The sequence below is a fragment of the Candidatus Marivariicella sp. genome, assembly GCF_983056325.1.
Genome location: NZ_CEZOWA010000011.1, coordinates 1 through 43,594, shown reverse-complemented (window position 1 = coordinate 43,594; position 43,594 = coordinate 1). Strand labels below are relative to the sequence as shown.

Annotated in this window: 46 protein-coding genes and 1 tRNA gene; 19 read left to right on the top strand and 28 right to left on the bottom strand. The window is 30.5% G+C overall.

Annotated elements, in window-relative coordinates; all coding sequences use genetic code 11:
- The first annotated feature begins 90 nt into the window (after positions 1 to 90).
- Entirely contained in the window at positions 91 to 615 is a 525-nt protein-coding gene (rimM, locus tag AC3ATN_RS05120) for a ribosome maturation factor RimM (RefSeq protein WP_487532159.1), read from the top strand.
- Positions 616 to 661: 46 nt separating this feature from the next.
- Complete coding sequence (locus AC3ATN_RS05115) at positions 662 to 1,840, top strand: acyl-CoA dehydrogenase family protein (protein WP_487532158.1); 1,179 nt, start codon at positions 662 to 664, stop codon at positions 1,838 to 1,840.
- Positions 1,841 to 1,842: 2 nt separating this feature from the next.
- Here the strand turns inward: AC3ATN_RS05115 and AC3ATN_RS05110 are convergent, their stop codons facing one another.
- The 3 genes from AC3ATN_RS05110 to AC3ATN_RS05100 form a co-directional block, all read right to left on the bottom strand.
- Complete coding sequence (locus AC3ATN_RS05110) at positions 1,843 to 4,152, bottom strand: TonB-dependent receptor (RefSeq protein ID WP_487532157.1); 2,310 nt, start codon at positions 4,150 to 4,152, stop codon at positions 1,843 to 1,845.
- Between the two features lie 82 nt (positions 4,153 to 4,234).
- Complete coding sequence (locus AC3ATN_RS05105; protein WP_487532156.1) at positions 4,235 to 4,774, bottom strand: hypothetical protein; 540 nt, start codon at positions 4,772 to 4,774, stop codon at positions 4,235 to 4,237.
- A gap of 74 nt (positions 4,775 to 4,848) precedes the next feature.
- Positions 4,849 to 4,930, bottom strand: a tRNA-Leu gene (locus AC3ATN_RS05100).
- A gap of 112 nt (positions 4,931 to 5,042) precedes the next feature.
- On the opposite strand from AC3ATN_RS05100, the gene AC3ATN_RS05095 reads away from it, so the two are divergent.
- The 3 genes from AC3ATN_RS05095 (at position 5,043) to pth (ending at position 7,328) form a co-directional block, all read left to right on the top strand.
- A complete protein-coding gene (locus AC3ATN_RS05095; protein WP_487532155.1) occupies positions 5,043 to 5,975 on the top strand; it encodes a ribose-phosphate pyrophosphokinase in 933 nt (310 codons plus the stop codon).
- Positions 5,976 to 5,985: 10 nt separating this feature from the next.
- The gene (locus tag AC3ATN_RS05090; protein ID WP_487532154.1) at positions 5,986 to 6,651 is read left to right on the top strand and encodes a 50S ribosomal protein L25/general stress protein Ctc; all 666 of its coding nucleotides are present in this window, start codon (positions 5,986 to 5,988) and stop codon (positions 6,649 to 6,651) included.
- A 110-nt stretch (positions 6,652 to 6,761) separates the two neighbouring features.
- Complete coding sequence (pth, locus tag AC3ATN_RS05085; RefSeq protein ID WP_487532153.1) at positions 6,762 to 7,328, top strand: aminoacyl-tRNA hydrolase; 567 nt, start codon at positions 6,762 to 6,764, stop codon at positions 7,326 to 7,328.
- On the opposite strand, the gene AC3ATN_RS05080 is transcribed toward pth, so the two are convergent.
- Both AC3ATN_RS05080 and AC3ATN_RS05075 read right to left on the bottom strand, forming a co-directional pair.
- Positions 7,325 to 8,032 (bottom strand): hypothetical protein, encoded by a 708-nt coding sequence (locus AC3ATN_RS05080; protein ID WP_487532152.1) that lies wholly within the window; start codon positions 8,030 to 8,032, stop codon positions 7,325 to 7,327. The genes pth and AC3ATN_RS05080 overlap by 4 nt on opposite strands.
- Entirely contained in the window at positions 8,029 to 11,892 is a 3,864-nt protein-coding gene (locus AC3ATN_RS05075) for a reprolysin-like metallopeptidase (protein ID WP_487532151.1), read from the bottom strand. Before AC3ATN_RS05075 ends, AC3ATN_RS05080 begins: the two co-directional genes overlap by 4 nt.
- 77 nt (positions 11,893 to 11,969) lie before the next feature.
- On the opposite strand from AC3ATN_RS05075, the gene AC3ATN_RS05070 reads away from it, so the two are divergent.
- The 6 genes from AC3ATN_RS05070 to AC3ATN_RS05045 are packed head-to-tail and all read left to right on the top strand — an operon-like array spanning position 11,970 to position 17,568.
- Positions 11,970 to 12,899, top strand: coding sequence for a bifunctional riboflavin kinase/FAD synthetase (locus AC3ATN_RS05070; protein ID WP_487532150.1), 930 nt, complete (start codon positions 11,970 to 11,972; stop codon positions 12,897 to 12,899).
- Between the two features lie 34 nt (positions 12,900 to 12,933).
- Positions 12,934 to 14,208 (top strand): serine--tRNA ligase, encoded by a 1,275-nt coding sequence (gene serS / locus AC3ATN_RS05065; protein WP_487532149.1) that lies wholly within the window; start codon positions 12,934 to 12,936, stop codon positions 14,206 to 14,208.
- Positions 14,205 to 14,519, top strand: coding sequence for a DUF4286 family protein (locus AC3ATN_RS05060; protein ID WP_487532148.1), 315 nt, complete (start codon positions 14,205 to 14,207; stop codon positions 14,517 to 14,519). Before serS ends, AC3ATN_RS05060 begins: the two co-directional genes overlap by 4 nt.
- Positions 14,516 to 15,298: a 16S rRNA (adenine(1518)-N(6)/adenine(1519)-N(6))-dimethyltransferase RsmA gene (gene rsmA, locus AC3ATN_RS05055; protein ID WP_487532147.1), complete on the top strand. Its 783-nt coding sequence runs from the start codon at positions 14,516 to 14,518 to the stop codon at positions 15,296 to 15,298. Before AC3ATN_RS05060 ends, rsmA begins: the two co-directional genes overlap by 4 nt.
- Positions 15,276 to 16,634: a magnesium transporter gene (gene mgtE, locus AC3ATN_RS05050; RefSeq protein ID WP_487532146.1), complete on the top strand. Its 1,359-nt coding sequence runs from the start codon at positions 15,276 to 15,278 to the stop codon at positions 16,632 to 16,634. The genes rsmA and mgtE overlap by 23 nt, the downstream gene beginning before the upstream one ends.
- A 1-nt stretch (position 16,635) precedes the next feature.
- Positions 16,636 to 17,568, top strand: coding sequence for an NAD(P)-dependent oxidoreductase (locus AC3ATN_RS05045; RefSeq protein ID WP_487532145.1), 933 nt, complete (start codon positions 16,636 to 16,638; stop codon positions 17,566 to 17,568).
- On the opposite strand, the gene AC3ATN_RS05040 is transcribed toward AC3ATN_RS05045, so the two are convergent.
- From AC3ATN_RS05040 to AC3ATN_RS05025, 4 genes are read right to left on the bottom strand one after another with little or no spacing between them, the layout of a single operon-like run.
- Positions 17,555 to 18,808 carry an aspartate kinase gene (locus tag AC3ATN_RS05040; protein ID WP_487532144.1) on the bottom strand — a complete coding sequence of 418 codons (1,254 nt, stop codon included), beginning with the start codon at positions 18,806 to 18,808 and terminating at the stop codon, positions 17,555 to 17,557. The genes AC3ATN_RS05045 and AC3ATN_RS05040 overlap by 14 nt on opposite strands.
- Positions 18,805 to 19,296: an N-acetyltransferase family protein gene (locus tag AC3ATN_RS05035; protein WP_487532143.1), complete on the bottom strand. Its 492-nt coding sequence runs from the start codon at positions 19,294 to 19,296 to the stop codon at positions 18,805 to 18,807. Before AC3ATN_RS05035 ends, AC3ATN_RS05040 begins: the two co-directional genes overlap by 4 nt.
- Before the next feature lie 56 nt (positions 19,297 to 19,352).
- A complete protein-coding gene (locus AC3ATN_RS05030; protein WP_487532142.1) occupies positions 19,353 to 20,126 on the bottom strand; it encodes an alpha/beta fold hydrolase in 774 nt (257 codons plus the stop codon).
- The gene (locus AC3ATN_RS05025) at positions 20,123 to 20,839 is read right to left on the bottom strand and encodes a pyridoxine 5'-phosphate synthase (protein WP_487532141.1); all 717 of its coding nucleotides are present in this window, start codon (positions 20,837 to 20,839) and stop codon (positions 20,123 to 20,125) included. Before AC3ATN_RS05025 ends, AC3ATN_RS05030 begins: the two co-directional genes overlap by 4 nt.
- Positions 20,840 to 20,967: 128 nt before the next feature.
- On the opposite strand from AC3ATN_RS05025, the gene AC3ATN_RS05020 reads away from it, so the two are divergent.
- The 6 genes from AC3ATN_RS05020 to AC3ATN_RS04995 all read left to right on the top strand — a co-directional run bounded on the left by AC3ATN_RS05020 (position 20,968) and on the right by AC3ATN_RS04995 (position 27,036).
- Positions 20,968 to 21,828 (top strand): NAD kinase, encoded by an 861-nt coding sequence (locus AC3ATN_RS05020; protein WP_487532140.1) that lies wholly within the window; start codon positions 20,968 to 20,970, stop codon positions 21,826 to 21,828.
- A 44-nt stretch (positions 21,829 to 21,872) separates the two neighbouring features.
- Positions 21,873 to 22,574, top strand: coding sequence for a type IX secretion system protein PorG (gene porG, locus AC3ATN_RS05015; RefSeq protein ID WP_487532139.1), 702 nt, complete (start codon positions 21,873 to 21,875; stop codon positions 22,572 to 22,574).
- Positions 22,571 to 23,311 (top strand): undecaprenyl pyrophosphate synthase, encoded by a 741-nt coding sequence (uppS, locus tag AC3ATN_RS05010; protein ID WP_487532138.1) that lies wholly within the window; start codon positions 22,571 to 22,573, stop codon positions 23,309 to 23,311. Before porG ends, uppS begins: the two co-directional genes overlap by 4 nt.
- Entirely contained in the window at positions 23,304 to 25,850 is a 2,547-nt protein-coding gene (locus tag AC3ATN_RS05005) for a BamA/OMP85 family outer membrane protein (RefSeq protein WP_487532137.1), read from the top strand. Before uppS ends, AC3ATN_RS05005 begins: the two co-directional genes overlap by 8 nt.
- Positions 25,851 to 25,913: 63 nt before the next feature.
- On the top strand, positions 25,914 to 26,504 hold the full coding sequence (locus AC3ATN_RS05000; protein ID WP_487532136.1) for an OmpH/Skp family outer membrane protein: 591 nt from the start codon (positions 25,914 to 25,916) through the stop codon (positions 26,502 to 26,504).
- A 22-nt stretch (positions 26,505 to 26,526) separates the two neighbouring features.
- Entirely contained in the window at positions 26,527 to 27,036 is a 510-nt protein-coding gene (locus AC3ATN_RS04995) for an OmpH/Skp family outer membrane protein (protein WP_487532135.1), read from the top strand.
- Between the two features lie 50 nt (positions 27,037 to 27,086).
- Here the strand turns inward: AC3ATN_RS04995 and AC3ATN_RS04990 are convergent, their stop codons facing one another.
- Positions 27,087 to 27,596: a gamma carbonic anhydrase family protein gene (locus AC3ATN_RS04990; RefSeq protein ID WP_487532134.1), complete on the bottom strand. Its 510-nt coding sequence runs from the start codon at positions 27,594 to 27,596 to the stop codon at positions 27,087 to 27,089.
- Between the two features lie 68 nt (positions 27,597 to 27,664).
- On the opposite strand from AC3ATN_RS04990, the gene AC3ATN_RS04985 reads away from it, so the two are divergent.
- Both AC3ATN_RS04985 and AC3ATN_RS04980 read left to right on the top strand, forming a co-directional pair.
- On the top strand, positions 27,665 to 28,552 hold the full coding sequence (locus AC3ATN_RS04985) for a NifU family protein (protein ID WP_487532133.1): 888 nt from the start codon (positions 27,665 to 27,667) through the stop codon (positions 28,550 to 28,552).
- Positions 28,545 to 30,593 (top strand): thioredoxin domain-containing protein, encoded by a 2,049-nt coding sequence (locus AC3ATN_RS04980; RefSeq protein WP_487532132.1) that lies wholly within the window; start codon positions 28,545 to 28,547, stop codon positions 30,591 to 30,593. The genes AC3ATN_RS04985 and AC3ATN_RS04980 overlap by 8 nt, the downstream gene beginning before the upstream one ends.
- Here the strand turns inward: AC3ATN_RS04980 and tsaB are convergent.
- From tsaB to AC3ATN_RS04890, 18 genes are all read right to left on the bottom strand, one after another.
- Positions 30,574 to 31,257 (bottom strand): tRNA (adenosine(37)-N6)-threonylcarbamoyltransferase complex dimerization subunit type 1 TsaB, encoded by a 684-nt coding sequence (tsaB, locus tag AC3ATN_RS04975; protein WP_487532131.1) that lies wholly within the window; start codon positions 31,255 to 31,257, stop codon positions 30,574 to 30,576. The genes AC3ATN_RS04980 and tsaB overlap by 20 nt on opposite strands.
- Before the next feature lie 7 nt (positions 31,258 to 31,264).
- Entirely contained in the window at positions 31,265 to 32,677 is a 1,413-nt protein-coding gene (locus AC3ATN_RS04970) for a TolC family protein (RefSeq protein ID WP_487532130.1), read from the bottom strand.
- Between the two features lie 26 nt (positions 32,678 to 32,703).
- Positions 32,704 to 33,846 (bottom strand): efflux RND transporter periplasmic adaptor subunit, encoded by a 1,143-nt coding sequence (locus tag AC3ATN_RS04965; RefSeq protein ID WP_487532129.1) that lies wholly within the window; start codon positions 33,844 to 33,846, stop codon positions 32,704 to 32,706.
- A gap of 23 nt (positions 33,847 to 33,869) precedes the next feature.
- Entirely contained in the window at positions 33,870 to 35,147 is a 1,278-nt protein-coding gene (locus tag AC3ATN_RS04960; protein WP_487532128.1) for an ABC transporter permease, read from the bottom strand.
- On the bottom strand, positions 35,140 to 36,369 hold the full coding sequence (locus AC3ATN_RS04955; protein ID WP_487532127.1) for an ABC transporter permease: 1,230 nt from the start codon (positions 36,367 to 36,369) through the stop codon (positions 35,140 to 35,142). Before AC3ATN_RS04955 ends, AC3ATN_RS04960 begins: the two co-directional genes overlap by 8 nt.
- Positions 36,362 to 37,063 (bottom strand): ABC transporter ATP-binding protein, encoded by a 702-nt coding sequence (locus AC3ATN_RS04950; RefSeq protein WP_487532126.1) that lies wholly within the window; start codon positions 37,061 to 37,063, stop codon positions 36,362 to 36,364. Before AC3ATN_RS04950 ends, AC3ATN_RS04955 begins: the two co-directional genes overlap by 8 nt.
- A gap of 73 nt (positions 37,064 to 37,136) precedes the next feature.
- Positions 37,137 to 37,610 carry a DUF2141 domain-containing protein gene (locus tag AC3ATN_RS04945; protein WP_487532125.1) on the bottom strand — a complete coding sequence of 158 codons (474 nt, stop codon included), beginning with the start codon at positions 37,608 to 37,610 and terminating at the stop codon, positions 37,137 to 37,139.
- Positions 37,607 to 37,897, bottom strand: coding sequence for a transcriptional regulator (locus AC3ATN_RS04940; protein WP_487532124.1), 291 nt, complete (start codon positions 37,895 to 37,897; stop codon positions 37,607 to 37,609). Before AC3ATN_RS04940 ends, AC3ATN_RS04945 begins: the two co-directional genes overlap by 4 nt.
- Before the next feature lie 14 nt (positions 37,898 to 37,911).
- Positions 37,912 to 38,097: a PspC domain-containing protein gene (locus tag AC3ATN_RS04935; RefSeq protein WP_487532123.1), complete on the bottom strand. Its 186-nt coding sequence runs from the start codon at positions 38,095 to 38,097 to the stop codon at positions 37,912 to 37,914.
- Positions 38,098 to 38,281: 184 nt separating this feature from the next.
- Entirely contained in the window at positions 38,282 to 38,506 is a 225-nt protein-coding gene (locus AC3ATN_RS04930) for a hypothetical protein (protein WP_487532122.1), read from the bottom strand.
- Positions 38,496 to 39,035: a DUF420 domain-containing protein gene (locus tag AC3ATN_RS04925; RefSeq protein WP_487532121.1), complete on the bottom strand. Its 540-nt coding sequence runs from the start codon at positions 39,033 to 39,035 to the stop codon at positions 38,496 to 38,498. Before AC3ATN_RS04925 ends, AC3ATN_RS04930 begins: the two co-directional genes overlap by 11 nt.
- Before the next feature lie 3 nt (positions 39,036 to 39,038).
- Positions 39,039 to 39,740: an SCO family protein gene (locus tag AC3ATN_RS04920; RefSeq protein WP_487532120.1), complete on the bottom strand. Its 702-nt coding sequence runs from the start codon at positions 39,738 to 39,740 to the stop codon at positions 39,039 to 39,041.
- 10 nt (positions 39,741 to 39,750) lie between these two features.
- Positions 39,751 to 40,404 (bottom strand): hypothetical protein, encoded by a 654-nt coding sequence (locus AC3ATN_RS04915; RefSeq protein ID WP_487532119.1) that lies wholly within the window; start codon positions 40,402 to 40,404, stop codon positions 39,751 to 39,753.
- Positions 40,405 to 40,419: 15 nt separating this feature from the next.
- Positions 40,420 to 40,803, bottom strand: a complete 384-nt coding sequence (locus AC3ATN_RS04910; protein ID WP_487532118.1) for a cytochrome C oxidase subunit IV family protein — start codon at positions 40,801 to 40,803, stop codon at positions 40,420 to 40,422.
- A gap of 9 nt (positions 40,804 to 40,812) precedes the next feature.
- Positions 40,813 to 41,790 (bottom strand): cytochrome c oxidase subunit 3, encoded by a 978-nt coding sequence (locus AC3ATN_RS04905; RefSeq protein ID WP_487532117.1) that lies wholly within the window; start codon positions 41,788 to 41,790, stop codon positions 40,813 to 40,815.
- Between the two features lie 39 nt (positions 41,791 to 41,829).
- The gene (locus tag AC3ATN_RS04900) at positions 41,830 to 42,396 is read right to left on the bottom strand and encodes a cytochrome c oxidase subunit 3 (RefSeq protein ID WP_487532116.1); all 567 of its coding nucleotides are present in this window, start codon (positions 42,394 to 42,396) and stop codon (positions 41,830 to 41,832) included.
- A gap of 9 nt (positions 42,397 to 42,405) precedes the next feature.
- On the bottom strand, positions 42,406 to 43,266 hold the full coding sequence (gene cyoE, locus AC3ATN_RS04895) for a heme o synthase (protein ID WP_487532115.1): 861 nt from the start codon (positions 43,264 to 43,266) through the stop codon (positions 42,406 to 42,408).
- Between the two features lie 119 nt (positions 43,267 to 43,385).
- Positions 43,386 to 43,594 (bottom strand): energy transducer TonB (locus AC3ATN_RS04890; protein ID WP_487532114.1); only part of this gene is annotated, 209 nt, incomplete at its 5' end.

Sequence of the window (43,594 nt, the reverse complement as noted above, 5' to 3'; positions counted from 1 at the left end):
GAAGTACCTGCTGCTGAGGAAACTCCTACTGCTGAGGAAACTCCTGCTACTGAGAAACGATCTTCAAAATAGAGTTGTATCATATTTTCAATGAATAAAGAAGCCTGTTTTTACTTAGGCACTATTGTTGGAAAATATAGTTTCAAAGGTGAGTTCTTAGTCAAAACAGACACAGACCATATCGAAAGCTATACCACATTGTCTTCTATTTTTATTGATATAGAAAATAAATTAATTCCTTATTTTGTTGATAAATGCTTAGTTCATAAATCGTCATTATTGCGATTTAAACTTGAAGATATCTGCGATGAAAACGAGGTAAGTAAATTATTAAAAAATAAAATATATCTACCTCTTAAACTTCTTCCCAAATTAAAAGGAAATAAATTTTATTATCATGAAGTTCTTGGGTTTAAAGTTTTTGACTCCAAACTAGGTGAAATAGGTTTTATTCATAAAATCAATGATATAACTGCACAATCACTTTTTGAGGTGAATACTGGAAAGAAAAATATATTGATTCCTATCCATGATGATTTGTTGACTAAAATAGATAGGAAGAATAAAAGTATATTTTTAAAAATTCCCGAGGGACTATTGGAGCTTTTTGATTAAAGATTTTATTAAAATATGTACATTTACAATATATAATTTATAAAAAATGAAGCCAGACTTATTTGTTGCCCCAGATTATTATAACATCGATGATTTACTTACGGAAGAACAGAAATTAGTTAAAGATGCATCAAGAAGTTGGGTTAAAAAAAACGTATCTCCAATAATTGAAAAACACTCTCAAGATGCCACTTTTCCTAAACAACTAATCCCTGGACTGGCAAATATTGGTGCATTTGGACCTTATATTCCTGAAGAGTATGGTGGCGCTGGATTAGACTATATAAGTTATGGTATAATAATGCAAGAAATTGAAAGGGGTGATTCTGGAATCCGATCTACTGCATCCGTTCAATCATCACTAGTTATGTTCCCTATCTGGAAATACGGAAGTGAAAATCAGAAAAAACAATATTTACCTAAATTAGCTAACGGATCTTTGATGGGTTGTTTTGGACTAACAGAACCAGATCATGGATCTAACCCCAGTGGAATGACAACTCACTTTACAGATAAAGGAGATCATTATCTATTAAATGGAGCTAAATTATGGATTTCAAACTCTCCATTTGCTGATATAGCAGTTGTTTGGGCTAAAGATGAGCAAAACAGAATACATGGTTTAATCGTAGAGAGAGGAATGGAAGGCTTTAGTACACCTGAAACTCACAATAAGTGGTCTCTAAGGGCTTCAGCAACTGGCGAACTAATCTTTAATAATGTTAAGGTTCCAAAAAAAAATATTCTTCCTGGAAGATCAGGATTAGGAGCGCCTCTATCTTGCCTTGACTCAGCTAGATATGGCATTGCTTGGGGAGCAATTGGAGTAGCAATGGATTGTTACGACACCGCGCTTCGTTATGCAAAAGAAAGGATTCAATTTGATAAGCCAATTGCTGGAACACAATTACAACAAAAAAAATTAGCTGAAATGATTACTGAAATTACAAAGGCACAACTTTTAGCATGGAGACTTGGGATGCTTAAAAATGAAGGGAAGGCAACTTCAGGTCAAATATCAATGGCTAAAAGAAATAATGTTGAAATTGCTGCAAATATCACCAGACAAGCGCGACAAATGTTAGGAGGAATGGGAATTACAGGAGAATATTCCGTAATGAGACATATGATGAATTTGGAATCTGTACTCACTTACGAAGGCACTCACGATATTCATTTATTAATTACAGGTTTAGACATTACTGGCTTAAATGCTTTTAAATAATCTCAAAAATCAAATACAAGGCCAAAGGATGGGATTGGAGTATTTCTATCTTCACGCTCAATCTTTCTTAGTTCACGGGGACTGACCAAACTTCCATCGTCATCTCTTGCTAAACTAAACTCATCAGGCCTAGGATTATTCTGAGCTAAAAAGTTTTGTAATTCTAAATAAAAGTTAAAAGATAATTTTTCAAAATTCCATTTCTTATCTAACCGGATATCTCCTTGTTTAAATGAGGGTAATCTATCCTGGCCGAGACGAGTATAATCAAGAATAATTTTTGGATAAGTAGCCAAAGTTGCAGATACGTCTGTGGGTGCATACGGAGTTGATCCAGCATATCGATAACGCGCACTTAATTCCCAGTTTTTAGGAAATTTATACCCTCCTGTAAAAGTAATAAGACTTCCACTGTCCCAAACTGATGGAAGTTTTTTTGTATTTAATCCAGAAAATTTACTGCTAAAAAGAGTGTATGCAAAAATTCCATAAAAGTTATTTGATAATTTTTGTTGAAATAAAATTTCAAGCCCCTCACTTAGTCCACTTCCAGTATCTAAAATAGCTTCATTCCCAAGAACCTCAAAATCAGCTCCTTTATTGGCAATTGAAACACCGTCTAAAACTGAAATAGGATATTGATCATACACTTTTCTAAAAGCTTCAATTGTAAGTCTAGCAGAAGGACTTAAACTGTATTCAAATCCAAAAACATAATGATTACTTTGCGTATAGCGATTAGACCTATTAATAAATTCTCCATCATTATTTTGAAAACCAAGCATTGTATATGTTGGAATTTTAAAATATCTGCCAACTGAACCATTCAATTTCCAACGACTGTTTTTATCTAAAGCATAAGAAAAAGAAAGTCTTGGCGATAGATTATCCGAGATATTTGACCCATTTGTAAAACTGTCTGAATCACTTCGAAGGCCCAGTGCAATACTTAAACGTTCATTAGAAAAAGAACGACTAACCTTTCCAAAAAATCCATACTTTATAAAATTAATATCGGTATTATATTGAAAATTACTGATCAAGTCTTTTGTTCTATTTCGATATACAGATTGCTGAATATTTAATCCGTATGAAATTTTCCATTCTTTCAAATAATTGATTGCATGAACTCTTATTTTAGTTTCGTACTCTTGAGAATCATTTTGGAAAAGAATTCCCGTTTTGTTTTCGTTGTCTTTATATCGACTGAAAATATTTTTAAGTCTATTTGTACTGAGTGTTGTATTTATTTGTCCATTACCACTTTTTAATTTATGCTTCCAAGTTAATCCGATTGTTATGGTCTGTTGATCGATAATTGAAGTAGATTCAATCAAACCTTGTTGCTCTGGATCAAAATTTTCTGGTGAAACGACTGAAAAATCATCAAGGGATCCTAAGCCTATAAAGGTTAAACTGTTTTGCTCATCAATTTTATGATTTAGCTTCCATTGATAGTCCCAGTAATTTGGACGAATAGGTAGTCCAATTAATTCAAAAACAAATTGAAGGTAACTTCTTCTGGCAGAGATCATTAATGTAGTGTTTGATCTTTCTTTTTTACCCTTAAAAATAGGACCATTAAAGGTAGCTCCAGCTTCACTTGCACCTACACGAAAATTAACAGAACCTTTTTGACTATTTCCTTCTCTTTGTTCAAAAGCTAAAACTCCCGATAAAGGATTATCGTATTCTGCTCCAAATGCAGAAGAAGAAAGGGTCACTTCTCTAATAAAAGAAACATTAAGCATTCCAACTGGACCTCCAGCACTACCTTGTGTGCTAAAATGATTTATGTTGGGGATCTCAACTCCATCTAAATAATAAACACTTTCATTTGGAGCTCCTCCACGAATAATAAAATCATTTCTAAATCCTCCACTGGATGGAGAAATTCCGGGAAGGCTTTGTGCAACTTTTGTAATATCATTATTTCCACCGGGATAAGTTTCAATTTCTACTGAAGAAAAGGTTTGAGTAGATAGCGGAGTCTCTTTAGTAGTTCTAAATGAAGTATTTGACAAGATTACTTCTTCCAATGACTCCGAAGCTTCTTCTAGTTTAAAAAGCAAATTAGAAGTTCCAACAGATTTCACAATTATATTATATTTAGTTTGACTCTTATATCCAAGAAAACTTACAGTCAAGTTATATGTTTTAGTTTCAATATTTTCAATTATGAAAAACCCATATTCATCAGTAACAACTCCAATTGAAGTTCCGTCAATAACAACATTAGCGCCACTTAGAGGTGACAAAAATTTAGATTCTAAAATTCTTCCTTGAATATCTCCAGAGTTTTGGGAAAACAATGTAAGAGAATTTAGTATTAAGAAAATAAAGAGGAATAATCGCAATTAATTTATAATTAGACTAAACAATGATATAAAATATTTAATTAAAATCTTTTTTTTTAGACTTTCTTTTTGAGTTTTTTTTAAATTCTATTTTGGCTTGTTCAAGTGCTTTTTCTCGGTTTTGTAAATCAAATTCTTGACGAAGTCTTAGCAATTCATCTTCGGTTATAGTTTGCTGATCAGAGGCTTGAATAGATACATCATTTGAAGAGAAAGTAGCCTTATTAGTCTGTATTCTCATGATTTCTTTTGCAGATTTTAAATTAAAATATAACCCTGGATCTATTAATTTATTTGCAATATAATTTTCTTTCTTAGATTTATCCCATCTCACAAAAACAAACCCTCCAGATATTGAATCGAGTCTAACTCTGAAAACGTGTGCTTTGTTTGGTAAAGTTTGGTAAACCCAAATTTTCTCAGGAAAATAGCCAGCTATATTTAACAACTCTGTTACAAAGAGCTTTTGTCCGTATAATGAAGAATCATTTAGAGGTTGTAAATATTCATAATCATCATACTCTTGACCGATTGCAAAACACGATTTGAAAAGCAATAATATAAAAATTGGTCTCATTTACTAAAAATACAAAATTTAATAAGGTTAAAATAAAAAAAAAGGAGACAGCTTCTCAGATGTCTCCCACATAGTACCTTGGGTGGGAATCGAACCCACACTCTCGGAAGAACTGGATTTTGAATCCAGCGCGTCTACCAATTCCGCCACCAAGGCATACTTATCTGCAAACATATAAAATTATTTTATTTACTAATGAATTCTTTAGATAATTAGGCTAATGACTCAAATTAATTTATAAATTTGCAAACCTCAAAACATTTAATAGTTGAAAACGCCAGCTAAAATTTTTTCTTGTACTCAAAGTGAAACTTTGTCAAAGCTAATAGCTAAATCTTTTGGTTATCCTCTGGGAAATGTATTGTTTTCAAGGTACAGCGATGGTGAATTTCAGCCTTCTTTTGAAGAATCGATTAGAGGAGCTAGAGTTTTTATAATCGGCTCTACCCACCCAAGTTCTGAAAATCTTATGGAGATGCTTCTAATGCTTGATGCAGCAAAAAGAGCGTCAGCAAGACATATTACTGCAGTACTTCCTTATTTTGGATGGGCTAGACAAGACAGAAAAGACAAGCCTAGAGTACCAATTGGCGCAAAACTAATTGCAAAATTAATTGAGGCTGCTGGAGCTACAAGAATTATTACAATGGATTTACATGCTGATCAAATACAAGGCTTTTTTGAAAAACCTGTAGATCATCTTTTTGCGTCCACTATTTTTCTTCCCTATGTTAAGTCTTTAAAGCTAGATAATTTAACTATTGCGTCTCCTGACATGGGAGGTTCCAAAAGAGCATACGCTTACTCCAAGTTTCTTCAGAGTGATGTTGTTATATGCTATAAACAAAGGGCGAAAGCTAATGTAATTTCACACATGGAAGTTATTGGAGATGTAAAAGGTAAAAATGTTATTTTAGTTGATGACATGGTTGATACTGCGGGAACTCTCGCAAAGGCAGCTGATTTAATGATTGAAAGAGGAGCTCTTTCAGTAAGGGCAATCTGCACCCACGCAATTCTTTCAGGTAAAGCTTACGAAAAAATAGAAAATTCAAAATTAGAGGAATTGATAGTAACCGACTCAATACCTTCAAAGCAAAACCATAGCAAAATTCGAGTGTTAAGTTGTGCGCCACTTTTTGCTGAGGTTATGAAGAGTGTTCACAACAATATATCAATAAGTTCAAACTTTATTACTTAAATAAAAAAAGATGAAATCAATAACAATTAAAGGTTCTAAAAGAGAAAGCGTTGGCAAAGTAGCTACTAAAGCCATACGTAATGCTGGAAGAGTTCCGTGTGTAGTTTATGGAGGAGATAGTCCTCTACATTTTTCTGCAGCTGAACTTGATTTCAGTAAATTAGTTTATACACCAAATGCTCATACAGTTGAAATTAAAATGGAAGATGGGCTAAAAATTAGTGCTATTCTTCAGGATATCCAATTTCATCCGGTAAGCGATAAGATTTTACATGTAGACTTTTATCAATTATTTGATGACAGAGAAGTCTCAATAAATGTTCCTGTAAAGATTATAGGTTCAGCTCCTGGAGTATTGAATAGCGGGGGTACTTTAATTTTAAATAAGCGAAAGTTGAAAATTAAATCTATTCCATCAAATCTTCCAGACGATATAACTATTGATATTTCCGGATTAGAACTTGGTAATAAAGTCTACACTGCGGATTTAAAGAATGAGAAATATGTACTTCAACACTCTGACAACATGGTTGTTTGTCAAGTTAAAATATCAAGAGCATCTCTAGTTGAAGAGGAAGTTGTTGTTGAAGAAGGTGAAAATCCTGAAGGAAGTGAAGGTGGAGAAAATACTGGTAAGGAATCTACAGATAAAAGCCCTCCTGCTTCTGAAAAATAAAATTTAGTATATCTAAAATAAAAAAAGCACCTCAAAATTGGGGTGCTTTTTTTATTTTAGTGAAAATGTGGCTAACTACTCTTTTTAAAAAAAAATCAAAACCTGATAAAATGAAAAAATTTCTTATTGTTGGGCTTGGAAATATTGGTGATGAATATTTAAATACTAGGCATAATATTGGCTTTGAAATTCTAGACATGTTGACTGACGAATATAAAAAAGAATTTTCGGTTTCAAAATATGTCTTAAAGAGCTCTTTTAATTATAAAGGAAAACAGTTTATATGTATAAAACCCACTACCTTCATGAATCTTAGCGGTAAAGCTGTTAAATATTGGGCTCAAAAAGAAAAAATAGATCTTAAGAATATCCTAATTGTAACAGATGATTTAAATCTTAAGTTTTGTCAACTCAGACTCCGATCTAAAGGAAGTTCTGGAGGCCATAATGGGCTCCAGAATATTGAAGATCATTTGAATACATCTGTTTACTCAAGATTAAGGTTTGGAATAGGAAATATTCACAAAACATCCCAAGTTGAATTTGTACTTGGAAAATGGAAAAAGGAAGAAAAACTTTTATTAGATGAAAAAATAGGTGAAAGTTGTAAAATGATTTTAAGTTTTGGAACAGATGGTATAGAAAACACCATGAATAATTTTAATCTAAAAATCTAGGGCTGGGTTTGAAATTGATTAATCCCAGAATTGGAATAATTTCCTTGTTGGTCAAAAGTTATAATCTGCCAAAAATAACTTGCATCAGGCTGAAGTTGATGTTCAAATGAATTTTGAGAAATTTTATCTCCAATCTTTACCAAACTATCAACTGACGTTCCCAAATAAAAGTCATATCCCAAAATATTATTATCCTGATCACTACTTGTCCAAATAAATTGAATGATATCTGAGTTTTCAAGAGATATAAAATCTTCATTTGCAGGATAAACTAAATTTGCAGGCTGCGGTAAAAAATCTCCATCAACATTACCTTCTAGATAGAATTCCCATATTTCACTTTCAGTCATTATAATTGTTGAATTTGAAAAAGAAGTCACCGACCATGAGTAAGCAAACCCCTTTGGAAGGGTCAGCTTTAGTGAAATAGACTCAGAAACTTCTCCTTTAAAACTAATGCCACTTGTAGTGTCTTTATATTTTATATTTGAAGATTTGTTAATAGCTATTACCTCGTAATAGTCCGTATTATTTGATTTAGTCCAAGAGAAATCAACTCTACTTTGGTCAAGACTCACACTCGAAGCAGTATTACAATTATTGCCGTTTTGAGGTGCTAACAAAACTGCAGGATCTGGATCTGGAATTGAATCCTTTCCACAACTATAAATAACAATTAATAAGAGAATTATTTTGTTTTTCATCTTTTAATGATTTTTATAGATTGTCCTCCTTTTTCAGAAATGATAGTCATAATATATGCTCCAGGAGGATACTCAGACATAGACCATTCAAAATAAGTTTTATCGTTCAGTAGATTTATTTTTTTTGAGATTATAAATTCTCCGTCGACACTGTACAATTTAATATTTAATTTTTTTTCAAACTCTCCTAAATAAATTTTAGCAACTGAACTTACCGGGTTAGGAGCTACATAAGCACTATTACTAATATTAATTTTTCTTTCAAAGATTCCCTGACATCCCAAGTCGGTAGATACCTTTAATTGATTAATTCCTTTTATTAAGGGCAGACTGATGTTTTTTGATTTGTTATAGTTGTATGTTCTTCCGTTTAGTTCAACATGATAAGTGTCACCTCCATTTAAGTCTAAATTTAATTCTTGATTATTATAGTTAATTAAAGTACTAACCGATAATGCATTTGGTTCACTGATTGCAGCGGCAAAACATCTTTGAATTTGTTGATCGTCATCAGAATAAATACACAACAAATACTCTCCACTTTGAAGGTTGTTAATTATTTTTCCAGTTTGTTTAGTAAAGCTTCCTTCTTCATTATAACCATTTGGGCCCAACAAATTATAAGTATAATTAAACTCTGCAAAAGCTGAAATAGATATTGAACCGTTATTTTTTGTGATACAACTTTCATCAAATTTTAAAATTTGAAAATTGTCTTGGGCATCAAAATCACATATATCTCCCTCTCCATCAGAATCATTATCAGATTGATCTTCGTTGGTGATTTTAGGGCAATTATCGGTTTTATCTGGAATACTATCTAGGTCACTGTTAATCAGTAAATTTCCTTTGATAGTCAAGTTTATTTGAAAATTCAATAATTCACCAACATCTTGCGGACCATTATCCTCTATTTTTAAAGTCCAATTACCAAATGCCGAATTACCAATCAAACCATCAATTGGTTGGTTAGGGCGAAAGCTTCCTGTAAATGGTGGTGTTCCATCATTTATTGATATATCTGAGTTTTGAGAAAAAACTGTATTTGTATAGTTATCTCCCTCTCCAAACTGGGTTTGTAAACCTATATTTTCAGCTAAGCTAAATATAGTACCATCGGGTGACTCTAAAAACAGAGACAAATCAGACACCCAAGTATGGTTAATATTAATAAGAATTTCAATATTACTAATTGCATTTACATCACTTATGAAAATGGAAGCGTTAGTATATCCAGTAGTAACACTTTGATTATTTATTATAGTAGCATCATTTAAAACTAATGGCAAGTTTCCAGCAACATAGCTATTATTAGTAATTTTAGCAGTGACAAAAGAGAAAACTTCTGACCACTCACTAGTGCCACACTCATTAATCGAAGCCACTCTCCAGTAATATGTTGTTGAGGGATCCAAATCATTTAAGCTTAAAAAGTTATTTTCGGTATTGATTTGGTAATCTAAATTCGAGAAACTGAGATTTGATGAAATTTCAAATATATATTTTGAAACATTAGGGTTATTGTCCCATTCAAATTGAAAGTCTAAAACTTCCTCGTTCCCTTGAGATGGACTTAAAAGATTAGGTCCGAATGTGAATTCTTGATAATTATTTATTTCCAATGGAAAAATATCAGATATTGTTCCTGCTTGAGCTTCTAATTGAAATATGCTTTTTCCAATAGGTAAACTTGACAGTCCAGTTAAGTTTATACTAACACTTGAAGTACTTGATGAAAAAGAATTCTGTTCAAACACAGAGGTTACACCACTTGACAGATCTATTATATTTAGTGTAATAGGATCATTTAAAGATTCATAAACTCCCATATCAAAGTATATATTTTCTGAAATTGGGTTGCAAAAATCATACGAGAATTTATCAAATAAAACTGCAAAGGGTCTTTGAATAATCTTTATTGGTTTTGGATTAACAGAATAGTATATCGAATTGGTAGGAATAATCTTTATTCTTGCATTATCTGATGATAATCCGTTGGGCACTCTAAAATTAAATTCACCATCATTTAACGTAGAACTTGTTATAGTTGTATCAAAGTTTTGACCTCCATCAACTGACAATAAAATCGAAACTTCTAAAGTGTTAATTGGATCTAAATTTGTTTTGGCTACGTCCCATCCAATAGTAACTTTATCTCCTGTTTTCCAAATATTTTCATCTTCATTTTGGGAAGTTACTTTAAAAGGTCCAGCATTAGTATTTATGACTAAGGTCATAGAGTCTCTAGAAGATTGACCCCCTAGACCCATTGATGAGGGAGATCGATCCCTAACAGTTAATCCCCATTTTAACTCTCTAGATACATTTGATACTGTCTCCCAGGATGAATTAATTTGTGGATTATCTAGGATTAATTCTCCGTTTAAAACTGAGTTTAAATTTGGAATACTTCTAGAATAACTAATAGATGGAGGTAAAGATCTAGCCGTAGCACCGGTGTAATTACTAGGGCCAAATTGTGAAGCGGTCATTGGACCACTATCAATTTGCTCCCAACAATAAGTAAGCAGGTCATCGTCTTGATCTGTTGCTGAAGCTAAAAGTTCATAAGCAGTTCCCTTTGGGAGAGTGAAATCAACTCCAGCATCTGCAATTGGAGGATTATTTATTACTTCACTTGAAGTATAACAAGATTCAGTTGCGATGTAATCTGAAATGTCTTCAATACTTCTGTAATTAAAATATGGATCACTGTGGGGTTGAATATCGTCTGGTCCAGTTATTCCTGCGTAGCCCATTATTGTGGAACCACTACCTGGCTCAACATTTGACCCAGTACCCTCATCATTAAAAGCAAAAGAATGGTATGCACCAAATTGGTGTCCCATTTCATGGGCAACATAATCAATATCGAAATAATCTGTTAAAAACTCTCCATCATTGGATAAAAAACCATGCGATGTAAAGGCGCTTCCTTTGTCTCCATTTTTACATATACATCCAATACAGCCTGCATTTCCATTATTAGAGCCATAAGCAAAAAGATGACCTATATCATAATTTTCTTCTCCAATATTTGAAGTCAGATCTGCTTGTACTTCAGAATTATAATTACCTGTATAAGGGTCTGTGTCGGGATCAGTATAAATAATTTCAATACCAGAAATGAGTTGCATTGTTATGCTTAGATCTGTTTCGTAAACACTATTTACTCTGTTTATAGTTGAAACAATTGAGGCAAGTGCGTCTTCCTGTCCAGTACCGTTTTCGTCATCATTATCATCTTTATGGTTTGTATATTCAGCAGTTGTAGCTATAGCTAATCTAAATGTTCTGAGAGTTTTATCATTATTTATGGGCTTATTGTAGCTAATATTTTTTTTTGAATTTTTATTTGAAATAAAATTACTTGTAGTTTCACATTCCCAATCTTTATTTACTTTTTCACTTCTTTTATAAACATAATGTCTTCCTTTTGAGGCTCGATTTGGCTGAATAAAAACATTTTCTTTATCTGGAATATTAATCCAAGCAGAAATGCCTCTTGGAGTTATTGTAATTCTTAAAGAAACACTGGGTCTATTTTTACTAGACCCCTTAAAAGTTTTAATTGAAGGGTACCTTAAAGAAAGTTTTTCTGATAGAACTTGTGTTTTTTCAATTAAAAATAATTCATATTCATTATCCTCATTTGGAAGAAAAATTTCATTTTTTTTGTGAAATAAAAATTCGTTTTTTAAAACATAATTATTTAACCTAAAAATTTTAACTGAGGTATTATCTACTTCTTCAACTTTACCAGTATCAGAAATCAAATATTCTTGAGATTTGATTTCACTAGAAAAAAATAATAAATTAATTATTAGAAGTAAAAATAAGTTTAAAAAAAAATTTTTCATATAAATAAATAATCAAGTCAATATGATAAAATGAAAATGGTATTTTTGATTATTAAATATAAAATTAGTGTTTTTTAATGAAGGTTTACAATAACATAAAAGATTATAGAAGTTTAAAAGAATCTTTTTTAACTATTGGAACTTTTGACGGTGTTCACATTGGACATCAGGCCATAATAAAAAAGTTAGTTAAAAGTGCTCATTCCAGCAATAGTAATGCTGTAGTTTTAACTTTTTTTCCGCATCCCAGAAGTGTAATTCAAGACAAAAAAAGTCTATCATTAATAGATAGCATGAAAGAAAAAGAAAAATTATTACAACAATTAAATGTTGATGTTTTAATTATTCACCCTTTTACACTTGATTTTTCTAATTTGAGTGCTAAAAAATTTACACAAGATATCTTAGTTAATACTTTAAAAGTTTCTAAATTATTTATTGGTTATGATCATAGATTTGGAAAAAATAGAACTGCATCGGTTTCAGACTTAATTTCGTATGGCAAAACATTTGGTTTTAATGTTGAAGTCATTCCAGCTCAAGATATAGATGCTATTTCTGTTAGTTCAACAAAAATCAGAAATGCTATTTCTAGTGGTGATATTAAAACTGTAAGCGAATATTTGGGGAGAAATTTTGTTCTTGAGGGTGTCGTTATTCACGATCAAGGATTAGGAAGTAAATTAGGTTTTCCTACTGCAAATATTGAAGTTACAGCAGAATATAAGATATTACCAAAAAAAGGAGTTTATTGGGTGTCTATGAAATGGATGGGTGAAAAGTATTTTGGAATGTTAAACTATGGAATTAGACCAACCGTTTCTTCAAAAAAAACAACTATTGAAGTTCATTTTTTTAATTTTAATAAAAATATTTATAATGAAACTATTAAGATCAGTTTTCATACTAAAATTAGAGATGAAAAAAAGTTTAATTCATTGGAATCCCTAAAATCACAATTACTACTTGACAAAAAGTTATGTCATGAATTAGAAAATAATAAATAACAATACAATAATTTTTGTATTTAAATAATAAGATATGTTAACACTATCATTCATTCGAGAAAATAGGGATCAAATTATTGAAGCTCAAAAAAAAAGAAATTTTGATGCTGAAAAAATAATTGATGAAATAATCAAACTTGATTCTTCAAAAAGAAGGATGCAGACAGAACTGGAAAACAATCAAGCAAAAGCAAATGTTATCGCAAAAAATATTGGAGTATTTTATAAAAGTGGGGTAAATGAAAAAGCAAATAAATTAAAAATAGAATCCTCTGAATTAAAATTTTCCTCTAAATCTATTCAAGAAAATTTAAATATAATTGAAAAAAAAATAACTGATCTTAGAACATTGGTGCCAAATATTCCTCACGAAAGTGTTCCTGACGGTAAATCAGAAGATAGCAATGAAGAAATTTTTAGAAGTAGTAATTTAATCGAGCTATCTGATAAAGCACTTCCTCACTGGGATCTTGCTAAAAAATATGATATTATTGATTTTGAACTTGGTAGTAAAATATCTGGAGCTGGATTTCCAGTATACAAAAATAAAGGCGCTCGTCTTCAGCGAGGGTTAATTAATTTTTTTCTTGACAAGAATACTTCTGCAGGTTATAATGAGTTTCAAGTCCCACATCTTGTAAATTCTGAATCAGGATTTGGAACTGGACAATTACCGGATAAAGAGGGGCAAATGTATCATTCACAAGAAGACGATCTTTATTTGATACCTACTGCTGAAGTTCCTCTCACTAACATGTTTAGGGACGTCTTATTGCAAGAGAATGAATTACCTATTTGCATAACAGGCTATACCCCTTGTTTTAGGAGGGAAGCTGGAAGCTATGGAGCTCATGTTAGAGGCTTAAATCGTTTACATCAGTTTGATAAAGTAGAAATAGTTCGTTTAGAAAAACAAGAAAATGCATTAGACGCTTTAAATAATATGGTTGAACATATTAAAAATATACTTTCGGATTTAGAATTACCTTACCGAATTTTAAAACTTTGTGGTGGAGATTTGGGCTTCACTTCATCACTAACTTATGACTTTGAAATCTATTCAGCTGCACAAAAAAGATGGTTAGAAATAAGTTCTGTATCCATTTTTAACGATTTCCAGTCTGAAAGACTTAAACTCAGATACAAAACTATTAAAGGGGAGAAACTAGGAGTTTATACTCTAAACGGAAGTGCATTGGCTCTTCCAAGAGTTGTGGCTGGTTTATTAGAAAACTTTCAAACAGAAAAAGGAATTATAATTCCAAAGGCTCTTGTTCCCTATACAGGGTTTGATATTATTGGATTGTGATATATTATAATGTAACATCTCAACTAGACAAAAGTATAGAGACTGAGTGGTTGAGATGGATGCAAGAGGAGCACATTCCTGAAATGTTAAGTACTAATTATTTTATTGAAGTGAAAGTTTTAAAAATTAAAATTGATGATGAAAATGACTTTTGTAATTATGCAACTCAATACTTATTGATTTCAGAATCACTAATTGATAGTTATATTAAAAATAAATCTAATGTTTTAAGGAGGACAGTAGTTGAGAAATTTGGAGAAAAAGTACTATCATTTAGAACTAAATTAGAGATAATAAGTGAACATAAATGAAAGAAATAACTCCAAAAAAAAAATTAGGTCAACATTTTTTAATTGATTTAAACATAGCAGAAAAAATTTCAGACACATTAAGGTTTGAAAACTACAATGATGTTTTAGAAATAGGACCAGGAATGGGCGTTTTAACAAAATTTATACTTAATAAAACAACTCCTTATGTAGTTGAAATTGACCCTGAATCAGTTCAATACTTGAGGAATCAATTCGCTGAATTAAAAGATAAGATTATTGAAGAGGATTTTTTAAAGTTAAATCTTAAAAATATTTTTGTTAGACCTTTTGCAGTTATTGGTAATTTTCCATATAATATTTCAACCCAGATTGTCTTTAAAGTAATTGAAAACCGTGAAATAATTCCTTTTTTTTCAGGAATGTTTCAAAAGGAAGTAGCTCAAAGGATATGTGAACCACCTGGTTCAAGAAAATATGGAATACTTTCTGTTTTATGTCAACTTTTCTTTAACACAAGCTATTTATTCTCAGTCTCATCTAAGGTTTTCAAACCAATACCTAAAGTAGAATCTGGTGTTATTGAAATGCATAGAAAAGAAAATATTTTGCTTGATTGTGATGAAAAATTATTATTTAAAGTTGTTAAAACAAGCTTTCAACAAAGAAGAAAAACACTAAGAAATAGTTTAAAAACTTTTAGTTTACCGAAAAATATTAAAGAAGATAGTATATTTGACTTAAGACCCGAGTCCCTCGATACTGAGGCATTTGTCAAGCTTACTAAAATGATTGAAAATGTCAAACTTTCAAATTCATAAAGACTTTATTATAGCTATTAAAATATTAATAGCTGAAGAAAATAAAATAAAGCTAAGAAAACAACTAAAAGATATTCACTTTGCAGATATTGCTGAGCTAGTTAATGAACTTAATCCAGACCAAGGAACATATTTAATCAAACTTTTAGATAGTGAGAAAACTGCAGATATTCTCCCTGAGCTTGACGAAGATCAAAGGGAAGCAGTTTTAGAAAATCTTTCAGCAAAAGAAATTGCTGAAGAAGTTGAGGAACTTGATACTGATGATGCTGCAGATATTATTGCTGAACTTCCAGAAGAAAGGCAAGAAAAAGTAATGTCAGAAATTACGGACTCTTCGCATATTGATGATATCAGAGAACTATTAACATATGGAGAAAACTCAGCAGGTGGTTTAATGGCGAAAGAATTAGTTAAAGTGCAAGAAAATCTTAGTGTATCAAAATGCTTGAATACTATTAAAAGTCAAGCAGAAGAAATAACTAGGATACATTCGGTATATGTAGTGGATATTAATAATAGACTAAAAGGAAGATTATCTTTAAAAGATTTATTGACTGCTAAATCTAATGACAAAGTAAAAGATATCTATATTTCAAAAGTTGATTTTGTTACTGTTGATCAAGACGGAGAAGAAGTTGCCAAAATCATGACAAAATATGATCTAGAGGCTATTCCTGTCGTTAACAAAAACAAAGAACTAGTCGGTAGAATTACTATCGATGATATTTTAGACTTAATCAAAGAGGAAGCAGAAAAAGATTATCAACTTGCCGCAGGTATTGCTACAGATGTAGAGGCAGATGACACGATTTATGAACTTACTAGAGCGCGACTTCCATGGCTTTTTCTGGGTCTTGTAGGTGGTTTAGGAAGTGTTTTTATTTTACAAGAATTTGAAGTAATAATGTCTAATCCGAAGTTGCGAAGTCTATTTTTTTATACCCCTCTTATTGCTGCAATGGCTGGGAATGTTGGGGTTCAGTCTTCTGCAATCATAGTTCAAGGTTTAGCAAATGACAACCTAAAAGGATCTCTTCTCTCAAGGCTAATCAAGGAAGTAGGGCTAAGTTTAATAAATGGTTTTGCATTGTCTGTTTTATTAATGATATTTGGTCAAATTATAAATCAAGATATAAAGTTAAGTCTTACAATTGCTTTGTCTATGATGAGTGTTATTATTGTTGCTGCGCTTGTTGGAACCTTTACTCCTATTATTTTAAATAAAAAAGGTATTGATCCCGCATTAGCAACGGGTCCCTTCATAACTACTTCAAATGATATTTTTGGTATATTCTTGTTTTTTTATATAGCAAAAAGTATTTTAGGTTTTTAATATGAAAATACTACATATTGATAAAAACCATCCTCTTTTAATTAAAGGACTAAAGTCTTCAGGACATGAAAATATTGAATTCTATTTAGAATCAAAGCAAGAGATTTTAAAAATAATTCACAAGTTTGATGCATTAATAATTAGAAGTAGATTCCCTATTGATAAAGAGTTTTTATCTGCGGCAAAAAAACTAAAAATAATTGGAAGAATAGGTTCTGGGGTCGAAAATATTGATGTTGATTTTGCAAAGATAAAAGGTATAAAAGTTTTATCTGCACCAGAAGGCAACAGAGATGCAGTAGGCGAACATACCATTGGAATGATTTTATGTCTTATGAATAAAATTATCTTCTCTGATAAAAATATTCAAAATGGTATATGGGATAGGGAGATTTCAAGAGGGTATGAAGTCAAGGATAAAGTCTTTGGAATAATTGGTTATGGAAATATGGGGAAAAGTCTAGCAAAAAAATTGAAGGGGTTTAATGCTAAGGTTATTTTTTATGATATTAAGAAAAATATTGAAGATGAAAATGCTAAACAAGTTGATCTTTCAATAATTAAAGATGAAGCTCAAATATTAAGTCTTCATATTCCTCAAACTGAACTTACTTTGGGCATGATCAATTCAAAATTCATTTCAGAAATGAAAAATCCTTTTTGGTTAATTAATACTTCAAGAGGAAGTGCAGTTGTTACTGCAGATTTAGTCAAAGGCTTGAAAAGTAAAAAAATACTTGGAGCAGGTCTGGATGTTCTAGAATATGAATCTAGCTCTTTTAATGCTGTTTTTGAAAAAAAACAAGTTCCTAGCTCATTACGTTATTTAATTAAAAGTGAAAACGTAGTTTTAAGTCCTCATGTTGCTGGATTGACTTTTGAAAGTTATGAGAAACTCTCAAAAGTTATTTTAAATAAAATCAATGAGTTATAAATTGAACTGTATCCTGAGTTCTTTGTTCCAACAAAATATTTTTTTGATTCTTAGTGATTTTCTCAATAGATTTTTGATCAAAATGCCTTACTGTATATAAACTCACATTTTTATTAATCCGTACTCTAAATCTAGATTTAAGTTTTGAAACAAGTTCATCTAATCGATTATATTTATTTGAAATACAAACAGAAAAACTAATTGCAGAATTTTGAATTAATTCAACTCTCATTTGATGTAAGTGTAATAATTTAAATATATAACTGATGTTATCTTCTATAATAAATGAAAAATCTAACGAAGATAATTCCAAGAGAGTTTGATTTTTTTTTAAGATAAAACACGGTATAAAAGGGGATAGAGGACTCCCCTTTTTTACAGTTGTTCCTTTTAAATTTGGATTTAAAAATGACCTGACATATAGTGGGATCTCTTTTCTCTGTAGGGGCTGAAGAGTTTTAGGATGAATTACTGATGCACCATAAAAAGCTAACTCTATAGCTTCTCTGTATGAGACATGTTCCAGTAAAGTTGTTTCACTAAAATATCTAGGATCAGCATTTAAAATACCCTCAACATCTTTCCATATTGTAACTTCAGTTGCATTGAGAGCGTATGCAAATATAGCTGCAGAATAATCTGAGCCTTCCCTTCCTAATGTGGTTGTGAAATTATTAATATCACTGGCAATAAAACCTTGAGTAATATAAGTTTTTCCATTTTCTAATCTTGCTTTTATTTTTTGGAGAGTTAAATCCCAATTTAAATTAGAGTCTCTGTAATAGCTATCTGTTTTTATTAGCTTTCTTGAATCTAACCATGTGTTTTCAATTTGTTCTTTAATAAGAAATTTATGAATAATCTTTGTAGATAAAATTTCACCATAACTCACTATCTGATCATAAACAAAACTATATTTTTCTGATTTATTGGTTAACAGAAAAATCTTTAATTCTTTAAAAATATTTTTAATTAAAGAAGCTATTTCGGAGGATTCTGAATCAAATAAATTATTTACTATTATTTGATGAAAATTTTCAATTTCATATAAATATTCATTTAACTTATCACTGTTTTTTAAATATAAATCAACTACTTTTTCAAGAGAGTTTGTCGTCTTACCCATAGCTGAAACAACAATTATTGTGTCATTGCAATCGGTTCCTCTTAAAATTTTAACCAGATTTGAAACTCCCTCTGCGTTCTTTACAGAAGCTCCCCCGAACTTAAATATTTTCAATTTTTTTTATTTAAGCTAGTAAAATCAATCATTCCTTTGTTTGTCATTTGTACCGTTGTCCAATCATTTAAAACTTCTGCTCCAGTACTTTCATAAAATTTTATAGCGTTAACATTCCAATCTAAAACATTCCATTCAACTCTTTTTAATCCAGTTTTTAAAGCTTCATTAATAAAGGCCGTATACAATAGTTTTCCTACTCCTTTTCCTCTGTGGTTCTGACTAACAATTAGGTCTTCCAAATGAAGTGTTTCTCCATCCCAAGTTGAATAGCGGGGATAATATAATGCCATTCCAATTAATTTACTATTTGCTTCGACAACAAAACATTTAAACTTAGGTGTTAATCCAAAACCATCATTTTCTATATCCAGAACACTTAGGTTGACCGCATTCGGCTCGTTTTCAAATTCAGCTAATTCTTTTATTAAACTAAGTATGGAAAGTGAATCACTCTTCTCTCCGTTGCGGAGTATGTAATTTTGCATTTTTTATTTTTAATACCAATTAAAATACTTTATTAAATATAATAATTTGTGATTATTCAGACGCCTAAAAAATTGTTTACTGTTTTTATAAAGTCTACTGGGTTTTCAGCGTGCAGCCAGTGACCAGAATTTTTAATTGTTTTAATTTGAAAATTTGAAAAATATTTTTCTAATAGCTTAGGTTCATTATTTGATATATAGTTTGAATTTTGACCTTTAAGAAATAGTACCGGTTTATTGAAAATATTTTTTATTATTACTTCTTTACTAATAATCTGTGATGAGTTTTTTAAAATAGAAATATTTAATCTTAATGCTAATTTTCCAGGAGCTATCCAATATAAATTTTTTAACAAAAATTGCCTTATCTCTGATTCTAAAATATAGTTAGATAAATGTAAATCTGCATCTTTTCTTGTTTTAATAATTTTAAAATTTAATAAAGTCAGGCCCTCTAATATTTTATCATGACTTGAATTATATTTTTTTGGAGAGATATCAACAATAATTAATTTACTTATCCTCTCAGGATATCTGGAGCAAAATTTCATAGCAGTTTTTCCTCCCATTGAATGCCCTATTATAATTGATTTAGTGATTTTCTCTTGATTCATGTAAAAAAGAAGATCTTCTGCCAGTATCTCATAACTAAAATCTTTATTCCAAAAACTCCTTCCGTGGTTTCTTTGATCAATTAAATGAACCTTAAACCCTAGTTTTGAAAAAACATTACCTAAACTTTTCCAGTTATCACTCATTCCGAGGAACCCGTGTAATATAGTCAAATGATTATTGCCTTCACCTAATATATTGGAGTACAATTTTCTCATCTAGATAATTGATCAATATACATTCTTATTGTACTTTCTAACCCGTTACACAATGATTCAGAAATTAATGCATGACCAATAGAAACCTCCAGTAATTCGGGAATACTTTCATTAAAAAACTTTAAATTTTCAAGATTTAAATCATGTCCTGCGTTTATACCTATACCTAAATCAGTTGCTATTTTAGAAGCAGAAACATAGGATGACACAGCAGTTTTCTTGTTTTTTAAAAACCCAACCGCATAATTTTCAGTATACAATTCAACCCTATCAGTTCCAGTCATTTTTGCGTACTCAATCATTTCAGTTATTGGATCAACAAATATTGATGTTCTAATTCCATTTTTTTTGAACTCCGAAATAGTTTCCTTTAAAAAAATCAGATTATCTTTTGTATTCCATCCAGAGTTAGAAGTGATTGCATCATCTGAATCAGGAACCAAAGTAACTTGAGTTGGCTTTACGTCGATAACCATAGCAACAAATCTGTTATTAGGGTTACCTTCAATGTTAAATTCACTTTTAACTACTTTAGATAAGTCATAAACGTCTGCATACTTAATGTGACGTTCGTCAGGTCGAGGATGTATTGTGATTCCATGAGCTCCATATGACTCTATATTTTTAGCAAAATCAATCAAATTTGGGGTATTTCCTCCTCTAGCATTTCGTAACGTTGCAATTTTATTAATATTTACACTAAGTTTGGTCATGTTTTTTTTTCAAAATTAATGATTCGAAATTCAATTAAATAAGCTTTTTAATTAAATTTAGTTAAAGACTCAGAATCAATATAAGCAAGAGCTAAAGTTTTGTAATATTGTATTAAATATCTAATATCATGAAAGTTGGTATTTTTCGAATTTCTCCAAAACCAGATCCATTAACTGAATATGAAATTGCAGTTATCGAATACTTGGATAATCATAATCACGAAATTTATATTGATTTTTTAAAATCACTAACTCTTAAGAAAAAACAAAAACCATTAGATATAAACGAGATTGATGTTTTATTCACAATTGGCGGTGATGGAACATTACTAAGAGCTATACCAATAGTTGGAGATAGTGAAGTTCCTATATTAGGTATTAATACTGGTCAGCTTGGTTTCCTTACAAGCCTCAACAAAGAAAATTTAATTAAAGGGCTTGATATATTTTTTAATAAAAATTATAAATTAATCAAGAGAACACTCATAAAAGTCAAAACTTCTCCTGAAATATTAGACATATTAGACTTTCCGTATGCTTTAAATGAAATTACTGTCAATAGAAAAAATAGTACTTCAATGTTATCTATTAAAACAACTATTGATCAAAAACTTTTAACTACATATTGGTCTGATGGTTTAATAGTTTCAACACCAACTGGATCAACCGGATATTCTCTTAGTAGTGGAGGTCCAATAATAAGTCCTGACGCAAGTACTTTTGTGCTAAACCCTATTGCTCCTCATAATATAGGAATACGACCTCTAATAGTTCCTGACAAATCTCATATTGATATTTATGTTTCAGGAAGGTCCAAAAAATATCTCATTTCTCTTGATAACAGAAGATTTACAATAAATAATAACAGCTCTATTGTGATATCAAAAGCACCTTTTTTTATTAAAACAATCCAATTAGAGGGAGATGATTTTTTCATGACACTTAGAGATAAACTTTTTTGGGGTTTAGATAAACGAAATAGGCAATAAAAATCATTTTTTTTAGTTAGACAAACACAAAGTGTTTTAATCGAATGAATAAATTAATTTTTATTTTTTTATTGATATTTAACTCATCACCCTTGAGTTCCCAATACCACGAAATCGGCTTATTCTTGGGGACAAGTAATTACATTGGAGATGTAGGGTCTAATTATTATCTAATGCCTTCAAATCAAGCAATTGGTGTAGTTTATAAATGGAACTTAACCACTAGATATTCTATTCGGTTTAGTGCGATAAATTCTACATTAAAATCAACTGATTACAGAACCAATGATCTTAATAGATTTGGTAGAGCATATAGTTTTGAGAATAACATAAGTGAGGGAAGTTTAGGTATTGAATTCAATTTTATTGATTTTAATTTACACGATTCTCAAACAAACTACAGTCCATATTTGTATTTAGGCGCAAGCTATATCATGTTCAATGAATTTTATTATAATTCCTCAATAATTCCAATCGCAAAACCCATAGAATATGGCAAAGGAGAAAGTGTCTCAATTCCTATTATTTTTGGCCTAAAAACTAATCCAAGTCCGTTTTGGGTTATTGGATTAGAAGTTGGGGCGAGATACGCATTGACTGATAATTTAGACGGAAGCTCTCCTAGAGAAAATACTGGGGTAAATGACTATTCCTTTGGAAATAAGAATAATAATGATTGGTATATTTTTAGCGGAATAACAATTTCTTTTACCTTTGGGGATTTACCTTGTTATTGTAAAGAATGATAAATAATAACTTAGACAAAGACAACCTTCCAAAACACATTGCCATTATAATGGATGGCAACGGTAGATGGGCTGCGAAAAAAGGTTTAGATCGAATTCTAGGTCATAATACTGGTGTTGAATCAGTTCAAGAAGTAGTTGAAGAAGTTTTAAATCTTAATATTCCATATTTGACTCTTTACGCGTTTTCAACAGATAATTGGAGTCGTCCTAAGCATGAAATTGGAACCTTAATGAATCTTTTAGTCAAGTCACTTAAAAATGAAATTGATAAACTTATAAAAAATAATATCTGTTTAAACACAATTGGAGATCTAAGTGCACTCCCGAAATCAGTTCAAAATGAAGTCAAAAGAGTTTCAGAAAAAACAAAAAATAACACAAAAATGGTTTTGACTATTGCCTTAAACTACGGTGCAAGAGAAGAAATTGAACATGTAGTAAAAAAAATTGCTTCAGAAGTTAAAAATAATACAATTTCAATAGAAAAAGTTGACCAATCCATTATAAATAATCATCTTTATACCCGAAATTTACCAGATGTTGATTTACTAATTAGAACTAGTGGTGAACAAAGAGTTAGTAACTTTTTACTATGGCAAATAGCATATGCAGAATTATATTTCACAAAAGTTTTTTGGCCTGATTTTGGAAAAAAAGACCTTTATAAAGCGTTGTTTAATTATCAAAATCGAGAAAGAAGATTTGGTAAAACAAGTGAACAGATCAATGTTTAAAAAAAATATTATCCATAAAATATTATTTTTTATCCTAATTACTTTTTGTTTTGTAATCAAAGGATACTCTCAAGATAGTGATTTCAATAAAGGAAAAAAATATGTTATTGACTCGATTATAGTTACTGGACTTAAAACATTCAATAACAAAACTGTTATATCCTACAGTGGACTCAGAAAAGGACAACTGGTTCAAATCCCAGGAGAAGAGATCAGTAATACAATAAATAAACTATGGAAATTAGAACTTTTTAGTGATATCAATATTTTTGTTTCTAATGTTTCAGGCAATAGAGCAACGATTGAAATTGAAATAAAAGAGCTTCCTACACTAACGGAAGTCAAGATAATTGGACTTAAAAAGTCAAAATCTCAAACACTCATTACCGACACTGAATTAACTGAAGGAAAAAAATTGTCTGAAAGTTTTCTTACAAATACAAAAAACTATATAGTCAATAAATATAAAAAAGAGGGTTTCTTAGATACGAAAGTAATCTTGAATACTATACCTGATACTATTGGAAATAATAGTTTGAAAATGGTAGTTAATATTGATAAAGGAGATCGAATTAAAATAAAATCTATTGACTTTAGTGGAAACGAAGTTTTTAAAGATTTCAAATTAAAAACAAAATTTAAAAATACCAAAGCAAAGTTTCCAGGTAGGTTTTGGAAAAAATCAAAATATATTAGTTCTGATTTCATTGAAGACAAAGAAAATTTAATTAATTTTTTCAAGGAAAAAGGATACAGAGACGCACGTATCATTTCTGATACCATAATTAAAAATGATGACAATTCACTTAGTATAAATATTGACATTGAAGAAGGTAATAGATATTATTTTGGTAATATTAATTTTATTGGTAATAGCGCTTATAACAACTATCAACTCAAGCAAATACTTGGAATAAAAAGAGGAGATCCATATAATGGTGTTCTATTAAAAAAACAAATTGCAGATAATGAAAAACCCGATGGTAATGACCTAACAAATCTTTACCAAAACAACGGATACCTCTTTTCCTCCATAAATGCTGTTGAAGTAAGTGCAACAAACGATACTATTAATTATGAAATAAGGATAAATGAAGGAAAATTAGCTCAGTTTAATAAGATTACTGTTGTAGGAAATACCAAAACCAACGACAGAGTTATTTATAGAGAACTTAGAACTAAACCCGGTGAATTGTACAGTAAAGATAAAGTTGTTAGAACAGTAAGAGAGCTTGGGCAGCTTGGATTTTTTGATGCAGAACAAATAAGTCCAAATTTTAAAAATGTTGATCCTAATCAGGGAACAGTCGATATTGAATATGGCTTAGTTGAGTCGGGAGCAAGTCAAATAGAGCTTCAGGGCGGATATGGTGGTGGAGGTTTTATAGGAACATTGGGGTTTTCATTTAACAATTTTTCTATCCAAAATTTAAAAAATAAAAAGGCTTATAAACCACTTCCAATGGGAGACGGTCAAACATTGAGCCTAAGGCTTCAAGCAAGTCAGTTTTATAGTACTTACAGTTTTAGTTTTGCTGAGCCATGGTTAGGAGGGAAACAACCTTTTCAATTATCCACATCATTATCTCATACAGTCCAATATAGGTATGATTACTTTACAGGCCAAGCAGATAAGTCACAATACATGCAAATTAGTGGTGCAAGTATTGGAATAGCTAAAAGACTTAGAGTGCCAGACGATTATTTTACTTTATCTCAGGCTATTCAATATCAATATTTTAATCTCAAAAATTATTACACCGGATTATTCACTTTTGGAGATGGTAAAGCAAGTAATTTAAATTATACAATTGGTCTATCAAGAAACAATACTTTTGTCAATCCAATTTTTCCAGTAGGTGGATCTTCATTTTCCTTATCAGGTAAATTTACTCTTCCGTATTCATTAATTACAGGGGAGGACTTCTCTAATATGGAGGAAAATCCGGAGTTTCAACTTCCTAATGGGGATCCAGATACACAAAAAATTGATCAGGCTAAATTTAAGTGGCTTGAATATTATAAAATAAAATTTAATGGAACTTGGTATACTACTATAATTGATAAACTGGTTTTAAAAACGCAAACAGATTTTGGGTTTATTGGTGCCTACAATAATGATCGAGGCAATATTCCTTTTGAACGGTTTTATCTCGGAGGAGACGGAATGGCGAATAATTATTCCATGGATGGAAGGGAGACAATTGCTTTAAGAGGTTATCCAAATCAATCTTTGTCTTCAAGAGATGGATCGCTTTTGTACAATAAATTTACACTAGAACTTCGTTACCCAATAACTCTCAAACCTGCAGCATCAATTTTTGCTCTTACTTTTCTTGAGTCAGGGAATGGTTATAATAATTTTAGACAATTTAATCCTTTTGAATCAAAAAGATCAGCTGGATTGGGTGTTAGAATCTTTATGCCTGCATTTGGATTACTTGGTATTGATTTTGGACATGGATTTGACAGTACTACTCCTGGGGATCCAACTCCAAATGGATGGGAAACTCACTTTATAATTGGACAAAACTTTTAAAATATTATTGAATTGGAAATAAAAAATGTTTAATTACGTTATAAAAGTTTAACAATCAGTTTTATGATGCAAGACTTCACTATTTTTTTAAAAAGGGTATTAGTTCTAACTTTTGTTTTTTATTGTGGCTTAATTAATGCACAAAGAGGGGTTAGGATTGGATATATTGATATGAATGTTATTTTAGATAACATTAGTGAATACAAGAAATCAACTAAAATTTTAGATGAAAGAATAGTTCAGTGGAAAAAAGAAATTGAATTAAAAAAAATACAACTATCTCAATTTCAAAATCAACTTAATTCCGAGCGGATATTACTAACATCTGAACTAATAGCTGACAGAGAAATAGAAATCAATGACTATGCAAATGAAATTATTGCTCTTCAAGAAAAGAGATTTGGTCCAAATGGTGACAGAATTAAACAAAGGAAAAAGTTAATTACACCCATACAAGATCAAGTTCTTGTAATAGTTCAACAAATAGCTAAGGAAAAGAAATATGATTTTATTTTTGACCGATCTTCAGATATTGTTATGTTATATTCAGCAAAAAATTACGATATTAGCGACCTGGTTCTTAAAAGAATACAAACTAAAGAAAAAATAAAAGCGCGAAATCAAAAGTTGGACGCTTTGAAAAACAAAAATTAATAATCCGAAATACTAAATTAAAATGAAAAAATTAATTAAACTTTTTGCTTTTGTCTTTTTGATGATAGCACCTTTTCAATTTACTCATTCGCAATCTAAAGTTGCACACATTGATGTTCAGAAGCTAATTACAGATATGCCAGAAGTAATTACTGCTCAAAAAGAATTAGAAAAGCTTCAAAAAACTTATACAACTGATATCCAAAACACTATCAAGGAGTTACAAGTCAAGCAGCAAACATATTCTGCAGATGCAGCAAATCAGACTGAAATAACTAATCAGTCAAGAGCCGAAGAACTTCAGGCCATGCAACAAAATATTCAAAAATTTGAGCAAACTGCCGCTCAAGATTTGCAAAAAAAACAAAAGGATATGATGTCTCCGCTAATTGAAAAAGCACGTTCCGCAATTGAGAAAGTTGCCGCAGCTCAAGGTTTTGATTACGTAATAGATTCTACTCCTGGAGGTTTTGTTATTATGGCTAAAGGAAAAGATTTACTTGTAGACGTTAAAAATGAACTTGGATTTTAAATCTAACTCCATCAATTCAATAAAAAAACCCATTTTAAAGATGGGTTTTTTTATTTAAACCAAGAAGAATAGATAATATAACTTTTAGCTATCCTGTCTATTTCTTCTGTTTTAAGTTTTGAATCTACAGATCTAATTTTTTTTCCTGGAACACCGGCATATACTGAATTTGGGGGGACAATAGTTCCTTTTGGCAAGACACATCCTGCTGCTATTATGCTATTGCTTCCAATTATACAGTCGTCCATAATAATACTTCCCATTCCAACTAGAACACTACTTTCAATAATACACCCATGAACTATTGCATTATGTCCAATAGAAACATCATTCCCTATCTTTGTTGATGCTTTTTTAAATGTTGCATGTATTACAGCTCCATCTTGAATATTGACTCTATTTCCTATCCTAATTGAATTAACATCTGCACGAATGACAGCCTGAAACCATACGGAACAGTTATTACCTATAATTAAATCTCCAATAACCGAAGAGTTTTCAGCAAAATAACACTCTTCACCGTAAACAGGAGTAAAACCTCTAACACTTTTTATAAGCATAATAAATAATTTGTTTAGTACTAAATTAAATAATATCATGTTGATGTAGTATTTTTGTAAAAAAAATAATGGAATCTTTTAATGTTGAAGCAAAATGTGAATTAGGAAATCCAATAGCTGATTTTCAGATGGACAAACCTATAGGTATCGCATATTCTAAAAAGTTTAATAATATTGATGATGCTAAAGACTCTCCTATTGTTCAAAAACTTTTTTATTTACCTTTTGTAAAGTCTGTAACTATTAATAATCAATCAATTTTGATTGAACGTTTTAATATCTTAGAATGGGAAGAGGTAATAGATGAGGTTCGTGATCAAATCAAAACTTATTTAAATTCAGGGGAAGCTATTCTTAAGTCTAGTTTTAGTGAAACCAAAACTCCAATCAGTATTTATGCTGAAAGCACTCCAAACCCATCGGTAATGAAGTTTGTTGCTAATAAAAAATTAGTTGAAGAAAATATTGAATACAAAAATATTGAGGATGCCAAAGACGCATCATTAGCTATTGAATTATTTCATCTACCCTACGTGAAAGAAGTTTTTGTGTCAGAAAATTATATTTCAATCACAAAGTTTGACATAACAGAATGGGACAGTGTTATTTTAGATATAAGAGAATTAATAGTAAAAGGTTTGGAACAACAAAAGATGCTATTTAATCCAAAAAAAATTGATAATTCAAAATTAACCATAGAAACTACAAACCATAGTGATATTGAGAAAAAAATCATTTCAATTTTGGATGAATATATTCAACCTGCAGTTGCTTCTGATGGAGGAAGTATTGTTTTTGACTCATATGTACCTGAGAGTTTAAGTGTAAATGTAATTCTTCAAGGAGCTTGCAGCGGATGCCCATCTTCTACTCTTACACTTAAAGATGGTATTGAAAACATGTTAAAAGAAATGATGCCAGGCCAAGTAGAAACAGTAACTGCAATTAATGGATAGTGAGCCCAAAAAACATTCTAATTCATTAATTAAACAAACTAGCCCGTATTTACTTCAACACGCATACAATCCAGTTAATTGGATTTCTTGGGAAGACAATATATTAGATTATACTAAAAAACAAAATAAGCTTTTAATAATAAGTATTGGCTACTCGACTTGTCATTGGTGTCATGTAATGGAAAAAGAAGTCTTCGAAAATAAAGAGGCTGCAAAATACATGAATAAAAATTTTATCTCAATTAAGATCGATAGGGAAGAAAGGCCAGAAGTTGATCATTTATATATGGAAGCTCTACAGATAATTAGTGGTAGAGGCGGTTGGCCTTTAAATATTGTAGCACTCCCAAATGGAGCCCCAATATGGGGGTCCACATATGTAAATATTGATAACTGGAATGCTACACTAAAAAAACTAGTTGAATTATATAATAAAAAACCTAAGACAGCTTTTGAATATGGAGTTCAAATTCAAAAAATCATTGAAAAACAAAAAAGCTCGACCAAAAAAGAGGAAGTTAAAATTGATATAAATAAAGTATTAAATACCGCTGAGGAAAGTTTTGACTACGAAAATGGTGGATTCAGAGGACATGTCAAGTTTATGATGCCTGTTCAATTGAGGTGTTGGCAGTTTTTATCGTTAACTAATAAAAATAATTTAAAATTACAACAGTTCTGGCTTCTAACTCTTCACAAAATTTCTATGGGTGGTGTTTTTGATTTTGTTGGCGGTGGTTTCTCAAGGTATTCTACTGATGAAAGGTGGCATATTCCTCATTTTGAAAAAATGGGATATGATAACGGTCAACTGCTACAAGTCTTTTCTGAGGCATTTAAAAGTAATAATTTATCTCACTTTAGAAGAACTGCGAAACTGACATTACAATTTATTTTAAGGGAACTAAAAAATGAAAATGGCGCCTTTTATACTGCTTTAGATGCCGATAGTATTTCTAAAAAATTCAATCTTAAAGAGGGTGCATTTTATGTGTGGAATGAGGAGGAAATTAAAAATATTCTAAAGGAAGATTACTCCTTATTTATTAAGTTTTTAAATGATAATAACTCCAGTTATTGGCCTGAGGAAAAAAAGTTAGTTCTTTTTAGAACCAGAACTGAAGAAGAGTTTTGTGATAAAAACAATTTAAATCTAAAGGATTTTATTTTAAAAACAAATAACTGGAGAACACTCCTTTATGCTAATCGTGAAAAAAGAATAAAACCATTTCGAGATGAAAAAATAATATGTAGCTGGAATGCAATAATAGCTAAAGGATTGTTAAGTTCTTACCAAACTTTTGGGTGGCAAGAATCTAAAGATGCAGCAGAGATAAATATTGATTTTATTTTATCTAAATTTTTATTAGAAGACAACAAACTTTTGAGAATTTATCAAAAAGAAGAAAATAAAATCTATGGAGTCTTAGAAGATTATGCTTCAGTGATTTCACTACTAATTATGGCATTCGAAACTCTACACAAAAAAAAATATATTGAAACTGCATACAGATTAATTGATTATTGTCTTTTGAATTTTTACGATACTAATCTTCATTATTTTTATTTTAGTTCTAGGGAAAATAAGTCATTATGGTCAAAGAAAATAGATGTTGAGGATAATGTAATTCCATCTAGCAATGCTCTCATGGCTGAAAATTTAAGTTTTATTTCTCAACACTTGAACCGAGATGATTTAAAATCTATCTCTTTGAAAATGATAAAAAACATGACTAAAAAAGTTAAAATGTTTCCTGGTAATTATTCTCAATGGCTTCAGTTAATTGCATTAAATAAAATTCCCCAATATCAAATTGCAATAATTGGAAATAACGCTTTTGAACTGTCAAAAAAACTCAATAAAATATACTTACCTAATTGTCGTATTTCAGCTAGTCAATCAAAAAGTGATCTTCCTCTATTCAAAAATCGATTTAAAACTAATCAAACTTTATTTTACGTTTGTGAAGATTCAAGGTGCAATCTTCCAGTCAAAACAATAGAAGAAGTAATTAAACAAATTAAGTTTTCTGTACTTTAGTGGAGTAAAATTCTTTAAGATAATACGGCTCAAAATATGCAACATCTTCAAAATCTTTTATTTGAAACTTATTATAAGACAATGAAACCATATACTTAGCTGATGGCTCAATTGGATAATCAAGAATTTTAAAATTTGGACTTTGTATCAAATTTTTTGTCTTATGTGATCCAAATCCAAAAGCCAATATCTTATTTTTGGATAAATAATCCTCAAAACTATTTTCAGTTAAAATCTCAGCCCAAGTATTTTTAACAATTTTACAATTGTGATCTAAAATCTGAGTATAAACTTCCATTCTCCTCGCGTCAATCATAGGTGCTAAAAAAAATCCTTTTGAAGTAGTTACCTGTTGAGCAATTATAGAAAGACTATTCAAAGAGATTAAAGGAGTATTTAAAGCATAACAAAGCCCCTTAGCTGCTGAAACTCCAATTCGAAGGCCAGTATATGATCCAGGTCCTTTACTCACAGAAATAGCCGATATTTCATCGAAATCTATCGGAGATTCATCCACGAGTTCTTTTATAAATGGATGAAGTTTTTCTCCATGAGAATAATTTTCACTACTTTTTTCAATTAAATTAAAGAGTTTGCCGTTGAGGCCTAGGGCAACTGAGCAATTCTTAGTGGAAGTTTCAATATGTAGAATCCAAGTATCCATTTAAATTTTATTCAATGGATATAGGGATACCAAAATAAAACTCAACAACTTTTAACTTAAAGATATAATCATATTTAGACCTTATTTGATCAGATAATGACTGTTCATATCTTTGCTTGGCCTGAACATAATCAAAAGAGTTCATCACCCCTGCTTGGAATCTGTCCTGAGTATTTTTAAATGCAATATCTCTAGATTTTACAGTTTTTTGAGATGCCTCATAAAACTTATATGCACCTCTTAAATCATTGTAAGCTTGATTAATTTGACTTTCCAAGTCAAGTTTCTGTCTTTCGAAGGAATTTTTACTTCTCTCCAAATTTATTTTAGCTCTTTTAACTGAATTCCTTGAGGTAAAACCGTTAAAAATTGGAATATTTAAACTCAATCCATAATTTTGACCTTCATTAAATTTAAATTGATCTGAGAAAGATAGTGGAGAAGCAGTCCTTCTATTTTCAACTTCTCTGACAACAGTTTCTCCTGAAGAAAGAACTGTTCCAATCGGAGCTAAATAAAAATCACCAGTACCGATAAGTCTGTCTGAGTATCCAATCCTGTTGCTGTAGCTGTAAAAAGCTCTTAGAGTAGGCTGAAGGGTTCCTTTTGCCAATTCGATATCTTTTTCTGCAATATTTATATTTACAGCTCCTAATTTAATATCATTTCTAAATGTTAACGCTTTTTCAAAAATTGATTTTGGATTTTGCTCCAAGATTTTAGAAAAAGGAATATCTAGATCTTCAAAAACTATATTAAAATTATCGTAGTCTGTAATTTGTAGTAATTGAGCTAAATTGATTTTAGAAAGGATGAAATTATTTTCAGCCTGAATAATAGATTGTTCCTGACTTGCAATGTTTGCTTCAAGCTCAAAAAGGTCTCCGCTGGGAAGAGAGCCTGCTTCAATCAAATAAACCGTTCTCTTTAATTGTTCTTCTGCAACTATTAATTGACTTTTTTGTGAATTAAGAATTTCAGAATTAAACAAAACTTGTAAATAACTATTAGCTACAAGAAGCTTTGTGTCATCAATCATATCTTCTAACTGATACTTTTTGGCTAGTATGTTTAGGTTAGCTCTATGTAGTCTATTGAAGTTTTGAAGTCCATTATATAAATTCATCCCAACACTAGCTCCCATTGAACTAAACTGAGTAGTTAAATTTTCTAACAAACCTGTTGTGATATTTTGGTTAAGTCCAACATTCCAAGAATGTGAAGATTGAGCATTTAAATTTGGTAAAAAATTACCAATAGCATTGGACTTATCAATAGCAGCATTTTCAATTTCCAATATTGATTGTTTTATTGAAATGTTTTTTTCAATGGCCATTTCCACGCATTCTTCCAATGATAATGTTTGAGAAAAAACATAGTTTGAAAAAATAAATAAATAAATAGTTAAAATATATTTCATGTTAATGCTATAATAAGTTTTTTAAATTAATCTTCTATGATTTCAGAGTCGTTATTGTCATTAGAATCTCCAATTTTTTCAGGTGTAGTCTGATTCCAAACCTTAATTTTATCATCCATAGATAAACCAGAAATAACCTCCACATTAATTCCATCTGAAATTCCAACCTCTAAGTCAACCCTTTCAAATGTTTGATCTTCTTTTTCAACTTCAACATATGTTTTTTCAGTTGTTTTGTCAAATTGAAGTAACGCTTCTGCCATTACCATAACGCTGTCTTTTCTTGCCAAAACTAGTGTTGCATTTGCACTGTATCCTGCCCTTACGCTTACTGAATTGTCTAAATAAACATCTCCCTCAATTTTAAATTTAACTGCTCCTTGCTCTTCATTTCCCTTGGGTGCTATGAATTTTAATTTCGCATCAAAATCTTTATTTTGGATTGCTCCAAGGTTTACAATTAAAGCCATACCAACCTTTAGTTTTTCTACTTCGGATTCATCTATTTTGCCTTCAAAAATCATTTTATTCAAATCAGCTATTGTTGCTATTGTAGTTCCTGCATTGAATGTATTACTCTCAACCACTTGATCCCCTTCTTTTACTGGAATCTCTAATACTGTTCCAGCAACCGTGGCACGAATATTAGTGTTTGCTGTGGAAGAACCACCTGCAGAACCTAAACGGATTACTTGAAGATCACTTTTAGCATTAGCCAAATCTTGATTGGATCTATTATAACTTAAAGATGCATTTTGAAAATCCTGTTTGGATATTATATCTTTTTCAAATAGGTTTTTAGTTCTATTATACTCAATTTTCGCATTATCTGATATTATCTTTAACGAAGCAACTCTTCCTTTCGCACTATTTAGGGAGCCTTCGTTAGGCACAACCTTTACTTTTGCTAATAAATCACCTTGCTTTACTTCATCTCCCTCTTCGACGTATAAGTCTTGAATAATTCCAGAAATCTGAGGCTTAATTTCAATTTCATCTTCTGGAATTACTTTACCAGTTACTACTGTTTTTTCCTCAATCGAGGAAATAAATGGAGATTCTGTTTTATATATGATGATTGATTTACTATTGGTTTTTATAAAGTAGGCAGCGGCAAATAAGACCCCACAAATTATAAATGTAATAGTTAAATATTTTAAAATTTTCATAGTGTATAGATTATATTATAAATTTACTCTTCTCTCAAAGCATCTATTGGTTTGATACTAATTGCTCTTTGCGCTGGAATTAATCCAATTAAAGTTCCTAAAGTTACCATTATGGCAAGTGCTCCTAAAACAAAGGGGATTGGAACAGTTGGGTTAGTATATGGTAAATCTGTCATGTCAATAGTGAAAGCATTAATTCCAGCTAAAACAAATGCTCCAAGGATAATTCCTAAAATTCCGGCAATAATTGTTAAAAAGACTGACTCTAATATTATTTGGATACGAACCTCCCCAGGTGTTGCCCCAAGCGCTCTTCTAACTCCCAACTCTTTCGTTCTTTCTTTTACAGAAATCAACAAAATATTTCCTATTCCAATAACACCGGCAATGATAGTTGCAATTCCAACAACCAAAGATAAAAATGTCATTCCCTCAGCAAAACCCATTATACTATTAAATATTTCACCAAGATTGAAAGACCCAAAGGCTCTATCGTCCTTGGGAGAAACTTTATGAATTCTTTTTAGAACCCGTTTTACTTCTGATTCAACTTTAACAACGTCTGCATCGTCATAAGCAGCTATATTTAACCAACCAACTTTATCCCCAGTATTGTATAAGTTTTGGTAAGTAGAAAATGGAATAAACACGTCAGAATCAGAGTCAAAAGGACTTCCCTGTCTAAAAACTAATACTCCGATAACCTTAAAGTAAACATTGTCCACTCTAACATATTTCCCTACTGGATTTTCATTTAACTCAAATAAGTCAGCCGCTGTTCTCTCTCCAATAACACAAACTTTTCTTTTATTTTTTATGTCGTCTTCATTTATAAATCTTCCTCCATCATATATGTCCTGAGTGGCAATTTTTGTAAAATTTGGAAAATCTCCGAAAATAGCATAATCACCATAATTATTATTTCTTACGATATTTGCAGGACTTCCTCCGCTGAAACTACCCCTGGAGTTTCTTGGAACTATATATTGAATTTCAGGAATTCTATTTCTCAATATTTCAACATCCTGTAACTTTATTCCTGGTTTTCTTCCAATTTTAAAACCAGCATAAGGAATACTTGAAGACTGACTCCAAACAAACATCGAATTCATTGCTACATTTTGAAACTGTCTTTCAAAACCATTATCTAGACCTTTAGCTGATCCCGAGAGTACTATATAAATAAATATTCCCCAAAGAACTCCAACTACAGTTATTGCAGTTCTGACTTTATTTTTTTGGATTGATCCAAAAATTTCTTGCCAGGTATCTCCGTCAAATATTATTTTTAAACTATTCATCTCTTAAAGCAATAATAGGTTTTATTGATGCGGCTCTTTTGGCTGGAATATACCCCGCTATAGCTCCAAATATAATAAGAATAATTGTTGAAAAAAGGGCAGTAGAAATATCTACATATGGATTTCTTATAAAAAACTTTTCTAAAGTATCTCCTAAATTTTGTAAAATGACAATGGCAATTATCATACCTATTGATCCTGATAAGGTTGTAATGAAAATAGATTCCTGGAGAATCATTGCAATAACGGATCTTGGAGTAGCTCCTAATGCTTTTCTAACTCCCAATTCCTTCGTTCTCTCTTTGACAACAAAAACCATAATATTAGAAATCCCAATGATACCAGCTATTAAAGTTCCAAGGCCAACAAAAGTGACGATATATTGGAGAATACTAGCAAATTCTTCATTTTGACTTGCTTGCTCCGCTACGTTTCTGATAAAAATACCTTTTGAGTCAGTGGGGTCAATAGATTTTTTGTTTTTAAAAAATAACCTAAGTTTTTTTTCAAAAATCAACGCAATTGTTGATCCCAATTCAGGCTTGAAACTAACTAAAATTTGATCAATTTTATCATTACTTTTTTCAAGTAATTGTCTTGTAGTAAAAGGAATAAATACTATCCTTTCCTCATTGTCTCCTCCTTCATCCTGAAATACACCAATCACCTTAAATGCAACTCCTTCCAAAGAAATGTATTTCCCCAAGGGTTCTTCTTGCTTAAAAAGATCTAATGCAACTAGCCTACCTATAACTGCATTTTTTGTTTTATTTTTTATATCATTTTTATTTAAATACCTACCCTTCATCATTATTGTTTTTTCAAAATATTGATGAGAAGGTGCAACTCCTTGAGTTGGATATCTATTGGATTCATTTTTGTAGCTTGAAGTTGCATACCTTGTAATTCTGGGAGTAATGTATTGAAGATAAAAAGGGAAATTTAGCTTGATGTCCTCTAGATCTGAATTTATAAATTCTATACGTCTATTTGTCTTAAATCCCATATAGGGTTTTGAAGTTCTACCTGCACGTATTCTAAGTGTATTTGTTGCGTCTTCTAAAAATTCTTCTTTGAAAGTGTTTTTTAAACCATTTCCAAAGCCAAATAAGATTATAAAAATAAAAATTCCAAGTGCCACAGTAAATCCTGACAAAAAAGTTCTTAGTTTATTTTTTGCAATAGTTTGAAAAATTTCCTGCCAGCGATCTAAACTAAACATATTTTGAGGCTAATACTTGATTTACTTTTTTATCGTCAATAATTACACCGTCTTTAAGTCTAACTATTCTTTTGCACATTTTTGCAATATCTTCTTCATGAGTAACAACTAAAATTGTTTTCCCTTCTTCGTTGATTTTTTGAATCAAGTCCATTACTTCGTAAGATGTTGTAGTATCTAAAGCTCCTGTTGGTTCATCCGCAAGTAAAACTTTCGGCCTAGACGCCATTGCTCTTGCTATTGCTACTCTTTGTTTTTGACCTCCAGATAATTCGCTTGGTAAATGTGTTGCCCAATCTTTAAGACCTACCTTTTCAAGATAGTTTAAAGCAATTTCTTGTCGCTCTTTTCTCTTTATACCCTGATAATATAATGGTAGCGAAACATTTTCAAGAGCATTTTTATAATTTATCAAATTAAATGATTGGAATATAAACCCTAAAAATTTATTACGATACTTAGCTGCTTTGGTTTCGTCTAAATCTTTTATCAAGACCTCGTCAAGAGTATACTTGCCCTTGTCTAGAAGGTCCAACATCCCGACTATATTTAAAAGTGTGGATTTACCTGAGCCAGAAGAACCCATAATCGCTACTAATTCCCCCTCTTCAACTTTAAAGTCAATTCCTTTTAGGACATGTAAAGTATTGCTGCCCATTTTGTATGACTTGTGAAGATTCTCAATATTAATCATTAATTAAATTTTTCGCTGCAAATATACATTTTAATACTTTGTATTTTTTTTATTGTTTGGACTGCATTTATAACTAAAGGTTTAAGCTCTGAGCTATCATTTTTAAATAAAAATTATCTTCAATTTTAAATATCATATCCTCAAATTTTGGAGGACCAAACTTTGGTTTTACATTATTTGAATTTCCAAACTCCTCTTTTGGTATCCCAAGAAAATTTATATCTAATTTTTCATTATTATTTGTATCATGCCAAAATTTAACAACATAGTTCCCCGAAGCTATGGAGTCTATCTTCACAAAAGATTTTTTTTTACTGATGGGAATTTTTTTAACACCTACTATTTGGTTTTTGTTTTCATCAAAAAGCCCAAGCATTATGTTCCCTTCATTACTCTCTAGATCCAAGATCTCTATAGTTAAAGAATAAATACCTTTTTTAGTAAAATACCTTATTTTTTGACTTGAATCTTTTTGACCAAGAACAATTTGTAAATTAACAACAAGAATAATTAAAAGATATTTTAGATCTAATTTTTTTAATTTCATTTTTTATTATTTGAGTAGGACTTTAATTCCTTGAAAAAAGTTTGAAAAGATTTTACACCTTTGGGAGTTATCAAGCAAAGGGTCAAAGGGTAATTTTCATTAAATTTTTTTTTGACCTTAATAAGTCCTGCTTCATTTAGTTTTTTAATTTGAATACTTATATTTCCTTTTGTAGCTCCAGAAATCTCAATTAATTTTTTAAAACTTGCACTATCAACCGAAAATAAAAACGAGATTATCTTTAAACGGATAGGATTAAAAAGTAATTTTTCTAGATCTTTATTCATTATTTAATAGCCTGCTATTTTAGGTCAATCTCTTTAGGTTGCTTTGGTACAAAAATCCAAAGTATTATATATATGATTGCAAAACCTGAAAATACAGTTAATACCCTCCATAAAATAGGATCAATATTAGTGTGTATTGCAAGACCATGACAAACTCCTCCCAAATATCCCTTATCAGGATGCCGATATAACTTTTTCATATGTGTTTTTATTTATTAACGTTTATAAATACTCCCCAAAAAATCAGATTAAAACTTGAAGGTTTTAAATTTTCTTTAGTTTTATTGATTGTATCATTTACCAATTTAATTTGGTCTACTGATTTCATTGATTTTTTACAAATGTAAACTAGTTTATTATATAAACCTAAAAGTTTTAAAAAAATTAGCTTTTATATATCTTGAAAACTCTCCACCCCACCAAAGCAACTAATATATAGGGTATTGCCATTAAATAAACAATGCCATTGTTAATTCCTTTAGCTGTTTGTTGTCCCTCTTCTGATAAAAGAACTGCCCTACACATTGAACACTGCGCATTGGCAGGTTCAACTAATAGTATTAAAATAAATATTGCCAATACTATAATTCTGGTTACCCTAGTTGACATAATAAGGAGATATCATTAAATAAACAATCACGCCTGTTACGGCAATATACAACCATATTGGAAATGTAATTCTTGCAATTCTTTTGTGGTCTTTAAAGAGTTTTGAAATGGCTCTTACATAGGTTATTAAAACCATTGGAATAATCCCAATAGAAAGTAAAATATGGGATATTAAAATAAAGAAATATATTCCTTTAATAATTCCTTTCCCTCCATATGGAGTTGGATCAGATGTCATATGATATGATACATACATTCCTAAAAAAACAACAGACAATGCTATTGCACATTTCATTAACCTTTCGTGTAAAATTATATTTCGTTGTTTAATTGAAATAAAAGCAAAAACAAGCAAAACTGCAGTTAAACCATTTATCGAGGCATAAATAGGCGGTAGAAAATTTAGAGGTTCCACATTTGGTATTCGAATTCCAAATAAAATTGCAACTAATACTGGAATTGCAATTGATAAAAGTATAATCCACTTTTTATATTTTAATGAAGGTGCTGAGTTTTTGTTTATTTCCATTTTCTATTCATTCAATAGTTTAGGGATATCCTCTAAAAGCATCTCAGTTCCTTCGGGAAATTCTGAATCGGTATCATTATCTATCCCCAAATAATAAACAATTGGATTTCCAAAAGAATCTAATCTAGATCTAATGTAACCTTTTTTGTCAATTAGCGCAAAGTATCCCTGGTGCTCAAATCCTCCAGCAACCTCAGGATTAATTGATGAAAAAATATTGAAACCTTTATTAGATAATTCAAAAACTGATTTTTTATCTGAAGTTAAAAAATGCCAATTTTTAGAAAATACATCATATAGCTCAGAGTATTGTTTTAGAACTTTTGGAGTATCGTGTTTTGGATCAATTGTAAAAGAGGCAATACCGAAATCACTTCTCTCACCAAAAGCATTTTCTAAAAGTTTCATGTTTTTATTCATTATTGGACATATACTTGGACATGTAGTGAAAAAAAACTCTACAACATAAACCTTTCCATTATAGTCTTCATTTCCAATCATTAATTGATCCTGATTAGTCATTAAAAATTCTGGGACTTTTTTCGCTTCCCCATTTAAAATAATGTAGGACAATGGTTTGGGATCGGATGATCTATTATTTTCAACAATTTTATAATTCTCGACTCTATCAATAATTACTGGAAATAGTCTAACAGCAATTACGATAAGTATAAAAGATAAAATTAATGAATAATATTTTTTCATAAAAATAAATTTATCTATTCGAATATTTTTTTAATGCCAATCTATACTCAGCTAAAATTACTTTTATGTCGTCTTCCATTTTATTATTTATTTCCGCAACTGATTCGGCATTGTATCCATATAAAGTCCCAATGTCTTCATCATCATCACGTCCTCTTAAGTTTCCATTTCGATCAATTATAAAGACATAGGGAGTACTATGTTTAGAATTTAATAAAAGATTTGTATTAAGACTTTCAAAATGATTTTCAATATCTGATGATGTACCCATCATGAATTTCCAATTTACTAAGTCTGTTCCAGCACCTTTAGAAAGTTCTTCTTCTACCGTTTCTACCAAGTCTTTTTGATTATTGGTTATTAAGGCAACAAACTGAAAATCTTTAAACTGATAAAATCGTTTATAAATCTTTTGATTTAAGTTGAAAGCATCTCCTTTTTTTATTTTTAAATCCGACCCCCAATAACACAAAACAGTGATATGATCTTTTAATGTAACAGGATCATTTCTTAAGTGATTGAAGGAACTAAGATCCTCAACGTTAGTTGATAGCACCGGTAGTTTTGCGAAATTATTTTTACCAGAAGCGAAGAATAAATAGATTACAATTGGAAAAATAAATAAAATTCCGAGTACTATTACTTTTTGAGTTTCTTTTTTCATTTGGTTATGGAATAATTAAAAATTCCAACTAACAAAACCTTCTTGCATTACGTCAAAGATATAATCACCCTCTAAAAGAATAATAAAAATTAAATATGGGATCAAAATAATTAAAGGAAGAACGATTGCATTTTTAAAACCAGATTTTTCATCTCGAATATGCATAAAGTCCCATGCGATATAATAAGCTTTTACAAGTGTTAAAATGATGAAAATCCAATTAAGTAGCTTAACTCGAATAAACGGTGTCATTAAAATTTGTGGCTTTACAATTCCAAGAATAACTTCAACGGTAGTGACTATTGAAAGAAAAATCAAAACTCCCCATATTTTTTGTGTATTTGATTTAAACTTCAAATAACCTCTAAAAATTGCTAATTTATGTGTGTCGCTCGCCATATATATGATTTAAACAAGATAGAAAAATGTGAAAACAAAAACCCATACCAAATCAACAAAGTGCCAATACAAACCAACTTTCTCAACCATTTCATAGTGACCTCTTTTCTCATAGGTACCCATTAGGACATTAAAAAAGATAATGATATTTATGACTACTCCAGAAAAAACATGAAATCCGTGAAATCCAGTTATAAAAAAGAAAAAATCAGCAAATAATCGATTTCCGTATTCATTTCGAATAAGATTTGCACCTTGTACAACGTGAATAGCACTTTCTATTTTAGCCAAAGACTCCTCTCTTGATAATACAGTTTTATGGCCCAAAGAATTTAGTTTTTCTGTTCTTATTAATAGCTCTTCGTTTTTTTCAAAACCTGCCATAACCTCAGAAACAGTAATTTCTGGAATAGAGGGTTCATATCTAAACCATAAACCGTTATTGCTTTCGTGTGTGGAACGACCAGTGGGTAATTCAGCTGCAAATTCTTCAATAGAAACTCTCTTGTCATCTGTATTAACAAACTGAAGTATTTGCCCTCCCTTTGTTTCTAGGGCACCATACTCTCCTTTTATAAAGTTCTTCCATTCCCAAGCTTGTGAACCAACAAAAATTGCACCTCCAATAATGGTTAGAAACATATAGAAAGCAACTTTAGAATGCTTCATGTGATGACCAGCATCAACAGCAAGTACCATGGTAACAGATGAGAAGATTAATACAAATGTCATCAATGCAACATAATACATGGGAGCATCTATTCCATGAAGAAAAGGGAAGTGATTAAATACCTCATCGGCAATTGGCCAAGAATCAATATTTTTAAACCTAGAAAATGAATAAGCAACAAGAAATCCAGAAAAAGTTAATGCATCAGATACAATGAAAAACCACATCATCATTTTTCCATAAGTTGCTTTGAAAGGCTGTTTGTCTCCTCCCCATAAAGACTCATCTTCAGAATTTTCCTTGGCTGTCAATTCCATAAAAAGATTTATTATTAATTTTTAGCAAATTTATTAATTCTATTTATACAAAACCACAAATAAATACAAATAACACCAAAGAAAATCGAGAAAATGCCAAAAAATAACTCCAAGTTCAATACCTAGTGTCTTTTTAGCAGAATATTTTCCCTTTATTAGGTTAAATAACACTACAAATAAAACAATTATTCCTGCAAATAAATGAAGCATATGCAGCATAACTAGAACATATAAAAAAGAGGTTGTAATTGAACTTTGAGCTCCAGTAAAATAATATCCAGAATTAATAATTTGGCCAAAACCTTGAAACTGAAAGAAGATAAATATAAATGCAAGTAAAATCGTAAAAAGTATTAAGGCTATTGATTTCTTTATTGAATTAATAGAATTAAAGTGTTTCGCAAAACCAAAAGTGATACTACTTAATATTATGATAAATGTGCTAATTGTAAATTCAATTGGCATTTCAAAAGAATTAAGCCAATCTGATCTTGAAGAGCTAACAACATATGCGCTAGTTAATCCAGCAAAAGTCATTGTCATGCTCACCATTCCGATAAGAAGCATCATTTTTTTAGCCTTAATGTTTATTTTTTCTGATATCATTTGTTTTTATTAAAGTTTATCTAAAACATAAATAATTTGTACCGATGTTAAATAAAAAATACTAGAATACATAAGATTTTTTGCTGATTTACTAGTTTTTAATTTCATTAATCTAAATGCAAAAAACAGTAATACCATTCCACAAATAAAAACTAACAATCCTCCTGAATAGGATAAGTTTAATGTACCCGTATATTTTGTCATTGGGAGCAAAGATATTAACACTGTCCAAATAGAGTAGAAAACTACTTGAAATGCGCTAGCATTGTCAGTCTTTCCGGTTGGTAACATTTTGAACCCAGCTTTTTTATAGTCTTTATCAAACATCCATGCAAGAGCCCAAAAATGTGGAAACTGCCAAAAGAATTGAAATAGAAATAAAATACCAGACTCAACTCCAAAGCCATTTGTATATGCTACCCAACCAAGCATATATGGGATTGCTCCTGGGATTGCTCCAATAAAAACAGATAAAGGTGTTTTTATTTTTAATGGAGTATAGGTAAAAACATAAAGACAAATTGATATTGCTCCTACTAATGCTGTTTTAAAATTTATGAGATATAATGTTCCAATACCTATGATTGATAATAGTAATCCTATGGCTAAAACTTTGGACGGAGTTATCCTATTTCCAGGCAGAGGTCTATCCGAAGTTCGATTCATAAGACCATCTCTTTCTCTTTCAATTAGCTGATTAAAAACATTAGAAGCTCCTACCATTGAATAACCGCCAATAAAAAGCAAACTAATAACTTTTATATTAATTAATTCCGCTGCTAAAAAATATCCTGCTAGAGATGAAAAGACTACACTTAATGCAAGTCTAATCTTTGTTAGCTGGAAGAAATCGTTAAGTGTAAGTTTCAAGTCTGAGAATGTATTTAACTATTAAGTAATAATTGAATACAAAGATAATTCATGAAACATAAAGTACCTATTTTAAAAGTTTAAATAAAAATCCCAGATAGGAATTCTGGGAGTTATTTTTAATTTAACTTGAAAGTAATTGGAATTGAAAAGGGAACTCTTACTGGTCTTCCACGTTGTTTTCCTGGAGACATTTTTGGAAGTTTTGCTATTATTCTGTGAGCCTCTTTTTCTAAATTCTTGTCGGGGCCACGCTCTCTTATGTTTCCAATAGATCCATCTTTATTAATAATGAAGCTTACATAAACTCTTCCTTGGATACCCATTT

Excerpts from the sequence above, each read along its gene's own strand:
- AC3ATN_RS05075 (WP_487532151.1), bottom strand. The coding sequence starts at position 11,892 with ATGAAAAATTTTTTTTTAAACTTATTTTTACTTCTAATAATTAATTTA.
- AC3ATN_RS05000 (WP_487532136.1), top strand. The coding sequence starts at position 25,914 with ATGATGCAAGACTTCACTATTTTTTTAAAAAGGGTATTAGTTCTAACT.
- AC3ATN_RS05020 (WP_487532140.1), top strand. The coding sequence starts at position 20,968 with ATGAAAGTTGGTATTTTTCGAATTTCTCCAAAACCAGATCCATTAACT.
- AC3ATN_RS05115 (WP_487532158.1), top strand. The coding sequence starts at position 662 with ATGAAGCCAGACTTATTTGTTGCCCCAGATTATTATAACATCGATGAT.
- AC3ATN_RS05045 (WP_487532145.1), top strand. The coding sequence starts at position 16,636 with ATGAAAATACTACATATTGATAAAAACCATCCTCTTTTAATTAAAGGA.
- AC3ATN_RS05105 (WP_487532156.1), bottom strand. The coding sequence starts at position 4,774 with ATGAGACCAATTTTTATATTATTGCTTTTCAAATCGTGTTTTGCAATC.
- AC3ATN_RS05035 (WP_487532143.1), bottom strand. The coding sequence starts at position 19,296 with ATGCAAAATTACATACTCCGCAACGGAGAGAAGAGTGATTCACTTTCC.
- AC3ATN_RS04925 (WP_487532121.1), bottom strand. The coding sequence starts at position 39,035 with ATGGAAATAAACAAAAACTCAGCACCTTCATTAAAATATAAAAAGTGG.
- AC3ATN_RS04905 (WP_487532117.1), bottom strand. The coding sequence starts at position 41,790 with ATGGAATTGACAGCCAAGGAAAATTCTGAAGATGAGTCTTTATGGGGA.
- pth (WP_487532153.1), top strand. The coding sequence starts at position 6,762 with ATGAAAAAATTTCTTATTGTTGGGCTTGGAAATATTGGTGATGAATAT.
- rsmA (WP_487532147.1), top strand. The coding sequence starts at position 14,516 with ATGAAAGAAATAACTCCAAAAAAAAAATTAGGTCAACATTTTTTAATT.
- AC3ATN_RS05005 (WP_487532137.1), top strand. The coding sequence starts at position 23,304 with ATGTTTAAAAAAAATATTATCCATAAAATATTATTTTTTATCCTAATT.
- AC3ATN_RS04950 (WP_487532126.1), bottom strand. The coding sequence starts at position 37,063 with ATGATTAATATTGAGAATCTTCACAAGTCATACAAAATGGGCAGCAAT.
- AC3ATN_RS04935 (WP_487532123.1), bottom strand. The coding sequence starts at position 38,097 with ATGAAAAAGTTATATCGGCATCCTGATAAGGGATATTTGGGAGGAGTT.
- AC3ATN_RS04980 (WP_487532132.1), top strand. The coding sequence starts at position 28,545 with ATGGATAGTGAGCCCAAAAAACATTCTAATTCATTAATTAAACAAACT.
- AC3ATN_RS04940 (WP_487532124.1), bottom strand. The coding sequence starts at position 37,897 with ATGAATAAAGATCTAGAAAAATTACTTTTTAATCCTATCCGTTTAAAG.
- AC3ATN_RS04965 (WP_487532129.1), bottom strand. The coding sequence starts at position 33,846 with ATGAAAATTTTAAAATATTTAACTATTACATTTATAATTTGTGGGGTC.
- AC3ATN_RS04945 (WP_487532125.1), bottom strand. The coding sequence starts at position 37,610 with ATGAAATTAAAAAAATTAGATCTAAAATATCTTTTAATTATTCTTGTT.
- AC3ATN_RS05025 (WP_487532141.1), bottom strand. The coding sequence starts at position 20,839 with ATGACCAAACTTAGTGTAAATATTAATAAAATTGCAACGTTACGAAAT.
- AC3ATN_RS04970 (WP_487532130.1), bottom strand. The coding sequence starts at position 32,677 with ATGAAATATATTTTAACTATTTATTTATTTATTTTTTCAAACTATGTT.
- AC3ATN_RS04930 (WP_487532122.1), bottom strand. The coding sequence starts at position 38,506 with ATGTCAACTAGGGTAACCAGAATTATAGTATTGGCAATATTTATTTTA.
- AC3ATN_RS05030 (WP_487532142.1), bottom strand. The coding sequence starts at position 20,126 with ATGAGAAAATTGTACTCCAATATATTAGGTGAAGGCAATAATCATTTG.
- AC3ATN_RS04995 (WP_487532135.1), top strand. The coding sequence starts at position 26,527 with ATGAAAAAATTAATTAAACTTTTTGCTTTTGTCTTTTTGATGATAGCA.
- AC3ATN_RS04920 (WP_487532120.1), bottom strand. The coding sequence starts at position 39,740 with ATGAAAAAATATTATTCATTAATTTTATCTTTTATACTTATCGTAATT.
- AC3ATN_RS05090 (WP_487532154.1), top strand. The coding sequence starts at position 5,986 with ATGAAATCAATAACAATTAAAGGTTCTAAAAGAGAAAGCGTTGGCAAA.
- AC3ATN_RS04900 (WP_487532116.1), bottom strand. The coding sequence starts at position 42,396 with ATGATATCAGAAAAAATAAACATTAAGGCTAAAAAAATGATGCTTCTT.
- AC3ATN_RS05070 (WP_487532150.1), top strand. The coding sequence starts at position 11,970 with ATGAAGGTTTACAATAACATAAAAGATTATAGAAGTTTAAAAGAATCT.
- tsaB (WP_487532131.1), bottom strand. The coding sequence starts at position 31,257 with ATGGATACTTGGATTCTACATATTGAAACTTCCACTAAGAATTGCTCA.
- AC3ATN_RS04910 (WP_487532118.1), bottom strand. The coding sequence starts at position 40,803 with ATGGCGAGCGACACACATAAATTAGCAATTTTTAGAGGTTATTTGAAG.
- mgtE (WP_487532146.1), top strand. The coding sequence starts at position 15,276 with ATGTCAAACTTTCAAATTCATAAAGACTTTATTATAGCTATTAAAATA.
- AC3ATN_RS04960 (WP_487532128.1), bottom strand. The coding sequence starts at position 35,147 with ATGAATAGTTTAAAAATAATATTTGACGGAGATACCTGGCAAGAAATT.
- serS (WP_487532149.1), top strand. The coding sequence starts at position 12,934 with ATGTTAACACTATCATTCATTCGAGAAAATAGGGATCAAATTATTGAA.
- AC3ATN_RS04990 (WP_487532134.1), bottom strand. The coding sequence starts at position 27,596 with ATGCTTATAAAAAGTGTTAGAGGTTTTACTCCTGTTTACGGTGAAGAG.
- AC3ATN_RS04985 (WP_487532133.1), top strand. The coding sequence starts at position 27,665 with ATGGAATCTTTTAATGTTGAAGCAAAATGTGAATTAGGAAATCCAATA.
- AC3ATN_RS04955 (WP_487532127.1), bottom strand. The coding sequence starts at position 36,369 with ATGTTTAGTTTAGATCGCTGGCAGGAAATTTTTCAAACTATTGCAAAA.
- porG (WP_487532139.1), top strand. The coding sequence starts at position 21,873 with ATGAATAAATTAATTTTTATTTTTTTATTGATATTTAACTCATCACCC.
- uppS (WP_487532138.1), top strand. The coding sequence starts at position 22,571 with ATGATAAATAATAACTTAGACAAAGACAACCTTCCAAAACACATTGCC.
- AC3ATN_RS04915 (WP_487532119.1), bottom strand. The coding sequence starts at position 40,404 with ATGAAAAAAGAAACTCAAAAAGTAATAGTACTCGGAATTTTATTTATT.
- AC3ATN_RS05080 (WP_487532152.1), bottom strand. The coding sequence starts at position 8,032 with ATGAAAAACAAAATAATTCTCTTATTAATTGTTATTTATAGTTGTGGA.
- rimM (WP_487532159.1), top strand. The coding sequence starts at position 91 with ATGAATAAAGAAGCCTGTTTTTACTTAGGCACTATTGTTGGAAAATAT.